Annotated in this window: 47 protein-coding genes, 5 pseudogenes and 2 riboswitches (2 of these 54 running past the window's edge); of the genes and pseudogenes, 39 read left to right on the forward strand and 13 right to left on the reverse strand. The window is 69.8% G+C overall.

The genetic code is table 11. The annotated features are described in order from the left end of the window. The 23 genes and pseudogenes from NF20_RS27965 to NF20_RS03660 form a co-directional block, all read left to right on the forward strand. A pseudogene (locus tag NF20_RS27965) lies at positions 1 to 894 on the forward strand (PPE family protein) (it extends 325 nt beyond the left edge of the window). Positions 895 to 1,290: 396 nt separating this feature from the next. Further along, positions 1,291 to 1,590, forward strand: a complete 300-nt coding sequence (locus NF20_RS03555; protein ID WP_003876474.1) for a PE family protein — start codon at positions 1,291 to 1,293, stop codon at positions 1,588 to 1,590. Between the two features lie 256 nt (positions 1,591 to 1,846). Further along, a complete protein-coding gene (locus NF20_RS03560) occupies positions 1,847 to 2,143 on the forward strand; it encodes a WXG100 family type VII secretion target (protein WP_003874404.1) in 297 nt (98 codons plus the stop codon). A gap of 42 nt (positions 2,144 to 2,185) precedes the next feature. Beyond that, positions 2,186 to 2,470 carry a WXG100 family type VII secretion target gene (locus NF20_RS03565; RefSeq protein ID WP_003874405.1) on the forward strand — a complete coding sequence of 95 codons (285 nt, stop codon included), beginning with the start codon at positions 2,186 to 2,188 and terminating at the stop codon, positions 2,468 to 2,470. Between the two features lie 108 nt (positions 2,471 to 2,578). Continuing rightward, the gene (locus NF20_RS03570) at positions 2,579 to 3,481 is read left to right on the forward strand and encodes an ESX secretion-associated protein EspG (RefSeq protein ID WP_003877890.1); all 903 of its coding nucleotides are present in this window, start codon (positions 2,579 to 2,581) and stop codon (positions 3,479 to 3,481) included. A 260-nt stretch (positions 3,482 to 3,741) separates the two neighbouring features. After that, positions 3,742 to 5,253 (forward strand): type VII secretion integral membrane protein EccD, encoded by a 1,512-nt coding sequence (eccD, locus tag NF20_RS03575; protein ID WP_011725134.1) that lies wholly within the window; start codon positions 3,742 to 3,744, stop codon positions 5,251 to 5,253. After that, entirely contained in the window at positions 5,231 to 7,060 is a 1,830-nt protein-coding gene (gene mycP5, locus NF20_RS03580) for a type VII secretion system ESX-5 serine protease mycosin MycP5 (RefSeq protein ID WP_033717214.1), read from the forward strand. Before eccD ends, mycP5 begins: the two co-directional genes overlap by 23 nt. Before the next feature lie 19 nt (positions 7,061 to 7,079). Beyond that, positions 7,080 to 8,288 (forward strand): type VII secretion protein EccE, encoded by a 1,209-nt coding sequence (gene eccE / locus NF20_RS03585; RefSeq protein WP_019733543.1) that lies wholly within the window; start codon positions 7,080 to 7,082, stop codon positions 8,286 to 8,288. Beyond that, positions 8,285 to 10,117 (forward strand): type VII secretion system ESX-5 AAA family ATPase EccA5, encoded by a 1,833-nt coding sequence (gene eccA5, locus NF20_RS03590; RefSeq protein WP_019733544.1) that lies wholly within the window; start codon positions 8,285 to 8,287, stop codon positions 10,115 to 10,117. The genes eccE and eccA5 overlap by 4 nt, the downstream gene beginning before the upstream one ends. A gap of 91 nt (positions 10,118 to 10,208) precedes the next feature. Beyond that, a riboswitch (M-box (ykoK) riboswitch) is annotated at positions 10,209 to 10,384 on the forward strand. Between the two features lie 282 nt (positions 10,385 to 10,666). Then, positions 10,667 to 10,966, forward strand: coding sequence for a PE family protein (locus NF20_RS03595; RefSeq protein ID WP_033713022.1), 300 nt, complete (start codon positions 10,667 to 10,669; stop codon positions 10,964 to 10,966). A 17-nt stretch (positions 10,967 to 10,983) separates the two neighbouring features. Then, positions 10,984 to 12,115 (forward strand): annotated as a pseudogene (locus NF20_RS28660) (PPE family protein). 19 nt (positions 12,116 to 12,134) lie between these two features. Further along, positions 12,135 to 13,349 (forward strand): PPE family protein, encoded by a 1,215-nt coding sequence (locus tag NF20_RS03610; protein WP_033713019.1) that lies wholly within the window; start codon positions 12,135 to 12,137, stop codon positions 13,347 to 13,349. 17 nt (positions 13,350 to 13,366) lie between these two features. Further along, a complete protein-coding gene (locus NF20_RS03615; protein WP_033713018.1) occupies positions 13,367 to 13,702 on the forward strand; it encodes a DUF732 domain-containing protein in 336 nt (111 codons plus the stop codon). Between the two features lie 932 nt (positions 13,703 to 14,634). Beyond that, positions 14,635 to 15,892, forward strand: a pseudogene (locus NF20_RS03620) (PPE family protein). Between the two features lie 77 nt (positions 15,893 to 15,969). After that, the gene (locus NF20_RS03625; protein ID WP_033713016.1) at positions 15,970 to 17,373 is read left to right on the forward strand and encodes a PPE family protein; all 1,404 of its coding nucleotides are present in this window, start codon (positions 15,970 to 15,972) and stop codon (positions 17,371 to 17,373) included. Between the two features lie 34 nt (positions 17,374 to 17,407). Then, the gene (locus NF20_RS03630; RefSeq protein WP_010949249.1) at positions 17,408 to 17,746 is read left to right on the forward strand and encodes a DUF732 domain-containing protein; all 339 of its coding nucleotides are present in this window, start codon (positions 17,408 to 17,410) and stop codon (positions 17,744 to 17,746) included. Between the two features lie 89 nt (positions 17,747 to 17,835). Then, positions 17,836 to 18,144 (forward strand): DUF732 domain-containing protein, encoded by a 309-nt coding sequence (locus tag NF20_RS03635; protein WP_003876487.1) that lies wholly within the window; start codon positions 17,836 to 17,838, stop codon positions 18,142 to 18,144. Between the two features lie 341 nt (positions 18,145 to 18,485). Then, positions 18,486 to 19,592 (forward strand): annotated as a pseudogene (locus NF20_RS28665) (PPE family protein, SVP subgroup); the annotation flags it as partial. Between the two features lie 132 nt (positions 19,593 to 19,724). Beyond that, the gene (locus NF20_RS03640) at positions 19,725 to 21,110 is read left to right on the forward strand and encodes a PPE family protein (protein ID WP_033713013.1); all 1,386 of its coding nucleotides are present in this window, start codon (positions 19,725 to 19,727) and stop codon (positions 21,108 to 21,110) included. Further along, entirely contained in the window at positions 21,107 to 21,427 is a 321-nt protein-coding gene (locus NF20_RS03645; RefSeq protein ID WP_033713012.1) for a DUF732 domain-containing protein, read from the forward strand. The genes NF20_RS03640 and NF20_RS03645 overlap by 4 nt, the downstream gene beginning before the upstream one ends. 125 nt (positions 21,428 to 21,552) lie before the next feature. Beyond that, positions 21,553 to 22,272, forward strand: coding sequence for an MgtC/SapB family protein (locus tag NF20_RS03650; RefSeq protein ID WP_033713011.1), 720 nt, complete (start codon positions 21,553 to 21,555; stop codon positions 22,270 to 22,272). 31 nt (positions 22,273 to 22,303) lie between these two features. Further along, positions 22,304 to 23,231: pseudogene (locus NF20_RS03655) on the forward strand (sterol desaturase family protein). 95 nt (positions 23,232 to 23,326) lie between these two features. After that, positions 23,327 to 24,004 carry a hypothetical protein gene (locus tag NF20_RS03660; protein WP_033713009.1) on the forward strand — a complete coding sequence of 226 codons (678 nt, stop codon included), beginning with the start codon at positions 23,327 to 23,329 and terminating at the stop codon, positions 24,002 to 24,004. A 17-nt stretch (positions 24,005 to 24,021) separates the two neighbouring features. Here NF20_RS03660 and NF20_RS03665 read toward each other — a convergent pair whose 3' ends face one another. Then, positions 24,022 to 24,468, reverse strand: coding sequence for a nitroreductase/quinone reductase family protein (locus NF20_RS03665; protein ID WP_033713008.1), 447 nt, complete (start codon positions 24,466 to 24,468; stop codon positions 24,022 to 24,024). Between the two features lie 124 nt (positions 24,469 to 24,592). On the opposite strand from NF20_RS03665, the gene NF20_RS03670 reads away from it, so the two are divergent. From NF20_RS03670 to NF20_RS03680, 3 genes are all read left to right on the forward strand, one after another. After that, the gene (locus NF20_RS03670) at positions 24,593 to 25,276 is read left to right on the forward strand and encodes a TetR/AcrR family transcriptional regulator (protein ID WP_011725120.1); all 684 of its coding nucleotides are present in this window, start codon (positions 24,593 to 24,595) and stop codon (positions 25,274 to 25,276) included. Between the two features lie 141 nt (positions 25,277 to 25,417). Further along, entirely contained in the window at positions 25,418 to 25,918 is a 501-nt protein-coding gene (locus NF20_RS03675; RefSeq protein ID WP_009977032.1) for a VOC family protein, read from the forward strand. A gap of 49 nt (positions 25,919 to 25,967) precedes the next feature. Further along, positions 25,968 to 27,461: an FAD-binding protein gene (locus tag NF20_RS03680; protein ID WP_011725118.1), complete on the forward strand. Its 1,494-nt coding sequence runs from the start codon at positions 25,968 to 25,970 to the stop codon at positions 27,459 to 27,461. A 64-nt stretch (positions 27,462 to 27,525) separates the two neighbouring features. Here NF20_RS03680 and NF20_RS03685 read toward each other — a convergent pair whose 3' ends face one another. Next, complete coding sequence (locus tag NF20_RS03685) at positions 27,526 to 29,445, reverse strand: ABC transporter ATP-binding protein/permease (RefSeq protein WP_033713007.1); 1,920 nt, start codon at positions 29,443 to 29,445, stop codon at positions 27,526 to 27,528. A 93-nt stretch (positions 29,446 to 29,538) separates the two neighbouring features. On the opposite strand from NF20_RS03685, the gene NF20_RS03690 reads away from it, so the two are divergent. The 12 genes from NF20_RS03690 (at position 29,539) to gcvP (ending at position 43,052) form a co-directional block, all read left to right on the forward strand. Beyond that, positions 29,539 to 31,182, forward strand: a complete 1,644-nt coding sequence (locus NF20_RS03690) for an acetolactate synthase (protein WP_033713006.1) — start codon at positions 29,539 to 29,541, stop codon at positions 31,180 to 31,182. A 52-nt stretch (positions 31,183 to 31,234) separates the two neighbouring features. Then, positions 31,235 to 33,568, forward strand: a complete 2,334-nt coding sequence (secA2, locus tag NF20_RS03695) for an accessory Sec system translocase SecA2 (RefSeq protein ID WP_033713004.1) — start codon at positions 31,235 to 31,237, stop codon at positions 33,566 to 33,568. 54 nt (positions 33,569 to 33,622) lie between these two features. Further along, positions 33,623 to 34,252, forward strand: a complete 630-nt coding sequence (locus tag NF20_RS03700; protein WP_009977024.1) for a CDP-alcohol phosphatidyltransferase family protein — start codon at positions 33,623 to 33,625, stop codon at positions 34,250 to 34,252. Next, positions 34,245 to 35,171, forward strand: a complete 927-nt coding sequence (locus NF20_RS03705) for a DUF881 domain-containing protein (RefSeq protein ID WP_003876503.1) — start codon at positions 34,245 to 34,247, stop codon at positions 35,169 to 35,171. Before NF20_RS03700 ends, NF20_RS03705 begins: the two co-directional genes overlap by 8 nt. A 61-nt stretch (positions 35,172 to 35,232) precedes the next feature. Next, on the forward strand, positions 35,233 to 35,565 hold the full coding sequence (locus tag NF20_RS03710; RefSeq protein ID WP_003876504.1) for a small basic family protein: 333 nt from the start codon (positions 35,233 to 35,235) through the stop codon (positions 35,563 to 35,565). Positions 35,566 to 35,572: 7 nt separating this feature from the next. Beyond that, the gene (locus NF20_RS03715) at positions 35,573 to 36,406 is read left to right on the forward strand and encodes a DUF881 domain-containing protein (RefSeq protein WP_033713031.1); all 834 of its coding nucleotides are present in this window, start codon (positions 35,573 to 35,575) and stop codon (positions 36,404 to 36,406) included. 26 nt (positions 36,407 to 36,432) lie between these two features. Beyond that, entirely contained in the window at positions 36,433 to 36,831 is a 399-nt protein-coding gene (gene gcvH, locus NF20_RS03720) for a glycine cleavage system protein GcvH (RefSeq protein ID WP_003876506.1), read from the forward strand. A gap of 319 nt (positions 36,832 to 37,150) precedes the next feature. Continuing rightward, positions 37,151 to 37,621, forward strand: coding sequence for a glycogen accumulation regulator GarA (gene garA / locus NF20_RS03725; RefSeq protein WP_009977020.1), 471 nt, complete (start codon positions 37,151 to 37,153; stop codon positions 37,619 to 37,621). Further along, a complete protein-coding gene (locus tag NF20_RS03730) occupies positions 37,621 to 38,373 on the forward strand; it encodes a MerR family transcriptional regulator (RefSeq protein WP_009977019.1) in 753 nt (250 codons plus the stop codon). The genes garA and NF20_RS03730 overlap by 1 nt, the downstream gene beginning before the upstream one ends. A gap of 112 nt (positions 38,374 to 38,485) precedes the next feature. Then, a complete protein-coding gene (locus NF20_RS03735; RefSeq protein WP_003876509.1) occupies positions 38,486 to 38,980 on the forward strand; it encodes a bifunctional nuclease family protein in 495 nt (164 codons plus the stop codon). Positions 38,981 to 39,263: 283 nt separating this feature from the next. Then, entirely contained in the window at positions 39,264 to 39,893 is a 630-nt protein-coding gene (locus NF20_RS03740) for a MerR family transcriptional regulator (RefSeq protein WP_003876510.1), read from the forward strand. Positions 39,894 to 39,952: 59 nt separating this feature from the next. After that, positions 39,953 to 40,050: riboswitch (glycine riboswitch) on the forward strand. Positions 40,051 to 40,226: 176 nt separating this feature from the next. Beyond that, positions 40,227 to 43,052: an aminomethyl-transferring glycine dehydrogenase gene (gene gcvP, locus NF20_RS03745; RefSeq protein ID WP_033713002.1), complete on the forward strand. Its 2,826-nt coding sequence runs from the start codon at positions 40,227 to 40,229 to the stop codon at positions 43,050 to 43,052. Between the two features lie 27 nt (positions 43,053 to 43,079). Here gcvP and NF20_RS03750 read toward each other — a convergent pair whose 3' ends face one another. The 6 genes from NF20_RS03750 to NF20_RS03775 form a co-directional block, all read right to left on the reverse strand. Further along, on the reverse strand, positions 43,080 to 43,724 hold the full coding sequence (locus NF20_RS03750) for a TetR/AcrR family transcriptional regulator (protein WP_031347978.1): 645 nt from the start codon (positions 43,722 to 43,724) through the stop codon (positions 43,080 to 43,082). A gap of 55 nt (positions 43,725 to 43,779) precedes the next feature. Beyond that, on the reverse strand, positions 43,780 to 44,757 hold the full coding sequence (locus NF20_RS03755) for an oxygenase MpaB family protein (RefSeq protein WP_033713001.1): 978 nt from the start codon (positions 44,755 to 44,757) through the stop codon (positions 43,780 to 43,782). 266 nt (positions 44,758 to 45,023) lie between these two features. Further along, positions 45,024 to 47,072, reverse strand: coding sequence for a substrate-binding domain-containing protein (locus tag NF20_RS03760; RefSeq protein WP_033713000.1), 2,049 nt, complete (start codon positions 47,070 to 47,072; stop codon positions 45,024 to 45,026). A gap of 100 nt (positions 47,073 to 47,172) precedes the next feature. Continuing rightward, a complete protein-coding gene (locus tag NF20_RS03765; RefSeq protein ID WP_023861672.1) occupies positions 47,173 to 49,377 on the reverse strand; it encodes a malate synthase G in 2,205 nt (734 codons plus the stop codon). A gap of 284 nt (positions 49,378 to 49,661) precedes the next feature. After that, positions 49,662 to 50,702 carry a hemolysin family protein gene (locus tag NF20_RS03770; protein ID WP_023861671.1) on the reverse strand — a complete coding sequence of 347 codons (1,041 nt, stop codon included), beginning with the start codon at positions 50,700 to 50,702 and terminating at the stop codon, positions 49,662 to 49,664. Next, entirely contained in the window at positions 50,699 to 52,063 is a 1,365-nt protein-coding gene (locus tag NF20_RS03775; protein WP_003876517.1) for a hemolysin family protein, read from the reverse strand. Before NF20_RS03775 ends, NF20_RS03770 begins: the two co-directional genes overlap by 4 nt. Positions 52,064 to 52,365: 302 nt before the next feature. Between NF20_RS03775 and NF20_RS03780 the strand changes: the two genes are divergently transcribed. Further along, positions 52,366 to 53,031, forward strand: coding sequence for a GNAT family N-acetyltransferase (locus tag NF20_RS03780; protein WP_019733629.1), 666 nt, complete (start codon positions 52,366 to 52,368; stop codon positions 53,029 to 53,031). Here NF20_RS03780 and mbtN read toward each other — a convergent pair. The 5 genes from mbtN to gndA form a co-directional block, all read right to left on the reverse strand. Next, positions 52,998 to 54,173 carry a mycobactin biosynthesis acyl-ACP dehydrogenase MbtN gene (gene mbtN / locus NF20_RS03785; protein WP_023861670.1) on the reverse strand — a complete coding sequence of 392 codons (1,176 nt, stop codon included), beginning with the start codon at positions 54,171 to 54,173 and terminating at the stop codon, positions 52,998 to 53,000. The genes NF20_RS03780 and mbtN overlap by 34 nt on opposite strands. Continuing rightward, on the reverse strand, positions 54,174 to 55,739 hold the full coding sequence (gene mbtM, locus NF20_RS03790; protein ID WP_023861669.1) for a long-chain-fatty acid--ACP ligase MbtM: 1,566 nt from the start codon (positions 55,737 to 55,739) through the stop codon (positions 54,174 to 54,176). Then, positions 55,732 to 56,037, reverse strand: a complete 306-nt coding sequence (locus NF20_RS03795; RefSeq protein WP_023861668.1) for an acyl carrier protein — start codon at positions 56,035 to 56,037, stop codon at positions 55,732 to 55,734. The genes mbtM and NF20_RS03795 overlap by 8 nt, the downstream gene beginning before the upstream one ends. A gap of 74 nt (positions 56,038 to 56,111) precedes the next feature. After that, on the reverse strand, positions 56,112 to 57,548 hold the full coding sequence (locus tag NF20_RS03800; RefSeq protein WP_023861667.1) for a GuaB1 family IMP dehydrogenase-related protein: 1,437 nt from the start codon (positions 57,546 to 57,548) through the stop codon (positions 56,112 to 56,114). A gap of 39 nt (positions 57,549 to 57,587) precedes the next feature. Beyond that, positions 57,588 to 57,671, reverse strand: the end of a protein-coding gene (gene gndA / locus NF20_RS03805; RefSeq protein WP_031344201.1) for an NADP-dependent phosphogluconate dehydrogenase. It continues 1,386 nt past the right edge of the window; the window shows 84 of its 1,470 coding nt (coding positions 1,387-1,470); the start codon falls outside the window, past its right edge — the gene reads right to left on this strand; it ends in the stop codon at positions 57,588 to 57,590.

Here is a 57,671-nt window from a genome sequence, read left to right on the forward strand (position 1 = left end):
GTTGATTGCGGCGAATCGGATGCAGGTCTCGCAGTTGCAGGCGACGAATGTGTTGGGGCAGAACACGCCGTTGATTGCGCAGTTGGAGGCGCAGTATGGGGAGTATTGGGCCCAGGATGCGGCGGCGATGTATAGCTATGCGGGCAGTCGGCGTCGGCGAGTAAGGTGACGCCGTTTCAGAAGGCGCCGCAGGTGACCAATCCGTCGGGGCAGGCTGCCCAGAGTGCGGCGGTCAGCACTGCGACGGCCAATTCCACCTCGACCAACACCACCAAGGCGTTGCAGTCGCTGGCCCAGCCGGCGTCGAGTTCGACCACGGCGACCAAGGCGGCCACCACGGCGGCCTCGACCACCAGCACCGATCCGCTCTCGGAGATCTGGTTCCTGCTCACCGGCCAGACCAGCCTGCCCACCAACCTCGGCACCTTGGTCAACGGTTACAGCCCGTTCGCCGGCCTGTTCTATAACACGGAGGGGTTGCCGTACTTCAGTACTGGTATGGCCAACACGTTCACCCAGATCGCCAAGTCGGTGGGGGCCATTGGTGGGGCGGCTCCGGCGGCGGCCAAGGCGTTGCCCGGCCTGGGTGGGTTGGGCGGCATGCTCGGTGGTGGTGCGGCCGCGGCGCATCCGGTGGCGGCGTTGGGCGGTGCGGGTTCGATCGGGGGCAAGTTGTCGGTGCCGGTGGCCTGGTCGGGTGCCCCGGCCGCACCGGCGTTGGGGCATGCCATTCCGGTCAGCAGCATCAGTGCGGCGCCCGAGGCGGCCGGGGGACCGGGCAACCTGCTCGGCGGCATGCCCCTGGCGGGTGCCGGGGCGGGTGGCCACGGTGCCGCCGGACCCAAATACGGCTTCCGCCCCACCGTCATGGCCCGACCACCCTTCGCCGGATAACCCACACCCAGTGTCATCCGGAGTTGGCCGAGCACCGCTGCACTCAGCGGTCCGAAACGGGCGAAAGGAGGTACCAGCGACACGCCAGCGGGAAACACCCGCGCATCGACTCGAGCCGCGAGTTAATCGGCCGCCGGATTTTTACGCCGGCCGACGTGGCCGCGCAGCCGGTGTGACGAATTACCAGCAACGTTTTCGACCGGGGGCTGGTAGCGTTTCCCATGACCGTCGCGCGAAGGGCAGCGGTCGAGGTCAGGCGCTGTTACTGTGTCGTTACCAAAAGTGAATTCGCCGTACCGCCAAGTGAACAATTGCAAACACGCCGTTTCCGCGGCGACTTCGCGGCTCGCTGTCATCTAATCTCGCAGAGTCGGGGATCCAACTAGGAGGGAAAATATGTCGTTCGTGACCACACAGCCGGAGGCTCTGGCCGCGGCGGCCGGGAACCTGCAGGCTATCGGGTCGACCTTGAGCGCCCAGAACGCGGCCGCTGCAGCCCCAACGACGGGGGTGGTACCCGCCGCTGCCGACGAGGTCTCGGCGCTGACCGCAGCCCAGTTCGCCGCGCACGCGCAGATGTACCAGGCAGTGAGCGCCCAGGCCGCCGCCATCCACGAGGCGTTCGTCAACACCCTGTCGACCAGCTCCGGTTCCTACGCGGCAACCGAAGCAGCCAACGCCGCAGCGGCCCTCTGATCCGGATCGCCGGTTCGGGGCTTGGGGCAGGTCGTCACCGACGTGGGTTCCAACGCAGCCGCCCAGCGCACACCGTCAACTCAAACGCCGCGGTTCGGGTTTGACGTCCGTCGCACCGTGACAACACCCGGTGGCCGCCGGCTGACGGGAAGGGGGGGTCATTTCTACATATTCGGCTCGGCGGTTGCCTAACACGTAATCGATCCGGCCACCGTCGTAATCACATCCAGTAATCACTAATAAGGAGACAGCCGAGATGGCAACACGTTTTATGACTGACCCGCACGAAATGCGGGCGATGGCGGGCCGCTTCGAGGTGCACGCCCAGACCGTGGAGGACGAGGCCCGCAAGATGTGGGCGTCGTCGATGAACATCGCCGGTGCGGGCTGGAGTGGTCAGGCCCAGGCGACCTCGTACGACACGATGGGTCAGGTCAACCAGGCCTTCCGCAACATCGTCAACATGCTGCACGGGGTGCGTGACGGGCTGATCCGCGACGCCAACAACTACGAGCAGCAAGAGCAGGCTTCGCAGCAGATCCTCAGCAGCTAGCCCAGAACTGCTGCCGTCCAACACTTTTAAGGAGCAATCGCTATGAGCATCAACTACCAGTTCGGCGATGTCGACGCCCACGGTGCGCTCATCCGCGCCCAGGCCGCGTCCCTGGAGGCCGAGCACCAGGCCATCATTCGTGATGTGCTGGCTGCCGGTGACTTCTGGGGCGGTGCCGGTTCGGTGGCCTGCCAGGAGTTCATCACCCAGTTGGGTCGCAACTTCCAGGTGATCTACGAGCAGGCCAACGCCCACGGCCAGAAGGTCCAGACCGCGGGCAGCAACATGGCCAGCACCGACAGCGCCGTCGGGTCCAGCTGGGCCTGACGCCTTCACTTCAGGCGCGGCAGCACACCACCCGTCGGTGTGCTGCCGCGTCCTGCGGTTATCGTGCAATTTGACGCTTGAGCCGGTCAGCGACCAATTGAGGAATTGATGGACCAACAGAGCACCCGCACCGACATCACGGTCAACGTCGACGGATTCTGGATGCTCCAGGCGTTGCTGGACATCCGGCACGTCGCGCCGGAGCTGCGGTGCCGGCCGTACGTCTCCACCGACTCCAACGACTGGCTCAACGACCATCCCGGGATGGCGGTGATGCGCGAGCAGGGCATCGTCGAGGGCGACCAGGTCAACGAGCAGGTCGCCGCGCGGATGCGGGTGCTCGCGGCGCCCGACCTCGAGGTGATCGCGCTGCTGTCCCGCGGCAAGCTGGCCTACGGCGTCATCGACGACCAGAACCAGCCGCCCGGGTCCCGCGACATCCCGGACAACGAGTTCCGGGTGGTGCTGGCCCGCCGCGGCCAGCACTGGGTGTCGGCGGTCCGGGTGGGCGGTGAGATCACCGTCGACGACGTCGCCGTCGCCGACAGCGCCTCGATCGCGTCCCTGGTGATCGACGCGCTGGAATCCATCCACCACGCCGAGCCCGCCGCCATCAACGCGGTCAACGTGCCGCTGGAGGAGATGCTGGAAGCGACCAAGTCGTGGCAGGAGTCCGGCTTCAACGTGTTCTCCGGCGGCGACCTGCGCCGGATGGGCATCAGCGCCGCCACGGTGGCCGCGCTGGGCCAGGCGCTGTCCGACCCCGCCGCCGAGGTCGCGGTGTACGCCCGCCAGTACCAGGACGACGCCAAAGGCCCGAGCGCGTCGGTGCTGTCGCTCAAAGACGGCTCCGGCGGCCGCATCGCGCTCTACCAGCAAGCCCGGACCGCGGGCTCCGGCGAGGCGTGGCTGGCCATCTGCCCGGCCACCCCGCAGCTGGTCCAGGTGGGCGTCAAAACCGTACTGGACACACTTCCCTACGGGGAGTGGAAAACCCACAGCAGGGTGTGACCCACACCAAATACGGATTTCGTCAATGTCTTGCGCTCAACATGCGGTTGAGCTGCGGACACGGCATACTTCTCTCAGGCATCAGCAAATTTTGAACCGGTGTCCACCAGAACTCTTGATCGCAAGGCGAGGCAGATGGAATTCCAGTTGATCGGAATGCACTGTGCGGGGGTCCGCGACGCCTCGAGGAGGCCGGAACCGGCCCGCGCCCGATTGGCGGCGCGGGCCCACACATTCATCACGGTAGGGAGTGCAAGGCGATGACTGCGGTTGTTGAAGTACCACAGCCTGACGTAGAGGGCATCTCGCAGCCCCAGGCGGTCGTCGTCGGCGTGATGGCCGGCGCGGGTGTGCAGATCGGCGTCCTGCTGGACGCCAACGCCCCGGTCTCGGTGATGACCGAGCCGCTGCTCAAGGTGGTCAACAGTCGGCTGCGTGAGCTCGGCGAGACCCCGCTGGAGGCCACGGGCCGGGGCCGCTGGGCGCTGTGCCTGGTGGACGGCTCGCCGCTGCGGGCCACCCAGTCGCTCAGCGAGCAGGACGTCTACGACGGCGACCGGCTGTGGATCCGGTTCATCCCGGACACCGAACACCGCTCACAGGTCATCGAGCACATCTCCACCGCCGTCGCGGCCAACCTCAGCAAGCGCTTCGCCGCCATCGACCCGGTGGTCGCCGTGCAGGTCGGTGCCACCATGGTGGCCGTCGGCGTCACCGCCGCTTCCGGCCTGCTCGGCTGGTGGCGGTGGCACCACAACTCCTGGTTGCCGACCGTCTACGCCGGCGTGATCGGCGTGCTGATGCTGGGCGTGTCGGTGCTGCTGCTCATGCGCGCCACCACCCAGCAGGAGCGGCGGGTGGGCGACACCCTGCTGCTGAGCAGCCTGGCGCCGGTGTCGGTCGCCGCCGCGGCCGCGCCACCCGGGGGCGTGGGCTCGCCCCAGGCCGTACTGGGCTTCGGCGTGCTGACCATCGCCGCGGTGCTCGCGTTGCGGTTCACCGGGCGTCGGCTGGCGATCTACACCGCGATCGTCACCGTCAGCGCGATCGCGGCGCTGGCCGCCCTGGCCCGCATGGTCGCGATGACCGGCGCGGTGACGCTGTTGACCTGCGTGGTGCTGGTGTCGGTGCTGATCTACCAGAGCGCGCCGGCGATCTCGCGGCGGCTGGCCGGCATCCGGCTGCCCGTCTTCCCGTCGGCCACCAGCCGCTGGGTGTTCGAGGCCCGGCCCGACCTGCCCACCACCGTGGTGCGGTCCGACGGCGGCCCGCCGGTGCTGGAGGGTCCCGCCTCGGTGCGCGACGTGCTGACCCAGGCCGAGCGTGCCCGTTCCTTCCTGTCGGGCCTGCTGATCGGGCTCGGCGTGCTGATGGTCGTCTCGCTGACCGCGCTGTCGGACCCGCGCACCGGGCAACGCTGGCTGCCGGTGCTGCTGGCCGGTTTCTGCGCGGGCTTCCTGCTGCTGCGCGGCCGCTCCTACGTCGACCGCTGGCAGGCCATCACCCTGGCCGGGACGGCGGTGCTGATCGTCGGCGCGGTGGTGGTGCGCTACGCGCTGGTGCTGCAGTCGCCGCTCGCGGTCTCGATCAGCGCCGCGATCCTGGTGCTGGTGCCGGTGGCGGGCCTGACGTCGGCGGCCGTCGTGCCGAACACCGTCTACAGCCCGCTGTTCCGCAAGTTCGTGGAATGGATCGAATACCTCTGCCTGATGCCGATTTTCCCGCTGGCATTGTGGTTGATGAATGTCTATGCAGCGATCCGCTACCGCTGAGGCCAACGTGTGGCGCGGCCGCGCGTCCGCCGCGGCCCTGGCCGCCCTGTTGCTCGCGTCGGGCGCGCTGGCCGGACTGCCGCCGGCCGCCGCGATTTCGCCGCCGACGATCGACCCCGCGGCGGTGCCGCCGGACGGACCGCCCGGTCCGGGCGCGCCGATGAAGCAGAACTCGTACTGCACCGAGGTCGGCGTGCTGCCGGGCACCGATTTTCGGTTGCAGCCCAAGTACATGGACATGCTGAACCTGCAGGAGGCCTGGCAATTCGGTCGCGGGGCCGGCCAGAAGGTGGCCGTCATCGACACCGGCGTCACCCCGCACCCGCGGTTCCCGCACCTGATCCCGGGCGGCGACTACATCATGTCCGGCGACGGCCTGTCCGACTGCGACGCGCACGGCACCCTGGTGGCCTCGATGATCGGGGCGGCGTCGGCCGACGGCGCGGGCATCCCGCCGGCGGCGCCGCGCAAACCGGTCACCATCCCCACCACCGAGCCGCCGCCCAAAGCGCCGCCGCCGCAGACGGTGACGCTCTCGCCGCTGCCGCAGACCGTGACGATGGTCCCGCCCCCGCCGTCGCAGGAACAGCAACAGCCACCACCGGGACCGTTCGGGGCGCCGCCCCCGCCGCCGGCGGCAGGACCGGCCCCGGCCGGACCACCGCCCGGGCCGCCGCAGGGCGGGCAGGCCCCGGCCGGCAACCACGGCGGCGGCACGGTGACCATCCCGGGCCACGCGGGCGCCGCCCGGGTGACCAACGTCGACAACCTGCGCGGCCCGCGCCCGCTCGACCCGCCGCCGCCGGCGCCGCCCAAGCCGGGCCCCGACGCGTTCAGCGGGGTGGCCCCGGACGTCGACATCATCGCGATCCGGCAATCCAGCCAGGCGTTCGGCCTCAAGGACGCCTACACCGGCGACGAGGATCCCCAGACGCAGGCCAAGATCGACAACGTGCAGACGATGGCCCGCGCGATCGTGCACGCCGCCAACATGGGCGCGTCGGTGATCAACATCTCCGACGTGACCTGCATGAGCGCCCGCAACATCATCGACCAGCGGGCGCTGGGCGCCGCGGTGCGCTACGCGGCGGTCGACAAGAACGCCGTCATCGTCGCCGCGGCCGGGGACACCAGCAAGAAGGACTGCAAACAGAACCCGCCGCATGATCCGTTGCAGCCCAACGATCCTCGCAACTGGAACTCCGTCACCACCGTCGTGACGCCGTCCTGGTTCAGCGACTACGTGCTCACGGTCGGCGCGGTCGACACCGAAGGCCACCCGCTCAGCCAGGGCAACCAGGGGCAGGCGTCGACCAGCGTGGCCGGCCCGTGGGTGGGAATCGCCGCGCCCGGCACCGACGTCGTCGGACTCTCACCCCGCGACGACGGGCTGATCAACGCCATCGACGGGCCGGACAACACCCTGCTGGTCCCGTCCGGCACCAGCTTCTCTGCGGCGATCGTGTCCGGGGTGGCGGCGCTGGTTCGCGCCAAATACCCGCAGCTGTCGGCGTACCAGGTGATCAACCGGCTGACGCGGACCGCCCGGGCGCCCGCGCGCGGGGTGGACAACCAGGTCGGTCACGGGATCGTCGACCCGGTCGCGGCGCTGACCTGGGACGTGCCCGACGGGCCGGTCAAGCCGCCGCAGCAGCTCTCGGCGCCGCTGACCATTCCGAAACCCGTCCCGCACCGGGATATGGTGCCAATATGGGTGGCGGCCGGAGGATTGTTCGGGGCGCTCCTGATCGGCGGCGCAGTGTTCGGTACGGCGATGCTGATGAAGCGATCGCGCAGGCAGCAATAGGGGCGGAGCAGCAAGACTGATGAAGGCTCAGCGCAGATTGGGGTTGTCCTTGACGTGGCCCCGGCTGACCACGGTGTTTCTGGTCGACATCGTGATCATGGTGGTGGCCAGCCACTGCCCGGAATCCTGGCAGGGCACCTATCGCATCGCGTTCTGGGTCGGCGTCGGGCTGGCCGTGCTGGTGACGCTGCTGTCGCTGGTGACCTACCACGGCATCACGGTGGCGTCGGGGCTGGCCACCTGGCTGTGGGACTGGTCCGCCGATCCCGGCTCCGCGCTGGCCGCGGGCTGCACGCCGGCCCTGGACCACCAGCGCCGGTTCGGCCGCGACAAGGTCGGGGTACGCGAGTACAAAGGCCAACTCGTTTCCGTGATCGCCGTCAACGGCGGCGAGGACGAGACGGGGTCGCGGCATCGGCACCGCGCCGCGTCCCCGACCCTGCTGGTGGCGGCCGTCGCCTCGGGGCTGCGCCAGTTCGACATCCACCTCGACGACATCGACATCGTGTCGGTCAAGGTCCGGCGGGGCGGTCCCGACGCCAGGTCCGCCGAGCTGTCGAAGCTCGACGACTTCGGCCCCGAGGAGTGGGACGTGGTCGGCGACGAACCCACCTCCTACATTCGCCGGACCTGGCTGGTGTTGCGGATGAACCCGCAGCGCAACGTCGCAGCGGTGGCGGCCCGCGATTCGCTGGCCTCGACGCTGGTGGCGGCCACCGAACGGCTGGCCCAGGATCTCGACGGGCTGACCTGCGCGGCCCGGCCGCTAACCGCCGAGGAGATCGCCGAGGTGGACCGGGCGGTGCTGGCCGACCTGGAACCGACCTGGAGCCGCCCCGGGTGGCGCCGCCTCAAGCACTTCAACGGGTTCGTGACGAGCCTGTGGCTGTCGCCGTCCGACATCACCACCGACAAGCTCGAGGAGCTGTGGGACGACGACACCTTCGCCACCGTGCTGACCATCCGGCTGACCGCCCGCGCCGGCCGGCCGCACGTGTCGGCGTGGGTGCGCTACCACACCGAGAAGCGGCTGCGCCGGAACATCTCGTCGGGGCTGAACCGTCTCACCGGGCGCCAGCTGGCCGCGGTGCGGGCCAGCCTGCCCGTCCCGACCGCCCGGCCGCTGCTGGAGGTGCCGAGCCGTCCGCTGCGCGCCGACGATGACGAGCTGTCGCTGTCGCTCGCTGCACCCCGGGAGAGCGCGGCGGGCGTACCCGTGGCGCAATGACGCGGCCGCAGTCCACCGCTGAGGGCGCCCGCAACGCCATGGTCGCCGGCCTGCTGGCATCGGGGGTGTCGGTCAACGGGTTACAGCCCAGCCACAATCCACAGGTCGCGGCGCAGATGTTCACCACCGCCACCAACCTGGATCCCACCATGTGTGACGCCTGGCTGGCGCGGATCCTGGCGGGGGAGCAGAGCCTCGACGTGCTGGCCGGTGCCTGGTCCTCCATCCGCACGTTCGGCTGGGAGACCCGCCGCCTGGGCGTCACCGAATTGCAGTTCCGCCCAGAGGTTTCCGACGGCCTGTTCCTGCGGCTGGCCGTCACCAGCGTGGAATCGCTGGCGTGCGCCTACGCCGTGGTGCTCGCCGAGGCGAAGCACTACGCCGAGGCGGCCAAACTGATCGACGGCGTCGAACCGCGCCAGCCGGTGGACGAAGAGCTGCTCTCCTACGTGCGCGGCGTGCTGTACTTCCGCACCGGCCGGTGGCCGGACGTGCTCAACCAGTTCCCCGAGGGCAAGGGCTGGCGCCAGCCCGAGCTGAAGGCCGCCGGGGCGGCCATGGCCACCACGGCGCTGGCCTCGCTCGGGGTGTTCGAGGAGGCGCTGCGCCGCGGCCAGGAGGCCATCGAGGGCGACCGGGTGCCGGGCGCGGCCAACATCGCCCTGTACACCCAGGGCATGTGCCTGCGGCACCTGGGCCGCGAGGACGAGGCCGTCGAACTGCTGCGGCGGGTGTATTCGCGCGACCCCAAGTTCACCCCGGCCCGCGAAGCGCTGGACAACCCCACCTACCGGCTGGTGTTGACCGACCCGGAAACGATCGAGGCCCGCACCGACCCGTGGGACCCCGACAGCGCGCCCACCCGCGCCGAGGCCGAAGCCGCCCGCCACGCCGAGGAGGCGGCCAAGTACCTGGCCGAAGGCGACGCCGAACTCAACGCCATGCTGGGCATGGAGCGGGCCAAGCGCGAGATCAAGCTGATCAAGTCGACGACGAAGGTGAACCTGGCCCGCGCCAAGATGGGACTCCCGGTGCCGGTGACGTCGCGCCACACCCTGCTGCTGGGCCCGCCGGGAACCGGAAAGACCTCGGTGGCAAGGGCTTTCACCAAGCAGCTGTGCGGGTTGACGGTGCTGCGCAAGCCGCTGGTGGTGGAGACCAGCCGCACCAAGCTGTTGGGCCGATACATGGCCGACGCCGAGAAGAACACCGAGGAGATGCTCGAGGGCGCCCTGGGCGGCGCGGTGTTCTTCGACGAGATGCACACCCTGCACGAGAAGGGCTACCAGCAGGGTGACCCGTACGGGAACGCGATCATCAACACCTTGCTGCTGTACATGGAGAACCATCGCGACGAGCTGGTGGTCTTCGGCGCCGGCTACGCCAAGGCCATGGACAAGATGCTCGAGGTGAATCAGGGTCTGCGACGGCGCTTTTCGACCGTGATCGAGTTTTTCAGCTACACCCCGGACGAACTGGTCGCGCTGACCCGGTTGATGGGCCAGGAGAACGAGGACGTCATCACCGACGAAGCGGCGCAGGCCCTGCTGCCGTCGTACACCAAGTTCTATCTCGACGAAAGCTATTCGGAGGACGGCGATCTCATCCGCGGCATCGACACGCTGGGCAACGCCGGCTTCGTGCGCAACGTGGTGGAGAAGGCGCGCGATCACCGCAGCTTCCGGCTGGACGACGAGGACCTGGATGCCGTGCTGGCCAGCGACGTGACCGAGTTCAGCGAGCGCCAGCTGCTGCGTTTCAAGGAGCTGACCCGCGAGGACCTCGCCGAGGGCCTCAGTGCGGCGGTGGCAGAGAAGAAGACCACCTAGCCTTCCCCCGAGGTGACGTGGGCGTGAACCGTTGGTATCGCGTTGTGGATCAGCTTGACTCGCCGACCCCCGAGTGCCACCATTGCCAATGCAAGCACCTCGCTAGGTGAGGCGTCTGCACGGACACAGGCCACTGACCTCGAACGTCGAAAGACGCCCAGGGTCAGGACAGCTCCTCCCGGATTAAGGGTTGAGCCCAAGTGGCTTCCGGCTTTTGACGGCCGGATACGCCGTGTGGTGCCGAAGCTCTGACGAGAGGGGTGCCGCGCCCGGCTATTTCGGCTGGTCGCTCCTCCCCATGTGCGAACCTATGGCACCCGCGCGTGCCGCGGCCTTGAGGAGGTGAGAGCGATTGAGTCCCGATGACAGTCCTTACTCCAGATCGACGACGACGTCGCTTCGATCCGTCCTCGGCATCGTTTTTGCCTGAATTGGCTTGTAAATAGCCAACTTTACTCCGAGCGCCTGCGCGCCGATCGGTGGCGCTGACGCGCGCGCGGAACCTCCCCGAGCCCTCGGGCTCGCTCGCGCCTGAACAGGAGCACTCCGATGATGTATGTCGCCGCACAGCCGGAAGCCATGAATGCCGCCGCCGACCGCTTGCAGCAGATCGGCACCGCACTGGCAGCCCAGACCGGGGCCAACTCCGCGCCGATGACCGGCGTCGTCCCGGCCGCCGCCGACCCGGTCTCGCTGCTGGCCGCGGCGCGATTCGCCCAGCACGGGCAGGCTTTTCAGGCGGTCAGCGCCGAAGCGGCCGCGGTCCACGAGATGTTCGTGACCACCTTGCAGACCAGCGCCGGATCGTACGCGGCCACCGAGGCCGCGAACGCGGCGGCGGCCCGCTGAACCTTCAAGGGGGACCCGTGATCGACTTCGCGGCGTTGCCGCCAGAGATCAATTCGGCCAGAATCTACGCCGGACCCGGATCGGCGCCGATGATGTCGGCCGCCGCCGCGTGGAACACCATGGCTGCCGAAATGCGTTCCGCCGCGGCCTCTTACGGCGCGGTGATTTCGGAGCTGACCAGTGCCGACTGGTTCGGTCCGTCGTCGATGTCGATGCTCGCGGCGGTCACGCCGTATCTGACCTGGCTGACCGACACCGCCACCCGGGCCGAAGAGGCGGCCGCGCAGGCCAACTCCGCGGCGACCGCGTACGAGGCGGCATTCGCCATGACGGTGCCCCCGGCGGTGGTGGCGGCCAATCGCGCGCAGCTGGCAACGTTGGTGGCCACCAACGTCTTCGGCCAGAACACCCCGGCCATCGCGGCCACCGAGGCCGAGTACGGCCAGATGTGGGCCCAGGACGCCGCGGCGATGAACGGGTACGCCGTCGCCTCGACCGCGGCGACACGGTTGACACCGGTGACGGCGCCACGGTCGAATACCAGCCCGGAAGGTGTTGCGGCCCAGGCCACGTCGGTGACCAACGCCGCCCAGGCGCCGGCGGGAACGGTGCAGTCGACGGTGTCGTCGTTCGGGCTGGCCGGCCTGTTGAGCGGTTCGGACAACTCGGCCTTCGGAACCTTCACCAACGGCAACTTCTTCAGCACCGCCGTGGTCAACGGATCCCTCGCCGGCGGCCCGTTCAACCCGCAATTCATCATCTCCTCGGTGCAGGGCGTCCTGGCCGCGCAGCACGCCACCACACTGGGCGGGCTGGGGGACTTCGCCGCCGACGCCGAAGGCGCCGCGACCGCCGACCTGGCGGCCAGCACGGGGGGGATCGGTCCCGGTAGCCGCCGGGATGGGCCGCGCCCAGCTGGTGGGGTCGCTGTCGGCGCCGCAGGGCTGGGCCAACGCCGCGACGATCAACCCCGGTCAAGCCGCCGTGCCCGCCACCGGCGTCACCGGTCTCACCGACGCGGCGCCGGCGGCGGGCGGCCCCGGGGGCGTCGCGGGGCCGGTGGGCGGCACCGGCAGGCGACTTCGCCGCGCCATCCCCAAATACGGTTTCCGGCCCGTCGTCATGCCACGTCCGCCGGCCGCCGGCTGAGAACTCGGGAGAAGATGTCATGTCGATCTACGCGGGACTGCCGCCGGAAGTCAACTCGGCGAGAATGTATTCCGGCCCGGGTTCGGAATCCATGCTGGCCGCCGCGGCCGCCTGGAACGCCCTGTCCGCTGAATTACGCTCCGCCGCAACAGATTACGAGTCGGCGATCGCGACGCTCACCGGCGAAGGCTGGTTCGGACCGTCCGCGGCGAAGATGTCGGCGGCGGTCACGCCGTATCTCGAGTGGCTGCACACCACCGCCACGCAGGCCGAGCAGGCCGGGGCCCAAGCAAACGCGGCCGCCGCCGCCTACCAGGCCGCGTTCGCCGCGACCGTGCCCCCGGCCGTCGTCGCGGCCAACCGCACCCAGCTGGCGAACCTGGTGGCCGGCAACATCTTCGGGCAGAACGCCGGATTGATCGCGGCCAACGAGGCCCAATACGGCGACATGTGGGCGCAGGACGCCGCCGCCATGACCGGCTATGCCAGCGCCTCGAACGCGGCCACCCAGCAGCTGACGCCGTTCACCCCGCCGCGCCCGGACACCGCCGCCAACGGCATTGCCGCCCAGGCCAACACGGTCGCCCAAGCCGCCAACGACGCCGGCAGCGGGGATCCCTCCGGCGGCTTGCTCGCCTGGCTCGGCCTGGCGCCCAACACCAACGGACCCGGCCAGCCCGGGCTCGCGGGACTGATGAACTTTTTGGATGGATCCGACGGGAATGTGTTGGGAAGCTTCCTGAACAACGCCTCGGTCGCCAACCTCTCCAACGCCTTCACCACCAGCGGGCTGCTGAACCCGACCTCGTTCGTCGACGCGGCGGTCAACATGAACTCCATCAACTCGTTGAACGCCGTCGACTCCACCACGTCGGGACTGGGCGTGCTGGCGGCCGGGCTCGGCGACACGGCGAACCTGGCGTCGGCGGCCGCGCCCGGTGCGGCAGCGGCGGCGGAGGTGGGGCAGGCGAGTCTGGTTGGGGCCCTGTCGGTTCCGCCGACCTGGGGTGCAACCGGAGCGGCGATCACGCCGCTGGCGGCGACGACTCAGGTCGGCCTGGGCGCCTACCACGGCTTCGGCTCGGCCACCCCGATGGTGATGGAAGAGGCTGGGGCAGTGGGCATGCCGGGGGTGCCGCTGGCGGGCCTCCCCGGTGCGCATGAGGACGAGTTCTCCGAGCCGATGTACGGGTTCCGCCCCCGCATCATCGGCCGCCCGCCGGCCGCCGGGTGAGGACGGGAGGTCGCGACATGAGAGCCCTAGCGCTGCTGGCCGGCGCGGCCGCCCTGGTGGGCATGGCGATACCGGCGCACGCCGATTCCGATGACGACGCGTTCCTCGCCGCCCTCAACAAGGCCGGCATCACCTATCCCGACCCCGCCCGCGCGATAAGGGCCGGCCAGAAGGTGTGCGACCTGGCCGGCTCGGGCACCACGGAGCTGGACATCATCCGTGATGTCCATGAGCTCAACCCCGCATTCAGTACGGCAAAGGCGGCCCTGTTCGTTCAGGCCGCCGCCGGCGCCTACTGTCCCGAGCGGCTGTCGATCAGCGACGGCGGCACGAACCCGCACAGCAATAGCTAGGGCGGTACGTACCGCCACCCCGGCCCGGCCCGCAGTGCGCTACACGGCGCCGGTTTTCTCCAACGGCAATTCAGTAAATTCCGTCACACCGGCAATGTCGCGAGACACCCGAACCGACGCGTTCCCGCCGCCCGAAATCGATCTGACCACGTCGTTATTGCCGTACAGGAAACTGTCAGTAACTAATCAGTGCCACGGCAGATTGGCCGCGTCTACTCGTATGAGAGGACGTCGCCGCGCTCGTGCGGCCGCACGACCGGGGACGTCACCGACAGCGCTGTCGGCTCGATTTTCGGTCGATCGCATTTCACCGAAATGGTGATGAGCATCGACTGAAGATGCGCGACACACCCCGGTGATGCCGGGTCGCTCAGGGGTGTGCGAGGCAACCGCAATGCCAGAACTCCGTCGCTGAGATAAGCGAGACGGGAGGTTTACAAGGTTACGCATTTCGGGCGCAATAAGGATGGCTTTCCGGCCAATTGTATAAATCGGCGATGACGCCGAATCGCGAGCATTTCCCGTCGAATCGATAACCGATTGTTCACCGGGATCGGCCCGTGGTCGGATGCTGCCCACAGCGCGTTGATCGAGTGACTTGCGCCACTGAGCTGGGCCTTCAGTCCGCGTGTTCTCACACGCGACGGCGGGCCGCGACATCGATGTTTTACATGGGTTTACCTGACGGGAACGCCCGCTGAATAACTTTTGTGCAGCATTGTCTGTGCATTAGCAGCGTGGCTGACTGGTCCTTCGTCCGGCGTGGTGACGCCGGTGCACAGCTAGGAGAGTAGGGGCTTGCTGTCTTCAACGCGCGGAATGCGCGCATGTATTTGAAAGCGCTTTCGATGAATTCACTCGGCGTCGCGAATTCGTCGCTGCGGGGCGAGGGGCGGGGTGCTCGGCGTGGCGCGGGGTGGGGGAGGTCCTAAATGCTGGATTTCGGTGCCTATCCGCCGGAATACAACTCGGGGCGGATGTATGTCGGCGCGGGTTCGGGCCCGCTGCTGGCCGCCGCGGCGGCGTGGGACGAGCTGGCCGCGGAGTTGCAGAGCGTCGGGGCGTCGTACGGCTCGACCGTCGAGACGCTGACCACCGGCCCGTGGACCGGGCCCTCGTCCATCGCGATGGCGGCCGCGGCGGCACCGTATGTGGCGTGGCTGCAGGCCACCGGCGCGCAGGCCGAGCAGGCCGGCGCCCAGGCCAAGCTCGCCGCCGCCGCCTATGAGACAGCCTTCGCCGCCACGGTGCCGCCGCCGGTGATCGCGGCCAACCGGGCCCTGCTCGCCACGCTGGTGGCCACCAACATCCTGGGGCAGAACACCCCGGCGATCGCCGCCACCGAGGCGCACTACATGGAGATGTGGGCCCAGGATGCGGCCGCGATGTACGCCTACGCGGCGTCCTCGGCCAGCGCCGCCCAGCTGACACCGTTCACCGAGCCCCCGCGCACCACCAACGAGTCGGCCGGGCCGCTGCAGTCGGCCGCGGTCGCCCAGAGCGCTGCGCAGTCCGGCTCCAACACCGCGGCCCACCTGTCCCAGCTGAGCGCGACCGCGCAGCCGGCGGCCCAGGCGGCCGGCAATGCCGCCTCGACGACGACCGCGTCGACCCAGCTGACGACGCCGAGTTTCATCACCAACTGGAACGAGTTCTGGTCGGTGGTGACCGGGGTGTACTCGCCGCAGTCATGGAGCACCATCCCCGGCGGCCCGTTCCTGTCGTTCGGCCAGGCCTACGCCTGGGGCCAGAACGGGCAGGGTGCCGCGGCGTATTTGGCTGGGCCGAAAGCGATTTCGGGGGCGTTGGCACCGCTGGCCAGTGGCGGCAACGCCGTCAAGCCCATGCTGAGCTCCGCGGTCGGGGCGGGCAGGTGTCGGGGTCGATGGGCAAGGCCGCCCTGGTCGGCACCATGTCGGTGCCGCAGGGCTGGACGGAAGCCGCCCCGGCGATCCGGACCCTCGCCCAGGTGCTGCCCGGAAACATGGCGGCGGCACCCGCCGCGATGGCCGGCGAAGAGGGCGTGTTCAGCCAGATGGCCCTGTCCAGCCTGGCCGGCCGCGCCGTCGCCGCGGCCGCCACTCGCCCGGTCGGCGGGCCGCCTCGGCCGCGAACTCCCTGGGTGGGGTGGCCGCCGAGGCCGACCCGGCCGCCGCCACCATCATCGTGATCCCGTGCATCGAGGAATGAGCACCATGATTACCGAGACCAAACCGATTGGCCGCCAATCGCTTTCCCGTCGCGCGGCCAGGTAGGGGGCAGCAGAGATGTTCTATGGGGCCTTTCCGCCGGAGTTCAACTCGGGCCGGATGTACAGCGGTCCGGGTGCGGGGTCGTTCGTCGCCGCGGCGACGGCGTGGCAGAACCTGGCCGCCGAATTGCAGTCCGCCGCGGCGTCGTATTCGTCGGTGCTGTCCGGCCTGACGGCCGGGCCCTGGGTGGGGCCGTCGTCGCTGGCCATGGCGTCGGCGGCCGCGCCGTACGTGGCTTGGATGCAGCAGACCGCCGCGCAGGCCGCCGAAACCGCGGCCCAGGCCACCGCGGCGGCCACCGCCTACGAGACCGCGTTCGCCGCGCACGTGCCGCCCGCCGTGATCGCCGAAAACCGCGCCCTGCTGGCGCAATTGGTGGCGACGAACATCTTCGGGCAGAACACCGCCGCCATCGCCGCGAACGAAGCCCAGTACGGCGAGTTCTGGGCGCAGGACGCCACCGCGATGGACACCTACTTCGCGGCGTCGGCGACCGCCGCCAGCAAGTTGACGGAGTTCGGCCCGGCGCCCAAGACGACAAACGAGGCGGCCCAACCGATGCAGGCCGCCGCGGTGTCGTCGGCGGCGAGCACCCCGGCCGCCAATGTCGCCCAGACCGCGGCCAGCGCGGCCAGCACCACGCTGCCCTACAGCGGCCCGTTCTCCGGCCCGGCGAACCTGGCGTATCTGTACCAGACCTTCATGACGAATCTGTTCAACACCGTCCCGGGCGGGGCCAGCTTCTACACCAGCATGTACAACGCCGTGAAGGTGCCGCTGGGGCTGACCACCCAGTTCAACGACGTCGGGTTGCTGGTCAACTTCCCGTTGTCGCAGTGGCTCAAGTTCGCCCCGCCGATCGGCTACGGCGCGTTGCCCAAGGACGCGCTCGGGGCCGGGCTGGGCGCCCTGGGCTTCGGCCGCGGCACGCTGTACAGCGCGATCAGCCCGGTCGCCGGGATGGGCAACGCCGGCACCCTGGTGGGCAAGCTGTCCATCCCGCCCAGCTGGGCCACGGCCACGCCGTCGATCCGGACCGTCGCCGCCGCGCTGTCGGCCGCCGGGGCCGAGGCAGTGCCGGCGGCCGCGCTGGGCGAGGGCAGCCTGTTCAGTTCGATGGGGCTGGCCGGGATGCTGGGCAGCGCGGTCGGCTCCGGCGGGCCCACCATGGTGCGGGGCGGCGTCCGCAACCGGATGACCGCCATCAAGGACCTCAAAGACAAGCAATCGCCGGAACAGCTGAAACGCCTTGTCGCACAGATCTCCGAGCAGCCGGAGAGCGTGCAGCACCACAACGTGGACCAGGAGAACCTGGACGCGCTGCTCGAGCAGCTGGCCAAGAAACCGGGGATCCACGCGGTGCACCTGAAAAAGGGCGACAAGTCCAAGGTCCTGCCGGCCGATGCCCAGTTGGGTTGAGCGGCAAGGCAATCAGAGTTCAGGAGGGTGACACGTGATGAAACGACTGCTCGCGGCACTGGGTGCGTCCGCCATGATCGGCGCCACGATCGGGCTGGCCGCGCCGGCACATGCCGATCCGCCACCGGTGCCCGACGGTGACGACGGGGGTTTCGTCGCCGCGCTGCAGCAAGCCGGCTTCAGCTTCAGCAGTCCCGGCTCGGCCGTCGCCGCCGGACGCGCCGTGTGCTCGTGCCTGAACAACGGCGAGCCGGGGCTCGAGGTGGTGCACGACGTGAAAACCCACAATCCCGGAATGGACATGGAGATGGCATCGAACTTCGCCCTGCTGTCCGCGAAATACTACTGCCCCCACCAGCTCTCCAAGGCCTGACCGGCGCCGCCAGAAGGGCGAATGTGGTTGCCCTCCAACAACTCTGCCGTTGGCGGGTCCGTCGTTGCGGCGTGCGACGATCCCGGGTCATGAGGCTGCTGCTGGGTGTGGGCGTCGCGGCGGCGATCGCGCTGGCCCCGCCGGCGCAGGCCGATCCGGGCGTCGACGAGGCCGGGTTCCTCGCGTCGCTGCGCAGCGCCGGCATCGGTTACGCGACGCCGCAGGGCGCGATCAAGTTCGCCCAAGCGGTGTGCGTGTCCATGGGCAACGGCGAATCGGGTCCGCAGCTGCTCGACGAGCTCAAGAGCCAAAACCCCGGGCTCACCAACGATCACGCCACGTCGTTCCTCGCGATCGCGGCGAAATACTATTGCCCGCAGCAACTTAACCGAAGCTAGCGCGAGCGCCGCGGCGAGCGTGAACGCCGCGCGAGCGTGAAGTTAGTTTTACGCTCGCCGCCGAACGTGCGCCTAGTTTCACGCTCGGCGCCAGGCGGGGCGAGGCTAGGCGACGCCACGCTCGGCGCCAGGCGATGCACGCCGGCGTCAACCGACGGCTCGGTGCGGCGGGTGAATCCATGGAAAATCCATATCCTTCACCGCCGATCTGATGAATTCCATTTGAGCCGCGGCTCGTTGGCGGGACGACCCCATCTCCGCTCCTACCCTGGCGCCCAGAGCAGGACGGGAGGCAACGGGTGGACTTCGGGGCGCTGCCACCAGAGGTCAATTCAGGACGGATGTACGTGGGCGCGGGATCGGGGCCGCTGCTGGCCGCCGCCGCGGCATGGGATGCGCTGGGGGCCGAACTGTATTCCTTTGCGGCGGCCTACACCTCGACGATCGCCGGCCTGACGGTCGGCTCCTGGCTGGGGCCGGCGGCCACGTCGATGAGCGCCGCGGCCGCGCCCTTCATCGCCTGGGCGACGACAACCGCCGGCCAGGCCGAGCAGGTCGCGACGCAGGCCAGGCTCGCCGCCGCGGCCTACGAGACCGCGTTCGCGGCGACGGTGCCGCCGCCGGTGATCGCCGCCAACCGCAGCCTGCTGATGACCCTGATCGCCACCAACATCCTGGGCCAGAACACCGCGGCCATCGCGGCGGCCGAGGCGGAGTACGCCGAGATGTGGGCCCAGGATGCGGCGGCGATGTACGCCTACGCCGCCGCGTCGGCGGCAGCCACCGAGCTGACGCCCTTCACCGAACCGCCGCGGACCACCGAATCGTCCGCGGCGGCAAGGCAATCCGCCGCAGTCGCGCAGAGCGCCGCGTCGGACCTCCCGGCCCAGCTGTCGACCCTGATCGACGTGACGCCCACCATGCTGCAAGGCCTGGCGACGACCCCTTCGGCGGCGGCGGCGACGCCCGCGGCGTCGATCATCGAGGCCATCTATCCGATCACGGCCGCGCTGCGGCCCTTTTTCGCCGCCGTCACCGGCGCCTACAGCCCGATCGGGGCGATCATCCTGCCCGGCGGGTGGTGGCTGCTGTCCCTGCAGGCGCTGGGTCTGGCCCAAAACGCGCCGGGCGTCGCCGAACTGCTGGGCGGCGGCAAAGCCATCGCGGGTGGGCTGTCGCCGCTGGCGCCGCTGCGGGGCGGCTACGTCTCGGCGGTGACCCCCGACGCCGGCGGCGTGGCCGGGTCGATGGGCCGCTCGACCCTGGTCGGATCCCTGTCGGTGCCGCCGGGCTGGACCACCGCCGCCCCCGTCCTGAGGACGGTCGCGTCGGTGCTGCCGGCCGCGAGCTCGGCAACCGCCGCGGCGATGCCCGCGTCGGCGGGGCCGTGTTCGGCGAAATGGCCGCGGCGAGTCTGGCCGGACGTGCCCTGGCGGGCGCGGGGGTGCGCACCGTCGGCAACGGCACCACCGGCGCCGCGACCGCTGCGGCCGCCGACGGTGCCGCGACGACCGCCACGATCATCGTGGTGCCGGCGGATTGACGGGCCAGACCATGACATCTCGAGCGGGGCCGATCCGATGAACTTCGCGCTGCAGCCACCCGAAATCACCTCCGCCCAGCTGTACACGGGTCCGGGGGCCGGACCGATGTTGACGGCCGCCGCGGCGTGGGACGCGCTGGCGGCCGAACTGCAGTTCGCCGCGTCGTCGTACGCAGCCGTCGTCAACGGTCTGGCCGACGAGGCCTGGGCCGGCCCGTCGGCGGCCGCCATGGCCGCCGCGGCGGCGCCCTACGTCGCATGGCTGTCGGCGACCTCGGCGCATGCCAGGACGGCGGCCGAGCAGGCGACGGCGGCCGCGAGCGCCTTCGAGAGCGCGTTCGCGGCGGTGGTTCCGCCCGCCGAGATCGCGACCAACCGCGCCCGGCTCGCGATGTTGTCGGCCAGCAACGTTTTCGGGCAGAACTCGGCCGCGATCGCCGCCACCGAGGCCGAGTACGGGCAGATGTGGGCCCAGGACGCCGCCGCGATGCTCGGTTATGCCAGCGCGTCGGCGGCCGCCACCCGCCTGGCGCCCTTCACCGAGCCGCCCAAGACCACCAATGACGCGGGAATCGCCGCGCAGGCGGCTGCGCTGGGCGAGGCCACCGGCCGGGGGGCCGGTACCGCCGCCGCGGACGCCACAGCCCCGCCGTCCGGCATCATCAGCCAGCTGCTCGAGGCGCTCGGCAACGCGTCGCGCGGATACATGGACTTCTGGGACCAGGTGCTCAACACCCTCACGGGATCCCCGCTGGCGGGCACGACATGGCAGAACACCTTCGGGATCCTCGCCGACATCGGCCGGTTCAGCACGGTCGCCAACGACAGCATGAGCCCGATCAACCTCGCCATGACCGAGTTCAAGATGTTCTACAAGCTCCCCGTCGAGGGCCTGGACATCCCGAAGTCCGCGTTGGGCGCCGGGCTGGGCCTGCGGTCGGCCGGCGCCGGTCTGACCGGCGCCGTCTCGGTGGGCGTCGGCGAGGCGAACACCGTGGGCAGGCTGTCGGTGCCGCCGACCTGGGCGTCGGCGACCCCGGCCATCCGGTTGGCCAGCGGCCTGACGCCGGCCACCGCAGCGGCCGCGGCCCCGGCCGCCGGGATCCCGGCCGGCCTGCTCGGCCAGATGGCGTTGGGAAGCGTCACCGGGGGCGCCCTCGGCGCCGTGGCGCCGCACGTCGGCAGCGGCCGGGGCGTCCGGGTCCGCGCGGCGAAGCCCGCCGAACCCGTCAAACTCGACGACGTCATCGCCAAGCTGCAACGGCAACCGGAAGCCGTGCAGCACTGGAACGTCGACAAGGCCGGACTCGACGACCTGCTCGACCGATTGTCGAAAAAGCCCGGCATCCATGCGGTGCACGTGTCCAGCGGCGGCAAACCGACCGTGACCCTGCCCGACGCCGGGCCGGCGGGAAGCGCATGAAACGCGTGCTCGCGCTGCTCGGAATCGGCGCCGCCGCACTCGGATACGCCGCGCCCGCGCGCGCCGACCCACAGGGCGACGACGCCGCGTTCCTGGCCAGCCTCGACCAGTCCGGCATCACCTACAGCAGCCCGGTCCAGGTCATCGCGTCCGCCAAGGCCGTGTGCGGGTTGATGGGCCGGGGCGAAACGGGGCTTCAGGTCGTCACCGACATCAAGGACCAGAATCCCGGCATGACGATGGACGGCGCCGCCCAATTCGCGGCGCTCGCCTCGAACGCCTACTGCCCCCACCATCTCGCGCCCAAAGGCGGTTAGCCTGAGATTCGCCGCGCGCCGGGGATCGCTCCCGACGTCGGCGGTTGGGTTGGGCTCCACTTGCGGTTAACCCGGATTTGGTTAGCTCCCTTCTTCGCCGCCTCGCACCCGGGAAGGAGAGTGTCGTGGAGACGTTGAGCGCCCTCGATTTCCTGCTCCGGCTGGGCGTCGGCGTGGGCTGCGGCGCCCTGATCGGGCTGGAACGGCAATGGCGCGCCCGTCGGGCGGGATTGCGCACCAACGCGCTGGTCGCCGCGGGCGCCACACTGTTCGTCCTCTACGCCGCCGCCACCTCGGACACCAGCCCCACCCGGGTGGCGTCCTACGTGGTGTCCGGCATCGGGTTCCTGGGCGGTGGGGTGATCCTGCGGGAAGGCGTCAACGTCCGCGGCCTCAACACGGCCGCCACCCTGTGGTGTTCGGCGGCGATCGGCGTGCTGGCCGCGTCCGGACATCTGGTGTTCGCCGCGATCGGCACCGGCACGGTGATCGGGATTCATCTGCTGGGACGCCCGCTCGGCCGGCTGATCGACCGGGACAGCAGCGCCGACGAAGACGAAAGCCTGCTGCCGTTTCTGGTGCAGGTGGTGTGCCGGCCCAAACACGAGAAGTACGCCCGCGCCCAGATCGTCCAGCACGCCGGCGGCAACGACATCACGCTGCGCGGCATCCACACCGGCCATCCCGCCGACGACGAGCTCACCCTGACCGCGCACCTGCTGATGAACGGCGACGCCCCGGCCCGGCTGGAGCGGCTGGTGGCCGAACTGTCCCTGCAACCGGGTGTGCGGGCGGTCCAGTGGTACGCCGGCGACGAGGCGCAGGCGTCCGACGATCGGCGCTGAGCGCCGCGGCGTTCGTCGTACGCTTACCGGTGTGAGCGCCCTGTCCGGCTACCTGACCGCGCAGGCCGCCGCAGCTGCGCGACCCGGTGCTGGTGGCCATTCCGTTCTTCCTGTTGTTGCTGACGCTCGAATGGACCGCGGCCCGCAAGCTGGAACACCTCACCGCCCGTCCGGCCCCGGGGGCGCACCAGACCCGCGACTCGCTGACCAGCATTTCGATGGGCTTGGTGTCGGTGGCCACCACCGCGGGCTGGAAGACGCTGGCCCTGTTCGGCTACGCCGCGATCTACGCCTACCTGGCACCGTGGCACCTTCCGGCGACCCGCTGGTACACCTGGGCGATCGCGATTCTTGGCGTCGACCTGCTCTACTACGCCTATCACCGGATCGCGCACCGGGTGCGGCTGATCTGGGCGACGCACCAGGCCCACCACTCCAGCGAGTACTACAACTTCGCCACCGCACTGCGCCAGAAGTGGAACAACAGCGGCGAGATCTTGATGTGGATTCCGTTGCCGCTGTTGGGGATTCCGCCGTGGATGGTGTTCTTCAGCTTCTCGGTGAACCTGATTTACCAGTTCTGGATCCACACCGAGCGGATCGACAAGCTGCCCCGCCCGTTCGAGTTCGTGTTCAACACGCCGTCGCACCACCGGGTGCACCACGGCATGGACAAGGTGTACCTGGACAAGAACTACGGCGGCATCCTCATCGTGTGGGACCGGCTGTTCGGCACCTTCCAGGCCGAGCTGTTCCGCCCGCACTACGGCCTGACCAAGCAGGTCGACACCTTCAACGTCTGGACGCTGCAGACCCGCGAATACGTCGCCATCGCCCGCGAATGGAGGTCGGCGAGCCGGTTGCGGGACCGGTTGGGCTACGTGTTCGGGCCGCCCGGCTGGGCACCGCGCAGCGCCGGCCGAACCGCGGCCGGCGCGCCCGTCGTGACCTCTCTGTAACATCGGCGCTGACCGGCGCGAAAAGCTGAGCGTGGAGGACGGTTACGCCGTAACCTCGACCTCCCGTCGGTAGTTGGCCCGATGGATCGGAGTTCATGGTGCATCGCCTGGCAACACGCGCCTTCGCCGCATCGATCACTGTCACAGCGTTGGCCGCCACGCTGCCCGCGTCGGCGGCAAAAGCCGACGTCATGGTGTATCCGGGCATGGAGATACGGCAGGACAACCGGGTCTGCACGCTGGGCTACGTCGACCCCGGCCTGAAGATCGCGTTCACCGCCGGACACTGCCGGGGCGGCGGCGGAGTGGTGACCGACCGCGGCGGCACGGTGATCGGGCGGATGGCGGCCTTCCGGGACAACACCCCCAGCGGAACGACGGTGTCGACCAGTCAGGTGATCAACGACTACGAGGCGATCGTGCTGGACAACGGCGTCACCGCGAACAACATCCTGCCGGGCGGGCGGCCGCTCGTCTCCGACCCCGGGCTGGCGCTGACGCCCGGGCAGCCGGCCTGCCATTTCGGGGTGATCACCGGGGAGACGTGCGGCACGGTGGAGAGCGTGAACAACGGCTGGTTCACCATGTCGCACGGGGTGCAGAGCCACAACGGCGACTCCGGCGGGCCGGTGTATCTGGCCCCCAGCGGCGGCCCGGGACAGATCGTCGGGATCTTCAACAGCGTGTGGGGGGAGTATCCGGCCGCGGTGTCGTGGCAGGCGACGTCGGAGGAAGTCCGCGAAGACCTCGGGGTGCGCGACAACGCGCGCTGAGTGCCGGATAGGCCCGTTCAGCCCGCCTTCGTCAGCGCGAACACCGGAATGGTGGGCGCCGCGGCGCGGAACTGCTCGTCGCTGCTGTCCGGGGTCAACCCGGCGACGTAGTCCTTGACCTGCCAGTACCACCGGTCGAGGTAACGCCGCAGCAGCTGCGGCTTGGCCGCGTCGTCGACCTCGCTGACCCGCATGCGTCGCCGGCGCCAGCGCGGACCCAGCTCGACGACGGACGCGGCCCGCACGTTGCGGGCCCACTGGGTGTTGCCGCGCGGCGAGACCAGATAGTCCGTCCCGTCCACCGTGAGCAGGTTGACCACCACCGCGCGCAGCTTCCCGGTCTTGCGGCCGCGGACCCGCAGCGCCCGGGTGCCCGCGATGCTGACGCCCGCGTCGGCGAGCAAGCGGACCACCACGTTGGCGGCGCGGGCGGCCCGGTTCGGTTCTTCGTATCGGGTGGACATGGGCGCCGTCCTCTCAGCGAATCCCGGGGCAATGCCAGAGAGCGGTGCTCTCCATTTCGAACACGCTGCCACACCGCGGTCGGGAAAGCAAGAGCGGTGTTCTCGGTTGTGTCAGACTGACCGGGTGGGCAAACGCCAGCAGTCCCGGGAGCAGATCGAGGCGCGCATCATCGAACTCGGTCGCCGCCAACTGGTGGACCGGGGCGCGGCCGGGCTGTCGGTCCGCGCCATCGCCCGCGACCTGGGCATGGTGTCCTCGGCGGTGTACCGCTACGTGTCCAGCCGCGACGAGTTGCTGACCCTGCTGCTGGTGGACGCCTATTCCGACCTGGCCGACACCGTGGACCGGGCCCGCGAAACCGCGGGCGAACAGTGGAGCGACGACGTCATCGCCATCGCGCGCGCCACCCGGCGCTGGGCCGTCGAGCACCCGGCATGCTGGGCCCTGCTCTACGGCAGCCCGGTTCCCGGGTATCACGCGCCCCCCGAACGCACCGTTGCCGCCGGCACCCGGGTGGTCGCGGCGTTGTTCGACGCCGTGGCGGCGGGGATCACCACCGGCGATATCCGGCTGACCAATGACCCTGCGCCGCAACCGATGTCATCCGACTTTGAACGGATCCGGCACGAATTCGGCTTCCCGGGCGATGACCTGGTGATCGCCAAGTGCTTTTTGCTGTGGGCGGGGGTGCTGGGCGCGATCAGCCTCGAGGTGTTCGGGCAGTACGGGGCGGACACGCTGACCGATGTGGAAGCCGTCTTCGACGCGCAGCTGCGGCTGCTGGTCGACGTGCTGACCCGGCACTGATCCGGCCACGGCCGGTCACGGGCCGCGGAGCACGGAATTAGAACGTGTTCACCCGCGGTTTCCCGGTTCGGACCGGATCGGCATGGCAAATTCTTTCGGGTCCTTTCTGGCCGCCCGGCGGCTCGACTATTGTGCGAGACGATGACGCTTCCCGTGCAGTCGCCGACGCAGATCGCCTGGGTCACCGGCGACCTGGATGCCACCGAAACGGCCCTCACCGGCCTGTTAGGTGTGCGCAAGTGGGTGCGGATACCGGACGTGCACTTTGCTGCGGATGCCTGCAGCTACCGGGGTAAGCCCGCCGATTTCGTCGCGAGCATCTCGCTGAGCTATCTCGGCGACATGCAATTGGAGCTGATCCAACCGGTACGTGGCGAGAACATCTATAGTGACTTTCTGTCCGATGGCGGGCCGGGGTTGCACCACATCTGCGTCGAGGCCGACAGCCCCGAGCAGTTGGCCGAAGCGCTGGCGCGGGCCGGCGAGCGGGGCGCCCCGGTGGTGCAGCAGGGTGTGATGCCCGGCGGAATCCACTTCGCCTATGTCTCGGCGCCGCAGGCGGGAGTTCCGTTCGTGGAGTTCGCCTACATCGCGCCCGAGATGCGGGCGTTCTACGACTACATCAAACAGCAGCAGCGGTGAGCCGCGCCCGCGCGGACGCGCGGCACGGCGATGAGGAGGAATGGCGCCAATGAGCACCGAGATACCGGCAACTGTCAGTGCCCATGACGTGACGTCGTGGTCCGACGACGTCGACGTGGTGGTGATCGGCTTCGGCATTGCCGGCGGCTGCGCCGCGGTCAGCGCGGCGGCCGATGGCGCGCGGGTGTTGGTGCTGGAACGCGCGGCCGCGGCCGGCGGCACCACTTCGCTTGCCGGGGGCCACTTTTACCTCGGCGGTGGCACGGCGGTGCAGCAGGCGACCGGTCACGACGACTCCGCCGAGGAGATGTACAAGTACCTGGTGGCGGTGTCGCGGGAGCCCGAGCTGGACAAGATCCGCGCCTACTGCGAGGGCAGCGTCGAGCACTTCAACTGGTTGGAAGACTTGGGTTTTCAGTTCGAACGCAGCTACTACCCGGGCAAGGTGGTCGTCCCGCCGGGCACCGAGGGCCTGAGCTACACCGGCAACGAGAAGGTGTGGCCGTTCTGCGAGCAGGCCAAGCCGGCGCCGCGCGGGCATTCCGTGCCGGTGCCCGGGGAGCTGGGCGGGGCCGCGATGGTGATCGACCTGCTGGTGAAACGCGCCGAGGCGCTGGGCGTGCAGATCCGTTACGAGACCGGGGCGACCAACCTGATCGTGGACGACGACGGCGCCGTGGTCGGTGTGGCCTGGAAGCATTTCACCGAGACCGGCGCGGTCAAGGCCGACGCGGTGATCCTCGCGGCCGGCGGCTTCGCGATGAATCCGCAGATGGTGGCCGAGCACACGCCGGCGTTGGGCCAGCCGCGGCGCACCAAGCACCACGGCCTGGTGGCGCCGTACATTCTGGGCAATCCGCACGACGACGGGCTGGCCATCCGGATGGGGGTGTCGGCGGGCGGGGCGACCAAGCACATGGACGAGCTGTTCATCACCGCGGCCGCCTACCCGCCGGAGGTGCTGCTGACCGGGATCATCGTCAACAAGGAGGGTAAGCGCTTCGTCGCCGAGGACTCCTATCATTCGCGCACTTCGGCTTTCGTGTTGGAGCAGCCGGAGCAAACCGCATACCTGATCGTGGACGAGGCGCACACCGAGATGCCGGAGATGCCGCTGATCCGGTTCCTCGACGGCTACGAGACGATCGCGGAAATGGAAGCCGCGCTGGGCATTCCGGCCGGCAACCTGGCCGCGACGTTGGAGCGCTACAACAAGTTCGCCGCCGCAGGCGAAGACCCGGATTTCCACAAGCAGCCGGAATACCTTGCTGCACAAGACAATGGACCGTGGGCGGTGTTCGACCTGTCGCTCGGGCGGGCGATGTACTCGGGGTTCACCATCGGCGGCCTGGCGGTGAGCGTCGACGGCGAGGTGCAACGGGCCGACGGCTCGGTGGTGCCCGGGTTGTATGCCGCCGGCGCGTGCGCGTCGAACCTGGCTCAGGACGGCAAGGGGTACGCCAGCGGGACGCAGCTGGGTGAGGGTTCGTTCTTCGGGCGCCGCGCCGGAGCGCACGCGGCGCGGCGCGCCGCGAAAGCGTAGACGCGCATCAAACCCGGCGCCGGAGCGCACGCGGCGCGGCGCGCCGCGAAAGGGTAGGCGCGCATCAAACCCGCGCGGGCTCCTTTTCCACCGGGCTCAGCTGCCACGGGCCGCCGCCGAGCAGGTGCAGCTGCTGGTCGTGGTGCTGCTCGACGGTGGGCCGATGGCTCACGCTGACCATCACGCACCCCGGCAGCTCGGCCCGAACCAATTGGTACAGCGCGTATTCCAGCCCCTCGTCCAGCGCCGAGGTGGCCTCGTCGAGGAAGACCGCCTTGGGCCTGGTGAGCAGGACGCGCGCGAACGCGACGCGCTGCTGTTCGCCGGGGGAGAGCACCTTGGCCCAGTCCTGGTCTTCGTCCAGCCGGGAGATGAGCGGCGCCAGAGCCACTTTGGTGAGCACCTCGTGCAGCTGCGAATCGGCGATGCTGTCCGGCGAATTCGGGTAGCACACCACGGTGCGCAGCGTGCCGAGCGGCACGTAGGGCAACTGCGACAGGAACATCGTCGCGTTGTCGCCGTCGGGCCGGCACAGGGTTCCCGAGGCGTACGGCCACAATTCGGCCAGGCTGCGCAGCAGCGTCGTCTTGCCGGCTCCGGAGCGTCCGGTGATCACCAGCGTGTCGCCCTCGTCGAGCTGGATGTCCAGCGAGTCGACCAGCTGATCTCCCTCGGGGGTGCGCACCTCGATACCGCGCAGCTCGACCGCCGTCTCTTCGCTGGGTTTGACGAGGATGGCGGGTAGCGCCCGGCCCTTGCTGTTGGCGTCCACCAGGCCGTGCAGACGGATGATCGCGGCCCGGAAGGCGGCGAAGGCGTCGTAGTTGTTCCGGAAGAACGACAGCGAGTCGTGAATGTTGTTGAACGCCGTGGCCGTCTGGGTCACATCGCCGAAAGCGATCTCGCCGGCGAACAGTCGCGGCGCCTGGATGGCCAGCGGCAGCGGAACGATGATCTGCGTCACCGACCAGTTCCAGCCGTTGAAGATGATGGTCCGGCGCACGTACCGGCGGTAGTTGGCGATGATCGGCGTGAAACGCTGCCACAGCTGGGCCCGCTCGACGCGCTCGCCGCGGTAGAACCCGACCGCCTCCGCGGCGTCCCGCAACCGCACCAGCGCATAACGGAAGGCGGCGTTCAACTTCTCGTTGTTGAAGCTGAGCCAAATCAGCGGGCGCCCAAGCCAAACCGCGACGACGGTCGCGATGAACACGTACACCAGCACCGTCCAGAACATCGCGCGCGGCAACACCAAGCCGAACAGGTTCAGGTCCCCGGACAGCTTCCACAGGATCGCGGTGAACGAGATGACCGAGGCCACCGCGTTGACGGCCCCGAACAGCAACGTGCTGCCCGTGCCGTTGGACGGGACGTTCGGCGTCCCGCCGGCGTTGGCGGTGAAGATGTCGATGTCCTGCTGGATGCGCTGATCCGGGTTGTCGATCGTGTTGTCGATGAACAGGTCCCGATAATACGCCCGGCCCGCCAGCCAGTCGTCCGTGAGGTTCGCGGTGAGCCACATGCGCCACGCGATGATGAACCGCTGCGTCAGATAGACGTCGGCCATGAAGCGGGTCACCCACAGCGCCGCCAGCAGGCAGAAGATGCCGAGCGATACCCAAAAGCCATGTATCCCCGAATGTTTGACCGCGTCATTGCCCGACGCGATGCCTTCGAACGCCTTCTGCAGCGCCGTGTACAGGTCATTGCTTTGGAAGCTGAGCAGCACGCTCAGCCGCACCGACAGCAGCACCGACAGCAGCAGCACGCCGAGCATCAGCCACACCCGCACGCTGTGGGCGCCGACGAAGTAACCGCGGGTGATCCGCCAGAACTGCCGGCCCCAGCGCGTGAGGAACCGGAACGCCAGCAGCACCCCAAACAGGCAGACGGCGCTGATCACCCACGCTATGGCCAGCCACCGCAAGGAATCGACAAACGCCGCCGACCAGTCGATCGACGGCTTGAACGGCTTGGCACCCATCGTCGGCGTCTCCTTACGGTCGAGGTGGTCGGACTCTCCTCAACTTGAAATCCTTCGGCGAAGGTACCGGACGGATCTGGATAGGCTGCGGTGATGACCAGTGACGCCACCCCCGCACCGACCCTGCACGCCGGCCGGCTGGTCGCGCGCCGGCTGCGGGCCGGCGGTGTCGACACCGTCTTCACGCTGTCCGGCGGCCACCTGTTCTCCATCTACGACGGCTGCCGCGACGAAGGCATTCGGCTGATCGACACCCGGCACGAACAGACCGCGACGTTCGCCGCCGAGGGCTGGTCGAAGGTGACCCGGCTGCCCGGGGTGGCCGCGCTGACCGCCGGACCCGGCGTCACCAACGGGATGAGCGCGATGGCCGCCGCGCAACAGAACTCCTCGCCACTGGTGGTGCTGGGGGGCCGGGCGCCGGCGCAGCGGTGGGGCATGGGCTCGCTGCAGGAGATCGACCACGTGCCGTTCGTGGCGCCGCTGACCCGTTTCGCCGCCACCGCACAATCGGCCGCCGACGCCGGCCGGCTGGTCGACGACGCCTTGCGCGCGGCCGTCGGCGCCCCGTCCGGCGTGGGCTTCGTGGACTTCCCGATGGACCACGTCTTCTCCATGGCCGAGGACGACGGCCGCCCCGGGGCACTCGTCGACCTGCCGCGCGAACCCGAACCCGACGGCGCCGCGCTGGGCCGGGCCGCCGGCCTGCTGTCCGGCGCGAAGCGGCCGGTGATCATGGCGGGCACCAACGTCTGGTGGGGGCACGGGGAAGCGGCCCTGCTGCGGCTGGCCGAGGAACTGGCCATCCCGGTGCTGATGAACGGGATGGCGCGCGGGGCGGTGCCCGCCGACCATCCGCTGGCCTTCTCCCGCGTTCGCGGAAAAGCGTTGGGGGAGGCCGATGTTGCGCTGATCGTCGGCGTGCCCATGGATTTCCGGCTCGGTTTCGGCGCGGTGTTCGGGCCGCACACCCGGCTGATCGTGGCCGACCGGGTGGCGCCCGAGCGCAAGCATCCCCGGCCCGTCGAGGCGCAGCTGTACGGCGACCTGATGACGATCCTGGCCGCGTTGGCCACCGCGGGTGGGGGCGACCACCGGGACTGGATCGACGAACTGCGCACGGCCGAGACGGCGGCGCGCGCCGCCGAGCAGGCCGAGCTGGCCGACGACCGCGTCCCGCTGCATCCGATGCGGGTGTACGCGGAGCTGGCGCCGATGCTGGACCGCGACGCCATCGTCGTCATCGACGCCGGCGACTTCGGCTCCTACGCCGGGCGGGTGATCGACAGCTACCGGCCGGGCTGCTGGCTGGACAGCGGCCCCTTCGGCTGCCTGGGGTCGGGACCCGGCTACGCGCTGGCCGCCAAGCTGGCCCGGCCGGAGCGCCAGGTGGTGCTGCTGCAGGGCGACGGCGCGTTCGGCTTCAGCGGCATGGAATGGGACACCCTGGTCCGCCACCGGGTGCCGGTGGTCTCGGTGATCGGCAACAACGGGATCTGGGCGCTGGAAAAGCATCCAATGGAGCAGCTGTACGGCTATTCGGTGGTGGCCGAGCTGCGCCCGGGCACCCGCTACGACGAGGTGGCGCGCGCGCTGGGCGGGCACGGCGAGTTGGTCGCCGCGCCGGGCGAGCTGCGACCGGCGCTGGAACGCGCCTTCGCCAGCGGCCTGCCCGCCGTCGTCAACGTGCTCACCGACCCCACGGTCGCCTACCCGCGGCGGTCGAACCTGGCCTGACGGGCGTGTCGGGTGCGAACACGCGGGCTCGCCCCACCGGTACCGTTGACCTGTGCCTAAGACGAACCGCGCTCAACCCGGCCGGCTGAGCAGCCGATTCTGGCGCCTGCTCGGCGCCAGCACGGAAAAGAACCGCAGCCGTTCGCTCACCCTGGTGACCGACTCGTCGGAATACGACGACGAGGCCGCCGGGCTGACCGACGAGCAGCTGCGCAAGGCCGCCGGGCTGCTCAACCTGGAGGACCTCGCCGAGTCCGAGGACATCCCACAGTTCCTGGCCATCGCCCGGGAGGCCGCCGAGCGGGCAACGGGCTTGCGCCCATTTGATGTGCAGCTGCTTGGGGCCTTGCGCATGCTGGCCGGCGACGTGATCGAGATGGCCACCGGCGAGGGCAAGACCCTGGCCGGGGCGATCGCGGCGGCCGGCTACGCGCTGGCCGGCCGGCACGTGCACGTGGTGACCATCAACGACTACCTGGCCCGCCGCGACGCGGAATGGATGGGCCCGCTGATCGAGGCGATGGGGCTCACGGTCGGCTGGATCACCGCCGAGTCGTCCAGCGAGGAGCGCCGGGCCGCCTACGACTGCGACGTCACCTACGCCTCGGTCAACGAGATCGGCTTCGACGTGCTGCGCGATCAGCTGGTGACCGACGTCAAGGACCTGGTCTCGCCCAACCCCGACGTGGCGCTGATCGACGAGGCCGACTCGGTGCTGGTCGACGAGGCGCTGGTGCCGCTGGTGCTGGCCGGCACGACGCACCGCGAGACGCCGCGGCTGGAGATCATCAAGCTGGTCGGCGAGCTGGAGGCCGGCACCGACTACGACACCGACGCCGACAGCCGCAACGTCCATCTCACCGACGTCGGCGCGCGCAAGGTGGAGAAGGCGCTCGGCGGCATCGACCTGTACTCCGAGGAGCACGTCGGCACCACCCTGACCGAGGTCAACGTCGCGCTGCACGCGCACGTGCTGTTGCAGCGCGACGTGCACTACATCGTCCGCGACGACGCGGTGCACCTGATCAACGCCTCGCGCGGGCGGATCGCGCAGCTGCAGCGCTGGCCGGACGGCCTGCAGGCCGCCGTCGAGGCCAAGGAGGGCATCGAGACCACCGAAACCGGGGAGGTGCTCGACACCATCACCGTGCAGGCGTTGATCAACCGGTACGCCACGGTGTGCGGCATGACCGGCACCGCGCTGGCAGCCGGTGAGCAGCTGCGCCAGTTCTACAAGCTCGGTGTGTCGCCGATTCCGCCGAACAAACCCAACATCCGCGAGGACGAGGCCGACCGCGTCTACATCACCGCGGCCGCCAAGAACGACGCGATCGTCGAGCACATCATCGAGGTCCACGAAACCGGGCAGCCGGTGCTGGTGGGCACCCGCGACGTGGCCGAATCCGAGGAGCTGCACGAGCGGCTGCTGCGCCGCGGCGTGCCGGCGGTGGTGCTCAACGCCAAGAACGACGCCGAGGAGGCCCAGGTGATCGCCGAGGCCGGCAAGTTCGGGGTGGTGACGGTGTCCACCCAGATGGCCGGGCGCGGCACCGACATCCGGCTCGGCGGCTCCGACGAGGCCGACCACGACCGGGTCGCCGAGCTGGGCGGGCTGCACGTGGTGGGCACCGGCCGGCACCACACCGAGCGGCTGGACAACCAGCTGCGCGGGCGCGCCGGCCGGCAGGGCGACCCGGGGTCGTCGGTGTTCTTCTCCAGCTGGGAGGACGACGTGGTGGCGGCCAACCTCGACCGCAACAAGCTGCCGATGGAAACCGACCCGGAAACGGGCGACGGCCGGATCATCAGCCCCAAGGCCGCCGGGCTGCTCGGTCACGCCCAGCGCGTCGCCGAGGGCCGCATGCTGGACGTGCACGCGAACACCTGGCGCTACAACCAGCTGATCGCCCAGCAGCGCGCGATCATCGTGGATCGCCGTAACACGTTGCTGCGCACCGCAACCGCGCGTGAGGAGCTGGCGGAGCTGGCGCCGAAGCGCTACCGGGAGCTGGCCGAGGAGATCCCCGAGGAACGCCTGGAAACCATCTGCCGGCACATCATGCTCTACCACCTCGACCGCGGCTGGGCCGACCATCTGGCGTACCTGGCCGACATCCGCGAGAGCATCCACCTGCGGGCGCTGGGCCGGCAGAATCCGCTGGACGAATTCCACCGGTTGGCGGTCGACGCGTTCGCGTCGCTGGCCGCCGACGCGATCGAGGCGGCCCAGCAGACGTTCGAAACCGCCAACGTGCTCGAGGACGAGCCGGGCCTGGATCTGTCGAAGCTGGCCCGGCCGACGTCGACGTGGACGTACATGGTCAACGACAACCCGCTGTCGGACGACACGCTGTCCACCCTGAGCCTGCCCGGGGTGTTCCGCTAGCCGGTGCGCGGCCAGCCGCGCACGGGGCGCCGCGCTTGGCTAATGTCACGGCACATGGAGCCGGTGCTTCCACCCAACCGGGTGCTGACGGTGCCCAACGCGCTCAGCGCGGTCCGCCTGGCGCTCGTCCCCGTGTTCGTCTACGCGTTGCTGGTCGCCCACGCCAACGGGTGGGCGGTGGCGATCCTGATGTTCAGCGGCGCCTCGGACTGGGCCGACGGCAAAATCGCCCGGCTGCTCAACCAGTCCTCGCGGCTGGGTGTGCTGCTCGACCCCGCGGTGGACCGCCTCTACATGGTGGTCGTGCCTGTCGTGCTGGCGTTGAGCGGCATCGTGCCGTGGTGGTTCGTCGTCGTCCTGCTCGTCCGCGACGGCCTGTTGGCCGCCACGCTGCCGCTGCTGTGGAGCCGCGGCCTGTCGGCACTGCCGGTGACCTACATCGGCAAGGCGGCGACGTTCGCGTTGATGTGCGGGTTCCCGCTGGTGCTGTTGGGCACCTGGGACGCGTTGTGGAGCCGCGTGGTGGGCGCCTGCGGCTGGGCCTTCCTGATCTGGGGCCTGTACGCCTACCTGTGGGCGTTCGCGCAGTACGCGGTGCAGATGACGCTGGTGGTGCGCCGGATGCCCAAGGTCGACCGCGCGTCGCGCCCGTCGACCATGGCGAAGGTCGTCGACCATGGCTGACGTGGACCGCGCGCTCGGCGGCTATGACCCCAACGCCGGTCACAGCGCGCACCTGGCGGCGCGCCCGCAGCGGATTCCGGTGCCCTCGCTGCTGCGCGCCCTGCTCTCCGAGCATCTCGATCCCGGCTACGCCGCGGCGGCGGCCAAACGCGGCGCCGTCGACGAAACGCGCAACCGGCGCCCGCGGGTGTCCGGCTGGCTGTGGCAGGCGCTGGCGGCGCTGCTGATCGCCACCGTCTTCGCGGCCGCGGTCGCCCAGGCCCGCTCGGTGGCCCCCGGGGTGCGCAGCGCGCAGCAGCTGCTGCTGGGCAATGTGCGGGCCACGGAAGGCTCGGCGGCGAAGTTGGCGCAGCGGCGCAACGAGCTGTCGGCGAAGGTCGACGACGTGCAGCGGCACGCCCTGGCCGACGACGCCGAGGGGCAGCGGCTGCTCAAACGCCTCGACGCGCTCGGCCTGGCGGCGGCCAGCACGGCGGTGATCGGCCCCGGCCTGAAGGTCACGGTGACCGATCCGGGCGCCGGCCCGAACCTTTCGGACGTGTCCAAGCAGCGGGTCAGCGGCAGCAGGCAGATCATCTTGGACCGCGACCTGCAGCTGGTGGTCAACTCGTTGTGGGCCGGCGGCGCCGAGGCCGTCTCGGTCGGCGGCGTGCGGATCGGCCCGACCGTGACCATCCGGCAGGCCGGCGGCGCGATCCTGGTGGACAACAACCCGACCAGCAGCCCCTACACGATCCTGGCGATCGGGCCGCCGCACGCGCTGCGCGACGCCTTCGACACCAGCCCGGGGATGCAGCGGCTGAGGCTGCTGCAGATCTCCTACGGCGTGGTGGTTACCGTGGATGTCGCCGACGGACTAACGCTGCCTGCCGGATCGGTCCGGGATGTCAAGTTCGCCAAGCAGATTGGGCCACAGTGAGAAGAATCCCGAACAGCTTCCCATTCCGGTTTCCCTTCCGGCGCGACACGGGAAGCCGCGCATGATCGGTATCGCGGCACTGGCGATCGGCATCGTGCTGGGCCTGGTGTTCCATCCGTCGGTGCCCGAGGTCGTGCAGCCCTACCTGCCGATCGCGGTGGTCGCGGCGCTGGACGCGGTGTTCGGCGGTCTGCGTGCGTATCTGGAACGCATCTTCGATCCGAAGGTGTTCGTGATCTCGTTCGTGTTCAACGTCTTCGTCGCCGCGCTGATCGTCTACGTCGGCGACCAGCTGGGGGTGGGCACCCAGTTGTCGACGGCCATCATCGTGGTGCTGGGTATCCGCATCTTCGGCAACGCCGCGGCGCTGCGCCGCAGGCTGTTCGGCGCATGAGGTGAACATGAGTCACGACCCGCCGGATCGCCCGGCCGACCCGCTGGATCAGGGTGCGGCGCACGGGCGCCACGAACTGCCGGGAAAGCAGCCCCGCCCGGCGATCGGGCCGCTGCGCCGCACCGGGTTGTCCGGGATGCTGCGCGGGGGCCGTTCCCGGTTCGGTTTCGGCACCCTGGCCGTGCTGTTGTGTCTGCTGCTGGGCATCGCGATCGTCACCCAGGTCCGCCAGACCGAATCGGGGGACTCGCTGGAGACGGCGCGGCCCGCGGACCTGTTGGTGTTGTTGGACTCGTTGCGGCAGCGCGAGGGCACGCTCAGCGCCGAGGTGAGCGAACTGCAGAACACGCTGAATTCGCTTCAGGCGTCCGGCAATAACGATCAGGCCGCCATCCAGTCCGCGCAATCCCGGCTGGCGGCGCTGTCCATCCTGGTCGGCGCGGTGGGCGCCACCGGGCCCGGTGTCACCGTCACGATCGACGACCCCGCGCCGGGAGTGTCCCCCGAGGCGCTGCTCGACGTGGTCAACGAACTGCGCGCCGCCGGCGCCGAGGCGCTCGAAGTCAACGACGCGCACCAGTCGGTGCGGGTGGGTGTGGACACCTGGGTGGCGGGTACGCCGGGGTCGTTGACCATCGACTCGAAAACGCTGTCGCCGTCGTATTCGATTCTGGCGATTGGCGATCCGCCCACCCTGGCCGCGGCCATGAACATTCCCGGTGGCGCCCAGGACACCGTCAAGCGGGTGGGCGGACGGATGTCCGTCCAGCAGGCCGACCGGGTGGACGTGACCACCTTGCGGCAACCAAAACCGCACCAATACGCTCAGCCCGTCAAGTGAGCAACCCCCGAACAGACAGGATCACCGTGAGCGACATCCCGCCCGACCTGCACTACACCGCCGAACACGAATGGGTTCGCCGAAGCGGTGATGACACCGTGCGGGTGGGCATCACCGACTTCGCCCAGTCGGCGTTGGGTGACGTCGTTTTCGTTCAGCTGCCCGAGGTGGGCGCGCAGCTGACCGCCGGGGAATCCTTCGGCGAGGTCGAATCCACGAAATCGGTGTCGGACCTCTACGCCCCGGTGTCGGGCACGGTGACGGCGGTCAACACCGACCTGGAAGGCAGCCCGCAGCTGGTCAACTCCGACCCGTACGGGGCCGGCTGGTTGCTGGATGTCCAGGTGTCCGACGCCGCCGCCTTGGAGTCGGCCATCACCGCACTGCTCGACGCCGAGGCCTACCGCGGAACGCTGACCGAATGACGGTTGCTAATGTCCCTGCAGCCCGCCCGGCCAAGCGAGCGGTGCGGCCGGCACACGGGGGAAATCAACGTTTCGGATCGTCAGGTGGTGGGCGCATTGCGGCGACGTGCGCGGTACCGTCGACACATCGATCGGTGAAGGGATCCGTGCAGCGATCCGTGAAGGACCATTGAAGACCGTTGAATGACACGTGTAAGACACTGAAACTACGAGACGGCAGTAATCGGCATACCGGGCGGACGAGCCCGGTGCGGCGGCCGGCCGAGCGGCCCGGACAGACAACGCCACAGCGGCCAGTGAGGAGCAGCGCGTGACGGACATGGACTCTGGAAGTCAGGACCAGAACGGGGACGAAGTCACGGTAGAGACGACTTCCGTCTTCCGTGCCGACTTCCTCAACGAGCTGGACGCGCCCGCCCAGGCGGGCACCGAGAGCGCGGTCTCCGGGGTGGAGGGGTTGCCGGCGGGCTCGGCGTTGCTGGTCGTCAAGCGCGGACCCAATGCCGGATCGCGGTTTCTGCTCGACCAGGCCACCACCTCGGCGGGCCGGCACCCGGACAGCGACATTTTCCTCGACGACGTCACCGTCAGCCGCCGGCATGCCGAATTCAGGTTGGAAAACAACGAATTCAGCGTGGTCGACGTTGGTAGTCTCAACGGCACTTACGTCAACCGGGAACCCGTGGACTCCGCGGTGCTGGCCAACGGCGACGAAGTGCAGATCGGCAAGTTCCGCTTGGTGTTTTTGACCGGGCCCAAGCAGGGTGAGGACGGAGGATCTTCAGGCTAGTGAGCGCACCCGATAGCTCGGCGCTGGCCGGGATGTCGATCGGGGCGGTCCTGGAATTGTTGAGGCCGGACTTCCCCGATGTCACCATCTCCAAGATTCGCTTCTTGGAGGCCGAAGGGCTGGTGACGCCGCAACGGGCCGCGTCGGGGTATCGAAGGTTCACCGCGTACGACTGCGCGCGGTTGCGTTTCATCCTTACGGCGCAGCGCGATCACTACCTGCCGCTCAAGGTCATCCGGGCGCAGCTGGACGCCCAACCCGACGGCGAGCTGCCGGCCTTCAACACCCCCTACACCGCCCCCCGGCTGGTGTCGGTGGCCGGAACCGACGCCGGCGCCAACGCGGGCCTCGGCTCGGACACCTCGGCGGTGGCCCCGGCCCACGTCCGGCTCAGCCGCGAAGAGCTGCTGCGGCGCGCGGGCGTCGACGACGAACTGCTGACGGCGTTGCTCAAGGCCGGGATCATCACCACCGGGCCCGCCGGGTTCTTCGACGAGCACGCCGTCGTCATCCTGCAGTGCGCGCGGGCGCTGTCGGACTACGGCGTCGAGCCGCGGCATCTGCGCGCGTTCCGCTCGGCAGCCGACCGGCAGTCGGACCTGATCGCCCAAATCGCCGGGCCGGTAGGCAAAGCCGGCAAGGCGGGCGCCCGCGATCGCGCCGACGACTTGGCGCGTGAGGTTGCGGCGCTGGCCATTACGTTGCACACGTCGTTGATCAAATCCGCCGTTCGCGACGTTCTCGATCGCTGAGGACTAGACTTCGGTCGACAGCTTGGTTTCGGCAGTGGGGCGGATTTTTGACCTCGCCGTCGCTGGCGAGTACCAATTCAACCGGCGCCACTAATGCGGAGGGCAGACACAAATGGGTGAAGTTCGTGTTGTCGGCATTCGCGTAGAGCAGCCGCAAAACCAGCCGGTGTTGTTACTGCGCGAAACCAACGGTGACCGTTACCTGCCGATCTGGATCGGTCAGTCAGAGGCTGCCGCCATCGCCCTCGAGCAGCAAGGCGTTGAGCCACCTCGCCCGTTGACGCACGATTTGATCAGGGATGTCATTGCCGCGCTTGGACATTCGCTGAAAGAGGTGCGGATCGTCGATCTGCAGGAGGGGACTTTCTACGCCGACCTGGTGTTCGACCGCAACATCACGGTGTCGGCGCGCCCCTCGGATTCGGTGGCGATCGCGCTGCGCGTCGGTGTCCCCATCTACGTCGAGGAGGCGGTGCTGGCCCAGGCCGGGCTGCTGATTCCGGACGAGAGCGACGAGGAGGGCGGCACCGCCGTCCGCGAGGACGAGGTGGAGAAGTTCAAGGAATTCCTCGACAGCGTCTCGCCCGACGATTTCAAGGCCACCTAGACATCCGGCGCGCCCGCGACCAGCGCTTTGGGAACGACGCGGCGGCTGGATTAGCCTGGAGGGCGATATCACGGATGCGTCTCAACTGGCGGCGTGATGTCGACACGCTGGCGGATAGCTCGCCCACTTGGGCCCGCGACGGCCATACTTTGAGGACGACTTCAGGCGCGGCGGCTATCGACAAGCGTAAGCTCACTAGCACTCGGGCCTGAGCAGACGTGGCTGCGATGCAGCCTTGGAGACGCAGCCACCGACGAGAGCGCGATCGCGGGAAGGAACCACCGTGAGCGAGCAGCCACGCCAAGAGCAGCTCAATTTGGCCGAGGACGGGAATGCGGGCACCGGTGAGCGCAGCGTCACCGCGGCCGCCGCGCCGGTCCAGCCCGGCTTGTTCCCCGACGACTCGGTGCCCGACGAACTCGTCGGCTACCGCGGCCCGAGCGCCTGCCAGATCGCCGGCATCACCTACCGGCAGCTGGACTACTGGGCCCGCACCTCGCTGGTGGTGCCGTCGATCCGCAGCGCGGCGGGCTCCGGCAGCCAGCGGCTCTACTCCTTCAAAGACATCCTGGTGCTCAAGATCGTCAAGCGGCTGCTCGACACCGGCATCTCGCTGCACAACATCCGCGTGGCCGTCGACCACCTGCGCCAGCGCGGGGTGGAGGACCTGGCCAACATCACCCTGTTCTCCGACGGCACCACCGTGTACGAGTGCACGTCGGCCGAGGAGGTCGTCGACCTGCTGCAGGGCGGGCAGGGCGTGTTCGGCATCGCGGTCTCCGGCGCCATGCGCGAGCTGACCGGCGTCATCGCGGACTTCCCCGGCGAGCGGGCCGACGGCGGCGAGTCGATCGCCGAGCCGGAGGACGAGCTGGCGTCCCGGCGCAAGCACCGCGACCGCAAGATCGGCTGATCACGCCCGGCGCCGCGCGCGTGGGCGGCCGGCGCGGGCGGGTAAACTGGGCGGCGCATCGCATTCGAGCGGGAGAGTTCCGTGACGGCCAGTCACGGACGCCGAAGGAGCAACACCTCTCCGTCAACCTCTCAGGCACCCGGACCGCACGAAACATGATGCCTCTGGAAAGCGGTGCCGGCCTTCGGGCCCGCACCCGCCGATGGGGAAAGGCGGCCGCGACAGCATCGGCCGCCGAATCTCTCAGGCGCCCGGCGAACGGGTGAAGACAGAGGGAGAGGACCACCGCAGCACCGCCGTCCTCGCCCCGAGCGTCTTCGTCAGGAGTTTCCCGTGCCCGACCACACCACTTTCGCCGCCCGGCACATCGGCCCGGACCCTCAGGCCGTCGCGGCCATGCTCGACGTCATCGGTGTCGGCTCGTTGGACGAGCTGGCCGCCAAGGCCGTTCCGGCCGGCATCCGCGACCGGCTCTCGCCCGACGGGATCGCGCCGGGCCTGGACCGGCTGCCGCCGCCGGCCAGCGAAACCGAGGCGCTGGCCGAGCTGCGCGGCCTGGCCGAGGCCAACACCGTCGCCGTGTCCATGATCGGGCAGGGCTACTACGACACGCTGACCCCGCCGGTGTTGCTGCGCAACATCCTGGAGAACCCCGCCTGGTACACCGCCTACACGCCGTATCAGCCGGAGATCAGCCAGGGCCGGCTGGAGGCGCTGCTGAACTTCCAGACCATGGTGGCCGATTTGACCGGCCTCGAGATCGCCAACGCCTCGATGCTCGACGAGGGCACCGCGGCCGCCGAGGCGATGACCCTGATGCACCGCGCATCTCGCGGCAAGTCCAACCGGCTGGCGGTGGACGTCGACGTGTTCGCCCAGACCGCGGCCATCGTGGCCACCCGGGCCCGGCCGCTGGGTATCGAGATCGTCACCGCCGACCTGCGCGACGGACTGCCCGACGGCGACTTCTTCGGCGTCATCGCCCAGCTGCCCGGCGCCAGCGGCGCGATCACCGACTGGGCCGCCCTGGTGGCGCAGGCGCACGAGCGCGGCGCGCTGGTGGCGCTCGGCGCCGACCTGCTGGCCTTGACCCTGATCACCCCGCCCGGCGAGATCGGCGCCGACGTGGCCTTCGGCACCACCCAAAGATTCGGTGTGCCAATGGGATTCGGCGGCCCGCACGCGGGATACCTGGCCGTGCACGCCAACCACGCCCGGCAGCTGCCGGGCCGGCTGGTCGGTGTCTCGCTGGACGCCGACGGTTCGCCGGCCTACCGGTTGGCGCTGCAGACCCGCGAGCAGCACATCCGCCGCGACAAGGCGACCAGCAACATCTGCACCGCGCAGGTGCTGCTGGCGGTGATGGCCGCCATGTACGCCAGCTACCACGGCGCTGAGGGGCTGACCGCGATCGCGCGCCGCGTGCACGGGCACGCCGAGGCGATCGCCGCCGCGCTGGGCACCGCGGTGGTGCACGACAGGTACTTCGACACCGTGCTGGCGCGGGTGCCGGGCCGGGCCCACGAGGTGATCGCCGCGGCCAAGGCCAGGGGCATCAACCTGTGGCGGGTCGACGACGACCACGTCTCGGTGGCCTGCGACGAGGCCACCACCGACGAACACGTCGCCGCGGTGCTCGAGGCGTTCGGCGTCGCACCCGCCGAGCCCGTCGCCAGCGAAATCGCTACCCGCACTTCGGAATTCCTTACCCATCCCGCCTTCACCCAGTACCGCACCGAGACGGCGATGATGCGCTACCTGCGCACCCTGGCCGACAAGGATATTGCGTTGGACCGCAGCATGATTCCGCTCGGCTCGTGCACCATGAAACTCAACGCCGCCGCCGAGATGGAGCCGATCACCTGGCCGGAGTTCGCCCGTCAGCACCCCTTCGCCCCGGCGTCCGACACGCCGGGGCTGCGCCGGCTCATCGGCGACCTGGAGAACTGGCTGGTGGCCATCACCGGCTACGACGCCGTCTCGCTGCAACCCAACGCCGGGTCGCAGGGCGAGTACGCCGGCCTGCTGGCCATCCACGACTACCACGCCAGCCGCGGGGAACCGCACCGCGACATCTGCCTCATCCCGTCCAGCGCGCACGGCACGAATGCCGCGTCGGCGGCCCTGGCCGGGATGCGGGTGGTGGTCGTGGGCTGCCACGACAACGGCGACGTCGACCTCGACGACCTGCGCGCGAAGGTCACCGACCACCGCGACCGGCTGTCGACGCTGATGATCACCTACCCGTCCACGCACGGCGTCTACGAGCACGACATCGCCGAGATCTGCGCGGCCGTCCACGACGCGGGCGGCCAGGTGTACGTCGACGGCGCCAACCTCAACGCGCTGGTCGGGTTGGCCCGGCCGGGCAAGTTCGGCGGCGACGTCAGCCACCTGAACCTGCACAAGACGTTCTGCATCCCGCACGGCGGCGGCGGGCCGGGGGTGGGGCCGGTGGCGGTGCGCTCGCACCTGGCGCCGTTCTTGCCCGGGCATCCGCACGCCCCGGAGCTGCCGCAGGGGCATCCGGTGTCCTCGGCGCCCTACGGCTCGGCGTCGATCCTGCCGATCAGCTGGGCCTACATCAGGATGATGGGCGCCGACGGCCTGCGCGCGGCGTCGCTGACCGCGATCACCTCGGCCAACTACATCGCCCGGCGGCTCGACGAATACTTTCCGGTGCTCTACACCGGCGAGAACGGCATGGTGGCCCACGAGTGCATCCTGGACCTGCGTCCCATCACCAAGGCCACCGGCGTGACCGTCGACGATGTCGCAAAACGGTTGGCGGACTACGGTTTTCATGCTCCCACCATGAGCTTCCCGGTGGCCGGCACGCTGATGGTGGAGCCCACCGAGAGCGAAACCCTCACCGAGGTGGACGCCTTCTGCGACGCCATGATCGCCATCCGCGGCGAGATCGACCGGGTGGGTGCGGGGGAGTGGCCGGTGGAGGACAATCCGCTGCGCGGCGCCCCGCACACCGCCGAGTGCCTGGTCACCGCCGACTGGGACCACCCGTACAGCCGCGAACAGGCGGCCTATCCGCTGGGCAAGGACTTCCGACCCAAGGTGTGGCCGCCGGTGCGGCGCATCGACGGCGCCTACGGCGACCGCAACCTGGTCTGCTCGTGCCCGCCGGTCGAGGCGTTCGCCTGACCCATTCGTCTTGTGCCCGTTGCCCGATCAGCCGGGTAGCGCCGCCGGGGCGGGCAGCACCAGCGGCACCAGGTACCGGCGGGCGAAATCGCGGGCCTTGGCGAGGTTGTAGACCGGGATGACGGACTTGGGCGTCTCGATCAGCGAGATGATCAGCCGCCCGATCATCTCACCGACCACCTCGGTGTCGAGGTCGTCGGCCAGTTCACCGCGCTCCTGCCAGCGGCGCAACCAGCTCGCGATGTAGGTGCGCGAGATGGCGATCAGATGCTCGTCGGTCAGGAACGCGGACAGCTCGCCGGCCGCGGGCGATTCCCGGATGCTGCGGGTCAGCAGCTTGGGGGCCGACGCTTCGTGGACGAACGCGGCGAACACCTCGGCGATGCCTTCCTCGGCGCTCGCCGCGCGGCCCGCGACGTCGGAGATCAGGGTGCTCAGCCGCACGGATTCGTCGATGATGGTCAGCCGCACCAGGTTTCGCTTGTGCCGGAAGCGGCGGTAGACGGTGGCCACGCCGACGCCGGCCGCGTCGGCGATGTCCTGCATGGTGGTGTTGGAGAAGCCGCGCTCGGTGAAACAGGTGCGCGCCGCGGTGACGATGGTGCGGGCGGTCGGATCGAGGGTGGCCAGGCCGTCGGGCAGCAAGCCGAGCAGCATCGCGGGGTCAACCATCTGGCCTCCAGCCGATCGGGGTCTCGACGCGGTATCGGGACTCATCCTGCCGGATCTAACCGCGGCCCGGCGCGGCGAACGAATCCAGCAACACCGAACGGTAGCGGTCGCGCAGCCGCTCGTACTGGTACCGGTTGTACGCCAAGGGCTCCAGGGTGAGCCGGCGCGGCAGCCATCGCCAGCCCAGCTGCAGCGCGGCGACGTAGACGGCGAACTCGGCCTGCTCCCGCGCGCCCCAGCGCACCCCGAGCAGCCGGCGCATGGTGGGGTGGGCGACCGCGGCCGAGCACACCAGCACCGGCCGCGCGGCCAGCGAGGTCAGCACCGGCCAGACCAGTCGCAGCACCGGCCGCAGCTGGCGAGGCAACAGCCCCGGGACCGGTGGCGCCACGAAGCTGCGGCTGGCGAATTGCAGAAACTCGTTGTCCGCCAAGTGTTTTGCGGCGACGGTGTCGTAGTAGTCGAGCATCTCGTCCAGGGTGGCCGGCAGCTTGCCCTGCTTGCTGGGCAGCTCGAGGAATTGCAGTTCGCGGCGCAGCGTCTGATACACGACTTCCTTCTCGTCGGTGCTCAGCCGGCGCCCGCACACCCGCAGGTAAGCCTGATACAGCAGGTTGAGGCCGCTGACCGCCACCCAGGTCCACAACTCGGGGTCCAGGGCGCTGTAGCGGGTGTCGCTGAACGCCCCCTTGCCGGTGCCGCGCACGTCGCGATGCAGTCGTTTGAGGTCGGCCCGCGACGCCTCGACGTCGGAGCTGTCACCGAAGGCCGCAAGGGCGGTGAACGCGGCGCTGCGGATGCCGCGGTCGGTGAAATTGTCGGCGAACCGCCCGCTGCGGTCCACCGCCGCCGCGATCTCCCGATGCGCCACCTGGTCGAGGGCCAGCCGGCCGAAGGCCGCCGCCAACGGCGAGCCCGCGAACCACCGGACGTCCTCGGCCAACGCCCGGTGCGCGTCCGGCTGATCGGGTTCGGCCAGGGCCGTCGCCGCGGAATCGTTGCCGCGCCGGCTGATTCGGCTTGTCGTCGCCATACCGCTTCTCCTTGAGTGGGTGGTGGGTGGTGGCCCGCGACGGTTGGCCCGGCCGGCCTGTCGCGCCTGCCCGGGTCAGCGTTGATAGAAATCCAATTTTGTTCTATCGCTGGAGTGTGGCACAGACGGCGCCCGTGCGACAGAGGCTCGGCGCGATTTGTCCATGATTGCGCGCGATCCCGGCGGCGGGTCGCCCGCGGCCCCCGCGGGCGCGGTAGTCCCTAAGGCGCGGATCTATCACCGAGTCGCGCCGGGGACGGCGCCGCTCAGCTCAGGAAGGCGTTGACCGCGGTCGCCAGGTCCGGGGAGGCCGACGTCGCGAGGTTCTGATAGCTGCCGCCGCTGAGCTGGGCGACCGCCTCCCAGGTGGTGCGGTCCGGGTCGGCGCCGAAATCGATGATGTTCACCGCGATCGGCTTGGCCGGATCGGCGCTCTTGCGGATGAAGTCCTGCAGCCCGGGCCCGTCCAGGGTCTGGTCGGTGTGCGGGCCGGCGGTGATGACCAGAATCGAATTCGTCTGCCCCGCATGATAATTGGACTGCATGTCCTGGTAGATCATGCGCAGCGTGGTGAACGACACCGCGCCGCCGCTCGACGAGTACTGCTTGTCCAGCGCGGCCGACAGCGCCGCCGAACGCGGCTGCCCGTTGACCGGGTCGGCCAGCGGGCCGCTGGTGACCTCCGAGCGTCCCTCGTGACCGTCGAACGTCCACAGGCCGACCACGGCGCTGGCCGGCAGCGCCTTGATCTTGTCCTGAAGCGCTCCAATGACATTGGCCAGCCGGGATTTCCCGCCTTCCTGGCCGGGCATCGACTGGTCGAGCATGATCGTGGTGGCCTGCCCGGTCGACGGGCTGGCCATCGCCTCGGCCAAGGTGGCGCGCATCGCGTCGTCGCCGACCGACAGGGTCGACGGCAGCGCCGGGAAGGTGGTCACCGGGCTGCTCGGCGGTTTGACCCCGTTGACGCGGAAGCCCGCCTTCGCCAGCTTGGCCAGCTGGTCGGACTTGTGCATGAACCGGGAGAACTCGCTGGCGGCCGAGGCCTGTTCGCGGGTCAGCCACGACCCGCTGAGCAGCACGGTGGGGTAGTCGGCCACCGCCGCGGCACCCGGCGGCAGCCAGGAAGCCAAAGCGCCCTTGGTATCCGGCAGCGATTGCCCGCGCTGGAACAGCTGCTGTTCGGTGGTGACCACCGCGTGCACCGGCGCGCTCGCCGGGTCCCCGGGCTTGAGCAACGTGTTCATCGCCTCGGTCAGCGAGTTGTCGGCCAGCTTGGGTTGCGCGCTCAGCAGCGTGCGCACCGCGCCGGTGCCCTGCGTCACCGGCGCGCCCGGGGGCACCGACGCGGCCGCCACCGCCTCGCCGGCCAGGAACGCCGCATCCCCGTTGCCGGTCATCGGCAGCGCCAACCGCAGCGACCCCCACGCGGGTAAGTTCAATCCCGCCAACGCATTCGGGTTGGTCTGCAACCCGGGCAGTGCCGCCCAGTTCTGACCCGACAGGGCCGGCAGCAGTTCCGGGCGGACGGCCAGCACCACCGGCGAGCTGGCCAGCGAATGGCTCTCGGTGATGGTCTTCTGGGCGGTGGCGCCGGCCAGCCGCGCCGCGGAGACCGAGCTGCCCGGAATCCACAGTGCCGGTTGCCCACCGAGTTCCGCGGGCCACTTGCCGATGAAGCCGTTGAGCACGGCGTCGGAGCCGGCCGGCTTGACGCTGACCACCATGCAGTGATCGCCGATCGGGCCGGCCGACTTGTTGAAGCTCTCGGCGAATTGCCCGATGGCGTCGGCGATCGACGGGTCGGCGACGACCGGGACCTGCTCCTGGCCGCCGACGCAGCGCCCGGCCGCGGTGTGCGAACGCTTGGACAGCGCGTCACCGAAGAAGCGCCACAGGATCACCGACCCGACCACCACGACGACGGCGACCAGCGCCACGATCACGCCGATGCTGACCCCGCGGCGGCCACCCTCGCTGCGATGCCCGCCGCGCCAATCGAGCCGGCGTGCGCGCAGTGACGGCGCCGACGCCGGCGATTCCTGCGGGCCGGACGGGGCCGGCCGGCGCGACGGGAACTCGGGGTAGTCGTCGGGGTCCTCGTCGACGAGATCCTCGCCGGGCGCGAACTCCTCGGGCGCGTAGTCGTCGGCGACGAAGTCCGCGTCGGGGTAGCGCCGTTCGTCCGGGTAGTAGCCCTCGTCCGGCGCGCCTTGCGCGTCGAAGGCGTAGGCGTCGTCGCGCTCGTCGACCGGGTGGTCGGGCGATGGCTCGTCGAGGAAGTCGTCGGGGTCGGGCGCACTGTGCCTACCCATCGTGGTGCCCGCGGCCTTTCCGTCGATCCAGCGATAATCCGGCGCCGATTTTAGTCATCAGCGGAACTATGACACGACCGAGCGCGATTCGGGCGCAGGCTCAATTCGACTGCGCGGCGCGGGCCTTAACCTCGCGCCGGCGGCGGTGCAGGATCGGCTCGGTGTAGCCGTTGGGCTGCTGCGTGCCGGTCAGGATCAGATCCTGGGCGGCCAGGAACGCCAGGCTGTCGTCGAAGTTGGGCGCCATCGGCTGATAGGCGGCGTCCTTGGCGTTCTGGGCGTCCACCAGCGGCGCCATCCGCTCCAGGCTGGCCCGCACGTCCTCCTCGGTGATCACCCCGTGGCGCAGCCAGTTGGCCAGCAGCTGGCTCGAAATCCGCAGTGTGGCACGGTCTTCCATGAGCGCCACGTCGTGGATGTCGGGCACCTTCGAGCAGCCGACCCCCTGGGCGACCCAGCGCACCACATAGCCGAGGATGGACTGGCAGTTGTTGTCCACCTCCTCGCGGATCTCCTCGGGAGCCCAGGCCAGCTCCTTGGCCAGCGGGATGGTGAGCAGCTGTTCGATGGTGGTGCGCTTCTTGCCGGCGAGCTCCTCCTGCACCGCGCCCACGTCGACGTAGTGGTAGTGCATGGCGTGCAGGGTGGCCGCCGTGGGCGAGGGCACCCACGCGGTGGTGGCGCCCGCCTTGGGCTGGCCGATCTTCTGCTCGACCATGTCGGCCATCAGTTCGGTCATCGCCCACATGCCCTTGCCGATCTGGGCCTTGCCCTTGAAGCCGGCGGCCAGCCCGATGTCGACGTTGGCGTCCTCGTAGGCCTTGATCCAGGTGGTGTTCTTCATCGCACCCTTGCGGATCATCGGCCCGGCCTCCATCGAGGTGTGAATCTCGTCGCCGGTGCGGTCCAAAAAGCCGGTGTTGATGAACACCACCCGGTCGGCCGCGGCCTTGATGCAGGCCTTGAGGTTGACGGTGGTGCGCCGTTCCTCGTCCATGATGCCGATCTTGAGGGTGCCCTGCGGCAGGCCCAGGACGTCCTCCACCCGGCTGAACAGCTCGCAGGTGAACGCGACCTCGTCGGGCCCGTGCATCTTGGGCTTGACGATGTAGATGGAGCCGGTGCGGCTGTTCTGCAGCGGCCCGTTCGCCTCGCCGGTCTTGAGCCCGTGGATCGCCGTCAGGCCGGTGAACAGCGCATCCATGATGCCCTCGAACACCTCTTTTTCCTCGTCGCCGTCGCTCAACACGATGGCGTCGTTGGTCATCAGGTGCCCGACGTTGCGGACGAACAGCAGGCTGCGGCCCGGCAGGGTCAGCTCGCCCTGGCCGTCGGGGGTGGTGTAGGTGCGGTCGGCGTTGAGCACCCGGGTGAAGGTCTTGCCGTCCTTGCTGACCTCTTCGGACAGGTCGCCCTTGTTCAGGCCGAGCCAGTTGCGGTAGCCGAGCACCTTGTCGTCGGCGTCGACGGCGGCCACCGAGTCCTCGAAGTCCATGATCGTGGTGACGGCCGATTCCAGCACCACGTCCTTGATGCCGGCGCGGTCGGTCTTGCCGACCGGTGACTGCGGGTCGATGAGGATCTCGATGTGCAGGCCGTGATTGACCAGCAGCACCGACCAGTCCGGCGACCCGAGCTGCCCGGTGTAGCCGGCGAACTTCTCCGGCTCGGCCAGGCCGACGGAACCGTCGGCGGTCGCCACCTGCAGACGGCCGTCCTCGACGGACAACCCGGTCGCGTCGGCCCAGGAACCCGATTCCAACGGCACCGCCTGGTCGAGGAAGTTGCGGGCGTACGCGATCACCTTGTCGCCGCGAACCTTGTTGTAGCTCGAACCCTTTTCGGCGCCGTCGGTTTCGGGGATCACGTCGGTGCCGTACAGCGCGTCGTACAGCGAACCCCACCGGGCGTTGGCGGCATTCAGCGCGAACCGGGCGTTGAGCACGGGCACCACCAGCTGCGGGCCCGCGGTGGTGGTGATCTCGTCGTCCACCCCGGAGGTGGTGATGGTGAAGTCCTCGGGTTCGGGCAGCAGGTAACCGATTTCGATGAGGAAGTCGCGGTAGGCATCGATGTCGAGCGGCTCGATGACGCGCTGGCGGTGCCACTTGTCGATCTGGGCCTGCAGCTCGTCGCGGCGGCGCAGCAGCTCCTGGTTCCTGGGGGTGAGGTCGGTGACCACCTTGTCGACGCCCGCCCAGAAGCTGTCCGGGTCGATGTCGGTGCCGAGCAAGGCCTCGTCGTTCACGAAGTCGTAAAGCACTCGGGCGACGCGCAGGTTCCCCGCCGACACGCGATCAGTCATGATTCTCCTCCGTCACGGGCCGCCCTGGACCACCAGACCGGTCCCAGATTGGCAATGTCATCAGCCTACCGAGCACATCCTGGCGAGCGTGAGCTGCCTGACCCGACATGCGCAGGTCAGGCCACCCTGACAGCCCCAAGATCGACGCGGCGGCGGGCACCGGGATCGCACTCCAGCAACGACGCTGTACGCGCAAGCGATCCACTGCCCCCAGCACTTTCTTAACTGGTAGTCGTGAAAGATCATACGGGCTCCGCGCGGCGCGGCCGGTCGGGCCGGTCCCGCTAGGCCTCGCGCATCGTCCCGACGAGGTCCTCGACCAGGTCTTCCATCGCCACCATGGCCACCACGGCGCCGCCCTGGTCGGTCACCAGCGCCAGGTGGCTGTTGCTGCGCCGCATCCGGGACAGGCCGTCGGCCAGCGGCAGCGACCGCGGCAGCCGGGGCAGCGGCCGCACCTTCGCCAGGTTGATCACCGTCGCCGGGTCGTCGTCGAGCGTCAGCACGTCCTTGATGTGCAGGTAGCCGATGAAATCGCCGGTGGGGTTGGTCACCGGGAACCGGGAGTACCCGGTCTGGGCCAGGGCCTGCTCGACCGCTCCCACCGTCGGGCCCGAGCCGGGCGCGGCCACCGGCACCGCATGCACCCGGGCCAGCGGCACCGCCACGTCGCCCACCACCCGGTGCCGCAGCTGCAGCGCCCGGGTCAGCCGGGTGTGCTCCTCGCGGTCCAGCAAACCCTCCGACTCCGACTCGGCGATCATCTCGCTCAGCTCGACCGGGGAGACGGTGATCTCCAGCTCCTCCTTGGGCTCCACGCCCAGCGCGCGGACCACCACGCTGGCGCACCGGTTGTAGAACGCGATGAACGGCCGGGCCGCGCGCACGTAGGCCAGATACGGCGGCACCAGCAGCATCGCAGTTCGCTCCGGGCCGGCCAGCGCGATGTTCTTGGGCACCATCTCCCCGAGCAGCACGTGCAGCGTCACCACGATGGCCAGCGCGATCGCCAACGACAGGGTGTGCAGCAGCGCGGGGTGAATCCTGGTCAGCCCCAACAGCGTTCGCAGCAGATTGGACACCGCCGACTCGCCGATGCGGCCCAGCAGCAGCGAGGCGGCGGTGACGCCGAGCTGGGCGCCGGCCAGCATGGACGGCAGCTGCTCGGAGGCCCGGATCACCGTGACGGCGGCCGCGCGGCCCTGCTCGGCCAGCGCTTCCAGCCGGTCGCGGCGCGCCGAGATGAGCGAGAACTCCGCGCCGACGAAGAACGCATTCACCCCGATCAGCAGGCACGCCAGCAGCACGCCCATGGTGTCGCTCATCGGCGCCCGCCCGGGGCTTCGGCGTGCGCGTCGATCTCGGTCAGCTCCAGCACGTCGATGCGGCGACCGTCCATCCGGATCACCCGCGCCTGCCAGCGCAGCACCGGATCCAGCAACCCGTCGGGATCCAGGGCTGGCAGCTTCACCGTCTCACCGGCCGCCGGGATGTGACCGATCTCGCGCAGCACCAGCCCGCCGATCGTCTCGTAGGGGCCCTCGGGCGCCCGGAAGCCGGTGGCCGCGGCCACCTCGTCGATGCGCAGCAGGCCCGACACCCGCCAGCCGGTGCCGGCCGGCACCACGTCGGGGGTGGCGTCGTCGTGCTCGTCGCGGACGTCGCCGACGATCTCCTCGATCAGGTCCTCGACCGTCACCATGCCCGCGGTGCCGCCGTATTCGTCGACGACCAGCGCGGTCTGCAGGCTGTTGGCCCGGATCTCGGCCATCACCGCGTCGCCGTCCAGCGTGGAGGGCACCACCGGCACCGGCTGGGCCACCGTGGTCAGCAGTGTGTGCGCGCGGGCGGCCCGCGGGATCGCGAACACCTGCTTGACGTGCACGATGCCGACGGTTTCGTCCAGGTCGCCGTCGACGATGGGGAACCGGGAGAACCCCGATTCGGCGGCCGCGGTCACCAGGTCGGCCACGGTGTCGTCGGTCTGCAGGGCCACGATCTTGGACCGCGGCGTCATCAACTCCTCGGCGCTGAGCGTCCCGAACTGCAGCGAGCGGCGCACCAGGGCCGCGGTCGCGGCGTCCAGCGCGCCGCTGCGCGCCGACGAGCGCACCAGCGACAGCAGCTCCTGGGGGGAGCGGGCCGACCGCAGCTCCTCGGCGGGCTCCACGCCCAGCCGCCGCACGATCCAGTTGGCTGCGCCGTTGGTCAGCCTGATCGCCGGGGTCAGCAACGCCGAGAACAGCAGCTGCGCGGCCACCACGGCGCGGGCCGTCGACATCGGCCGCGCCACCGCCAGGTATTTGGGGACCAGCTCGCCGAACACCATCGACACCGAGGTCACGATCAGCAACGCCAGAAACGCCATGATCGCGTCGCCGACCCGATCGGGGATGCCGACCGCGTCCAGCCAGGGATGCGGCAGGTCCTCGACCATCGGATCGGTCAGGTAGCCGGCCGCCAGCGTGGTGGCCGAGATGCCCAACTGGGCGCCGGACAGCTGAAACGACAGCCGGTGATGGGCGCGGCGGATCCAGCGGTCGCGGCGTCCCCCGGTGCGGGCGTTGGCCTCCACGGTGCTGCGGTCCAGCGTGGTGAGCGAGAATTCGGCGGCGACGAAGACGGCGTTGCCGAAGATGAGCACCGCGATCGCCACAATGCTGACCACGGTGACGGTGACGTTCATGACCTACGCCACCCGCCGGACGGGAAGGGCCCGGTGGCCGGGGGAGGCTCCGCATCGGGCGGCTGGTCGGACGGGCCATGCGCCCGCACGCCGGTGGCTTGCGCGGGTGCCTGCGGCACGTCGATCCTTTCGCTGCCCGGTGGCGGAGGGCGCGGACGCGCCCGTCTTTGCTGCCTTATGCTAGCCCGCGCTCTGGCGCCGGGGCGCCGACCACCGGGGCCACGCCGACGCCTGACGCTCCGACCGACACCCCGGAGGCGACTTCGGTATGCCTACCCTTACTCGGGTAGGCTCGGCGCACTATGTCCGACGCCCCAGCCGAGAGCGCGCCAGCCCAGATTGACCCAGTCCAGACCGACCCAGCCGAGCAGCCCGTCCAGATCCTGCCGCGCGAGCGGTCCGATATCCCCGACGCCGTGGCGCGCATTCCCCGTCCGCCCGTGCCCCACCTGGATCCGCCGTTCGCCCTGCGCGTGGCGCGGCTCGGCGACGCCGACATGGTGGCCGAGTGGATGAACCGACCGCACTTGGCCGCGGCCTGGGAGTACGACTGGCCGACCCCGCGCTGGCGGCGGCATCTGGGCGCCCAGCTTCAGGGCAGCTACTCGCTGCCGTTGATCGGAAGCATGCGCGGTGTGGATCTCGCTTACCTCGAACTGTATTGGGGCGCAAAGGATCTCATCTCGCGTTACTACGACGCCGAGCCCTACGACCTGGGACTGCACGCCGCCATCGCCGACGTGAAACTGGTGAACCGGGGACTGGGACCGATGCTGCTGCCCCGGATCGTGGCCAGCGTCTTCGCGACCGAGCCGCGGTGCCGCCGGGTGATGTTCGACCCCGACCACCGCAACACCACCGCGCGCCGGCTGTGTGAGTACGCCGGCTGCCGGTTCCTCGGCGAACACGACACGACGAACCGGCGGATGGCGCTCTACGCGCTGGACGCCCCCACCACGGACCGATAGCCGCCATGGTCGGCCGCCATGCCGGCGGCGACCAACTCCCACAACACCTCGTCGGTGCCGCCGCCGACCCGGGCCAGCTTCATGTCGCGCCACCACCGCCCGAGCGGTGTCTCCTCGACCAGATAGCCTGCCCCGCCGAAAATGTGCATGCACTCCGACATCACCTCCTCGCCGAGCCGGGCCGCGGTCACCTTGACGCCGGCTGCGGCGCGCAGGTCCAGCCGGCCCTGTGCGGCGATGCCGTTCAGCCCGTGCTGCAGCAGGTCGACGCGGGCCTGCAGGTCGGCCATCCGCAGCCGCAGCGCCTGGTGCTCGAACAGCGTGCGGCCGAATTGCCGGCGAGTCATCATGCGGGCCAACGTGATCCCGATGGCCCGCTGGCACGACGCGGCGATCTGCCCCGCGATCGACATCCGCTCGTGCGCCAGCCCCCAGCTGATGGCCGCCAGCCCGGTGCCCGCCCGGGCGACCAGCGCGTCAGCGGGTACCCAGGTGTCGATGTGCACCGCGGCGGTGTCCAGCGGTCCGGCGCCGACCTTGGCATAGGGTCGCTGAACGCTGGCCTGGGAGGTCGGGACCGCGATCAGCGCGACGTTGCCGTGTTTGCTGGCGGAGTCGTGGTCGATGCCGCGCGCCACCACCATGATGTGGTCGGCGATGGGGGACAGGGAGACGAATTTCTTGACGCCGCGGACGTCGAAACCGCCGTCGCGGGAAGACATCTCGGTGCGCACGATCTGCAGATCGGAGCCGCCGGACTCCTCGGAGGCCCCGATGCACAGCACGGCCTGCCCCGCGATTGCCCGCTCGCAGATGTCGCGCAGGTAGTCCGACTTGCCGAACCGGCGCAGGACGGCGATCGCCGAGTCGTGCAGGCTGACCCCCACCCCGATGCCCGCCGACGACAGCCGGCCGAGCGCTCGAGCAAGTTCGACGAGCTTGCCGACGTCGGGAAGCATTCCGCCGCACCACTTTTCGCTGAACACACCGCGGGCGCCCAGGTGTTCGATCAGCTCGCGCGGAAACCGTTGCCGCGCTTCGGCTTCGCGCGTCCACTCCAGCACCTGATCGTCGAAGGCGCCGGCGAGAATGGTCCGGTAGTGGTCGATGTCGGCCGTTGTTGCCGCGGACAGGGTCGTCACTTAGTCCACCGCCTCCAATGAGCGCCGCACGTCCAGGCGGCGTAGTTTGCCCGACGAGGTTCGGGGCAGCGACCCCGGTGCCATGAAGATCACATCGGAGGGAACGACGCCGCACACCGATGCGACCCGCTGGATCACCTCGGCGCGCGCGCCGGCCCGATCGCGGCCAGCGAATTCGGCGGCGATGATCAGGCCGGGGCGCGCGGAATTCTCGCCGGTGCCCAGCGCTACCACGGCGCCTTCCCGCACGCCGGGCACCTGGGCGGCGACCGTCTCGATCTCGGTCGGGAAGATGTTGCGGCCGGCCAGGGTGATCAGCTCCTTGGCCCGGCCGCACACCACCAGCCCGTCGTCGGAGTAGAAGCCGAGATCGCCGGTGGGAAACCAATTTTGGTGGTCGATCGGCGCGTGACCCAGGTAGCCGTCCATCATCGACGCGCCCCGGATCTCGATCTCGCCGATGCCGTCCGGTGCGTCGTGGCGCGGCGAGATCCGGATCTCGGTGCCGGGGATCGGCGCGCCCAGCACCGCGTGCCGGTGCGTCCCGGTCTCGTCGCTGACGTCGGCGAACCGCAGCCCGGTGCCGGGCGCCGGCACGCTGACCGCACACGTCGCCTCCGCCAGGCCGTAGGACGGGGTGGCGGCACCGGCGTCGAAACCGAACGGGGCCATGGCGGTCGCGAAGCGCTCGAAGCCGGCGCAGTCGACCGGCTCCCCGCCGTTGATCGCCACCCGCAGGGCGCCCAGGTCGACGCCGGAGACCCGGCGGGCGTATTTGCCGACCAGGTTGTAGGCGAAGTTCGGCGCCGCGGTGATGGTGGCCCGGCTCTCCGACAACCACGCGAGCCAGCGAAACGGCGAGGCGGTGAAAGCCGAGGTGGGCGCGAGCCACAACGACATTCCACCCAGCGCGGACGCGAGCAGGAAGGACAGCCCCATGTCGTGGTAGAGCGGCAGCCACGAGCAGCCGACGTCGGCCGGAGTCACCCCGAGCCGGGCGTTGAGGCCGCGCAGGTTGGCCAGTACCGCGTCGGGGGACAGCGCCGCGGTTTTGGGCGTGCCGGTGGACCCGGCGGTGCCCTGCAGGATCGCCGGATTCGCGTGCGGGGCCGGCGGCTCGGGGCAGCGGCGGCCGGTATTGGCCGCGACGGCAAGGTCTTCGACGACCATCTCGTCCGGGCGGGACGGGTCCAGGGCTTGCAATGCGTCCAGCTGGGAGCCGTGGCTCAGGACGGTGCGCACGCCGATCCCGGCGAAGCGGGTCAGCGTGGTGTCGGCCCAACGCCGACCCTCGGCCCCGCGGACCGGCCCGGGCAGGATCGAGACGCCGGCGCCGGCCAGCCAGGCGCCCACGATGGCGGCGACGAACTCGAGGGTCGGCTCGCCGACCAGTCCCAGGGCGGCGGGTCGGTCCCGGTCGAGCAGCCATGCGGCGATGCCCTCGGCCAGTCCGTGCACCTCCGGCCACCGATGGCGGCGCCAGGCCGCCGACTCGCGGTCGAAGACCACCAGATCGCTGCCGCCGGTGCGCATCGCGGCCGTCAGCGCCGCGGCCAGCTCACTCATCGCGGGTTTCGCGGGGTTCCGCGGCGATCGCGGCCTGCAGGTCGCCGACGGTCTCGCAGCTCAGCAGTTCCTCTTCGGTCAGCGTGACCCCGAGCCGTTCCTCGATGGCCACCATGCCCACCGCGAACGCCACCAAGTCCAGCCCGACGTCGTCGACCAGCCGGGCGTCCGGAGTCACCCGGGACACGTCGACGTTGAGGTCGTCGCGCAGGATGCCGAGAAGCTCGGCGCTGACGTGGTTTTCGGGTGAGCCCGCGGGCATGGCCCCGGTCGGGGCGGGGGAGGCGGAGGAGGTCATGGCGAAGTAGGTTAGCAGGCCGTATTAGGCAAGGCTAGCCTTACTAGCCGACCTCGGCGCGTCGCGCCGGCGCGTCACCAGCCCAGCGGAAGCGGATGCCCCTCGGCGAAGCCCGCGGTCGACTGCACCCCGACCACTACCCGTTCGTACAGCTGCGCCAGGGTGGCGGCCCCGACGTAGGTGCAGGTGCTGCGCACGCCCGAGGTGATGTGGTCGATCAGATCCTCGACGCCGCCGCGGGCCGGGTCGAGACCCATCCGCGACGTCGAAATGCCTTCCTCGAACAGCGATTTGCGGGCCCGGTCGAAGGCCGTCTCGGCGCCGCTGCGGGCGACCACCGCCCGCTTGGACGCCATGCCGTAGCTCTCCTTGTAGGGCTGGTCCTCGCGGTCGCGCATCAGGTCGCCGGGCGACTCGTAGGTGCCGGCGAACCACGACCCGATCATCACGTTCGACGCCCCGGCGGCCAGCGCCAGCGCCACGTCACGCGGGTGCCGGATGCCGCCGTCGGCCCATATATGTCCACCCAGTTCCCTTGCCGCCGAAGCACATTCGACGACAGCGGAGAACTGCGGGCGGCCCACGCCGGTCATCATCCGGGTGGTGCACATCGCGCCCGGCCCCACGCCCACCTTGACGATGTTCGCCCCGGCGCCCAGCAGGTCGCGGGTGCCGTCGGCCGAAACCACGTTGCCCGCCACCAGCGGCACCCCCAGCTCGAGCGAGGCGACAATGCGGATCGCCTCCAGCGTCTTGACCTGATGCCCGTGCGCCGTGTCGATCACCAGCAGGTCGATTCCGGCCTCGACCAGTGACCGCGCCTTGGCCCCCACGTCGCCGTTGATGCCGATCGCCGCGCCCACCCGCAACCGGCCCTGCGCATCGACGGCCGGGGTGTACAGGCCGGCGCGCACGGCTCCGGTGCGGGTCAGCACGCCGGCCAGCGTGCCGTCGGCGTTGGTGACGACCGCGACGCCGATGGGCGCCTGCTCGAGCAGGTCGAAGATCTTGCGCGGCTCGGTGCCCACCGGGGCCACCACGAAGTCGGTCATCGCGACGTCGCGCACCCGGGTGAAGCGGTCCACGCCCAGGCACGACGATTCGCTCACCAGTCCCAGCGGGCGGCCCTCGAAGGCCACCACCGCCACGCCGTGCGCACGCTTGTGGATCAGCGCCATCGCGTCGGACACCGAGTCGTCGGGCTCGAGCAGCACCGGAGTGTCGAGCACCAGGTCGCGGCTCTTGACGAACTGCACCGTCTGCTGCACCGCGGTGATCGGCAGGTCCTGCGGCAGGATCACCAGGCCGCCGCGCCGGGCCACCGTCTCGGCCATCCGCCGCCCGGCCACCGCGGTCATGTTGGCGACCACGACGGGGATCGTGGTGCCCGAGCCGTCGCCGGTGGACAGGTCGACGTCGAAGCGCGACGGCACCTCCGAGCGGTTCGGCATGATGAAGACGTCGTTGTAGGTCAGGTCGTATCCGGGTCGATGCCCGTCGAGAAACCTCATCGCAGGTCCAGCCCCCTTACGGCCTCCAGTGTGGCCCCGTTATGCCGGCACTTCGCGGCGGTCGGCGCTCCACAGCGTGTGGAAGCGCTTGTCGGGGTCCTCGTCGATGCGCCCGTAGGTGTG

Origin of the sequence: Mycobacterium sp. MAC_080597_8934, assembly GCF_000523975.1 — a bacterium.
Classification (GTDB): Bacteria; Actinomycetota; Actinomycetes; order Mycobacteriales; family Mycobacteriaceae; genus Mycobacterium; species Mycobacterium avium.

Excerpts from the sequence above, each read along its gene's own strand:
- NF20_RS03555 (WP_003876474.1), top strand. The coding sequence starts at position 1,291 with ATGTCGTTCGTGACCACACAGCCGGAGGCTCTGGCCGCGGCGGCCGGG.
- NF20_RS03560 (WP_003874404.1), top strand. The coding sequence starts at position 1,847 with ATGGCAACACGTTTTATGACTGACCCGCACGAAATGCGGGCGATGGCG.
- NF20_RS03565 (WP_003874405.1), top strand. The coding sequence starts at position 2,186 with ATGAGCATCAACTACCAGTTCGGCGATGTCGACGCCCACGGTGCGCTC.
- NF20_RS03570 (WP_003877890.1), top strand. The coding sequence starts at position 2,579 with ATGGACCAACAGAGCACCCGCACCGACATCACGGTCAACGTCGACGGA.
- eccD (WP_011725134.1), top strand. The coding sequence starts at position 3,742 with ATGACTGCGGTTGTTGAAGTACCACAGCCTGACGTAGAGGGCATCTCG.
- mycP5 (WP_033717214.1), top strand. The coding sequence starts at position 5,231 with ATGCAGCGATCCGCTACCGCTGAGGCCAACGTGTGGCGCGGCCGCGCG.
- eccE (WP_019733543.1), top strand. The coding sequence starts at position 7,080 with ATGAAGGCTCAGCGCAGATTGGGGTTGTCCTTGACGTGGCCCCGGCTG.
- eccA5 (WP_019733544.1), top strand. The coding sequence starts at position 8,285 with ATGACGCGGCCGCAGTCCACCGCTGAGGGCGCCCGCAACGCCATGGTC.
- NF20_RS03595 (WP_033713022.1), top strand. The coding sequence starts at position 10,667 with ATGATGTATGTCGCCGCACAGCCGGAAGCCATGAATGCCGCCGCCGAC.
- NF20_RS03610 (WP_033713019.1), top strand. The coding sequence starts at position 12,135 with ATGTCGATCTACGCGGGACTGCCGCCGGAAGTCAACTCGGCGAGAATG.
- NF20_RS03615 (WP_033713018.1), top strand. The coding sequence starts at position 13,367 with ATGAGAGCCCTAGCGCTGCTGGCCGGCGCGGCCGCCCTGGTGGGCATG.
- NF20_RS03625 (WP_033713016.1), top strand. The coding sequence starts at position 15,970 with ATGTTCTATGGGGCCTTTCCGCCGGAGTTCAACTCGGGCCGGATGTAC.
- NF20_RS03635 (WP_003876487.1), top strand. The coding sequence starts at position 17,836 with ATGAGGCTGCTGCTGGGTGTGGGCGTCGCGGCGGCGATCGCGCTGGCC.
- NF20_RS03640 (WP_033713013.1), top strand. The coding sequence starts at position 19,725 with ATGAACTTCGCGCTGCAGCCACCCGAAATCACCTCCGCCCAGCTGTAC.
- NF20_RS03645 (WP_033713012.1), top strand. The coding sequence starts at position 21,107 with ATGAAACGCGTGCTCGCGCTGCTCGGAATCGGCGCCGCCGCACTCGGA.
- NF20_RS03660 (WP_033713009.1), top strand. The coding sequence starts at position 23,327 with ATGGTGCATCGCCTGGCAACACGCGCCTTCGCCGCATCGATCACTGTC.
- NF20_RS03665 (WP_033713008.1), bottom strand. The coding sequence starts at position 24,468 with ATGTCCACCCGATACGAAGAACCGAACCGGGCCGCCCGCGCCGCCAAC.
- NF20_RS03675 (WP_009977032.1), top strand. The coding sequence starts at position 25,418 with ATGACGCTTCCCGTGCAGTCGCCGACGCAGATCGCCTGGGTCACCGGC.
- NF20_RS03680 (WP_011725118.1), top strand. The coding sequence starts at position 25,968 with ATGAGCACCGAGATACCGGCAACTGTCAGTGCCCATGACGTGACGTCG.
- NF20_RS03685 (WP_033713007.1), bottom strand. The coding sequence starts at position 29,445 with ATGGGTGCCAAGCCGTTCAAGCCGTCGATCGACTGGTCGGCGGCGTTT.
- NF20_RS03690 (WP_033713006.1), top strand. The coding sequence starts at position 29,539 with ATGACCAGTGACGCCACCCCCGCACCGACCCTGCACGCCGGCCGGCTG.
- NF20_RS03700 (WP_009977024.1), top strand. The coding sequence starts at position 33,623 with ATGGAGCCGGTGCTTCCACCCAACCGGGTGCTGACGGTGCCCAACGCG.
- NF20_RS03705 (WP_003876503.1), top strand. The coding sequence starts at position 34,245 with ATGGCTGACGTGGACCGCGCGCTCGGCGGCTATGACCCCAACGCCGGT.
- NF20_RS03710 (WP_003876504.1), top strand. The coding sequence starts at position 35,233 with ATGATCGGTATCGCGGCACTGGCGATCGGCATCGTGCTGGGCCTGGTG.
- NF20_RS03715 (WP_033713031.1), top strand. The coding sequence starts at position 35,573 with ATGAGTCACGACCCGCCGGATCGCCCGGCCGACCCGCTGGATCAGGGT.
- garA (WP_009977020.1), top strand. The coding sequence starts at position 37,151 with ATGGACTCTGGAAGTCAGGACCAGAACGGGGACGAAGTCACGGTAGAG.
- NF20_RS03735 (WP_003876509.1), top strand. The coding sequence starts at position 38,486 with ATGGGTGAAGTTCGTGTTGTCGGCATTCGCGTAGAGCAGCCGCAAAAC.
- NF20_RS03750 (WP_031347978.1), bottom strand. The coding sequence starts at position 43,724 with ATGGTTGACCCCGCGATGCTGCTCGGCTTGCTGCCCGACGGCCTGGCC.
- NF20_RS03755 (WP_033713001.1), bottom strand. The coding sequence starts at position 44,757 with ATGGCGACGACAAGCCGAATCAGCCGGCGCGGCAACGATTCCGCGGCG.
- NF20_RS03760 (WP_033713000.1), bottom strand. The coding sequence starts at position 47,072 with ATGGGTAGGCACAGTGCGCCCGACCCCGACGACTTCCTCGACGAGCCA.
- NF20_RS03765 (WP_023861672.1), bottom strand. The coding sequence starts at position 49,377 with ATGACTGATCGCGTGTCGGCGGGGAACCTGCGCGTCGCCCGAGTGCTT.
- NF20_RS03770 (WP_023861671.1), bottom strand. The coding sequence starts at position 50,702 with ATGAGCGACACCATGGGCGTGCTGCTGGCGTGCCTGCTGATCGGGGTG.
- NF20_RS03775 (WP_003876517.1), bottom strand. The coding sequence starts at position 52,063 with ATGAACGTCACCGTCACCGTGGTCAGCATTGTGGCGATCGCGGTGCTC.
- NF20_RS03780 (WP_019733629.1), top strand. The coding sequence starts at position 52,366 with ATGTCCGACGCCCCAGCCGAGAGCGCGCCAGCCCAGATTGACCCAGTC.
- mbtM (WP_023861669.1), bottom strand. The coding sequence starts at position 55,739 with ATGAGTGAGCTGGCCGCGGCGCTGACGGCCGCGATGCGCACCGGCGGC.
- NF20_RS03795 (WP_023861668.1), bottom strand. The coding sequence starts at position 56,037 with ATGACCTCCTCCGCCTCCCCCGCCCCGACCGGGGCCATGCCCGCGGGC.
- NF20_RS03800 (WP_023861667.1), bottom strand. The coding sequence starts at position 57,548 with ATGAGGTTTCTCGACGGGCATCGACCCGGATACGACCTGACCTACAAC.